Annotated in this window: 34 protein-coding genes and 2 pseudogenes; 22 read left to right on the top strand and 14 right to left on the bottom strand. The window is 69.3% G+C overall.

Annotated elements, in window-relative coordinates; genetic code table 11:
* Both Q4F04_RS05615 and Q4F04_RS05610 read right to left on the bottom strand, forming a co-directional pair.
* Positions 1-1,147 (bottom strand): annotated as a pseudogene (locus Q4F04_RS05615) (transcription-repair coupling factor); the annotation flags it as partial.
* A 54-nt stretch (positions 1,148-1,201) separates the two neighbouring features.
* Positions 1,202-1,807, bottom strand: a complete 606-nt coding sequence (locus Q4F04_RS05610) for a hypothetical protein (RefSeq protein WP_303368853.1) — start codon at positions 1,805-1,807, stop codon at positions 1,202-1,204.
* 86 nt (positions 1,808-1,893) lie between these two features.
* On the opposite strand from Q4F04_RS05610, the gene hemB reads away from it, so the two are divergent.
* Positions 1,894-2,898, top strand: coding sequence for a porphobilinogen synthase (gene hemB, locus Q4F04_RS05605; RefSeq protein WP_303368852.1), 1,005 nt, complete (start codon positions 1,894-1,896; stop codon positions 2,896-2,898).
* Positions 2,899-2,995: 97 nt separating this feature from the next.
* A complete protein-coding gene (locus Q4F04_RS05600; protein ID WP_303368851.1) occupies positions 2,996-4,225 on the top strand; it encodes a glycosyltransferase in 1,230 nt (409 codons plus the stop codon).
* Between the two features lie 51 nt (positions 4,226-4,276).
* On the opposite strand, the gene Q4F04_RS05595 is transcribed toward Q4F04_RS05600, so the two are convergent.
* From Q4F04_RS05595 to Q4F04_RS05580, 4 genes are all read right to left on the bottom strand, one after another.
* Positions 4,277-4,930, bottom strand: a complete 654-nt coding sequence (locus tag Q4F04_RS05595) for a lytic transglycosylase domain-containing protein (RefSeq protein WP_303368850.1) — start codon at positions 4,928-4,930, stop codon at positions 4,277-4,279.
* Between the two features lie 149 nt (positions 4,931-5,079).
* Entirely contained in the window at positions 5,080-5,592 is a 513-nt protein-coding gene (ssb, locus tag Q4F04_RS05590; RefSeq protein WP_303368849.1) for a single-stranded DNA-binding protein, read from the bottom strand.
* Between the two features lie 67 nt (positions 5,593-5,659).
* Positions 5,660-6,760: a 3-dehydroquinate synthase gene (aroB, locus tag Q4F04_RS05585; RefSeq protein WP_303368848.1), complete on the bottom strand. Its 1,101-nt coding sequence runs from the start codon at positions 6,758-6,760 to the stop codon at positions 5,660-5,662.
* Positions 6,757-7,320 carry a shikimate kinase gene (locus tag Q4F04_RS05580; RefSeq protein ID WP_303368847.1) on the bottom strand — a complete coding sequence of 188 codons (564 nt, stop codon included), beginning with the start codon at positions 7,318-7,320 and terminating at the stop codon, positions 6,757-6,759. The genes aroB and Q4F04_RS05580 overlap by 4 nt, the downstream gene beginning before the upstream one ends.
* A gap of 171 nt (positions 7,321-7,491) precedes the next feature.
* Between Q4F04_RS05580 and Q4F04_RS05575 the strand changes: the two genes are divergently transcribed.
* The 10 genes from Q4F04_RS05575 to aat all read left to right on the top strand — a co-directional run bounded on the left by Q4F04_RS05575 (position 7,492) and on the right by aat (position 17,877).
* On the top strand, positions 7,492-7,707 hold the full coding sequence (locus tag Q4F04_RS05575) for a hypothetical protein (protein ID WP_303368846.1): 216 nt from the start codon (positions 7,492-7,494) through the stop codon (positions 7,705-7,707).
* Positions 7,694-9,304, top strand: coding sequence for a hypothetical protein (locus Q4F04_RS05570; protein ID WP_303368845.1), 1,611 nt, complete (start codon positions 7,694-7,696; stop codon positions 9,302-9,304). The genes Q4F04_RS05575 and Q4F04_RS05570 overlap by 14 nt, the downstream gene beginning before the upstream one ends.
* Positions 9,301-10,305 (top strand): tyrosine recombinase, encoded by a 1,005-nt coding sequence (locus Q4F04_RS05565; protein ID WP_303368844.1) that lies wholly within the window; start codon positions 9,301-9,303, stop codon positions 10,303-10,305. The genes Q4F04_RS05570 and Q4F04_RS05565 overlap by 4 nt, the downstream gene beginning before the upstream one ends.
* 347 nt (positions 10,306-10,652) lie before the next feature.
* Positions 10,653-12,674: a transketolase gene (gene tkt, locus Q4F04_RS05560; protein WP_303368843.1), complete on the top strand. Its 2,022-nt coding sequence runs from the start codon at positions 10,653-10,655 to the stop codon at positions 12,672-12,674.
* A gap of 112 nt (positions 12,675-12,786) precedes the next feature.
* Positions 12,787-13,698, top strand: coding sequence for a DMT family transporter (locus tag Q4F04_RS05555; RefSeq protein ID WP_303368842.1), 912 nt, complete (start codon positions 12,787-12,789; stop codon positions 13,696-13,698).
* Entirely contained in the window at positions 13,695-14,678 is a 984-nt protein-coding gene (locus Q4F04_RS05550) for a lysophospholipid acyltransferase family protein (protein WP_303368841.1), read from the top strand. The genes Q4F04_RS05555 and Q4F04_RS05550 overlap by 4 nt, the downstream gene beginning before the upstream one ends.
* Before the next feature lie 51 nt (positions 14,679-14,729).
* On the top strand, positions 14,730-15,242 hold the full coding sequence (gene accB / locus Q4F04_RS05545; RefSeq protein ID WP_303368840.1) for an acetyl-CoA carboxylase biotin carboxyl carrier protein: 513 nt from the start codon (positions 14,730-14,732) through the stop codon (positions 15,240-15,242).
* 4 nt (positions 15,243-15,246) lie between these two features.
* Positions 15,247-16,593, top strand: coding sequence for an acetyl-CoA carboxylase biotin carboxylase subunit (gene accC / locus Q4F04_RS05540; RefSeq protein ID WP_303368839.1), 1,347 nt, complete (start codon positions 15,247-15,249; stop codon positions 16,591-16,593).
* A gap of 89 nt (positions 16,594-16,682) precedes the next feature.
* On the top strand, positions 16,683-17,051 hold the full coding sequence (locus Q4F04_RS05535; protein ID WP_303368838.1) for a glyoxalase/bleomycin resistance/extradiol dioxygenase family protein: 369 nt from the start codon (positions 16,683-16,685) through the stop codon (positions 17,049-17,051).
* A 118-nt stretch (positions 17,052-17,169) separates the two neighbouring features.
* A complete protein-coding gene (gene aat, locus Q4F04_RS05530) occupies positions 17,170-17,877 on the top strand; it encodes a leucyl/phenylalanyl-tRNA--protein transferase (protein WP_303368837.1) in 708 nt (235 codons plus the stop codon).
* On the opposite strand, the gene Q4F04_RS05525 is transcribed toward aat, so the two are convergent.
* Genes Q4F04_RS05525 through Q4F04_RS05515 form a run of 3 tightly spaced genes read right to left on the bottom strand, consistent with a single transcriptional unit; the run spans position 17,787 to position 19,183 of the window.
* Complete coding sequence (locus Q4F04_RS05525) at positions 17,787-18,323, bottom strand: DUF2155 domain-containing protein (protein ID WP_303368836.1); 537 nt, start codon at positions 18,321-18,323, stop codon at positions 17,787-17,789. The genes aat and Q4F04_RS05525 overlap by 91 nt on opposite strands.
* Entirely contained in the window at positions 18,320-18,805 is a 486-nt protein-coding gene (locus tag Q4F04_RS05520) for an outer membrane lipid asymmetry maintenance protein MlaD (RefSeq protein ID WP_303368835.1), read from the bottom strand. The genes Q4F04_RS05525 and Q4F04_RS05520 overlap by 4 nt, the downstream gene beginning before the upstream one ends.
* Positions 18,806-18,808: 3 nt before the next feature.
* The gene (locus Q4F04_RS05515) at positions 18,809-19,183 is read right to left on the bottom strand and encodes an NADH:ubiquinone oxidoreductase subunit NDUFA12 (RefSeq protein ID WP_303368834.1); all 375 of its coding nucleotides are present in this window, start codon (positions 19,181-19,183) and stop codon (positions 18,809-18,811) included.
* A gap of 147 nt (positions 19,184-19,330) precedes the next feature.
* Here Q4F04_RS05515 and Q4F04_RS05510 point away from each other — a divergent pair, with 147 nt between their 5' ends.
* Together Q4F04_RS05510 and Q4F04_RS05505 are read left to right on the top strand one after the other, a co-directional pair.
* Entirely contained in the window at positions 19,331-20,503 is a 1,173-nt protein-coding gene (locus Q4F04_RS05510; protein WP_303368833.1) for an FAD-binding oxidoreductase, read from the top strand.
* Between the two features lie 172 nt (positions 20,504-20,675).
* Positions 20,676-21,266 carry a d(CMP) kinase gene (locus Q4F04_RS05505; protein ID WP_303368832.1) on the top strand — a complete coding sequence of 197 codons (591 nt, stop codon included), beginning with the start codon at positions 20,676-20,678 and terminating at the stop codon, positions 21,264-21,266.
* Between the two features lie 99 nt (positions 21,267-21,365).
* Here the strand turns inward: Q4F04_RS05505 and Q4F04_RS05500 are convergent, their stop codons facing one another.
* Positions 21,366-21,827, bottom strand: a complete 462-nt coding sequence (locus tag Q4F04_RS05500) for a GatB/YqeY domain-containing protein (RefSeq protein ID WP_303368831.1) — start codon at positions 21,825-21,827, stop codon at positions 21,366-21,368.
* 115 nt (positions 21,828-21,942) lie between these two features.
* On the opposite strand from Q4F04_RS05500, the gene carA reads away from it, so the two are divergent.
* Together carA and Q4F04_RS05490 are read left to right on the top strand one after the other, a co-directional pair.
* Positions 21,943-23,094 carry a glutamine-hydrolyzing carbamoyl-phosphate synthase small subunit gene (carA, locus tag Q4F04_RS05495; protein ID WP_303368830.1) on the top strand — a complete coding sequence of 384 codons (1,152 nt, stop codon included), beginning with the start codon at positions 21,943-21,945 and terminating at the stop codon, positions 23,092-23,094.
* A 67-nt stretch (positions 23,095-23,161) separates the two neighbouring features.
* Positions 23,162-25,222 carry a glycosyltransferase family 2 protein gene (locus tag Q4F04_RS05490; protein WP_303368829.1) on the top strand — a complete coding sequence of 687 codons (2,061 nt, stop codon included), beginning with the start codon at positions 23,162-23,164 and terminating at the stop codon, positions 25,220-25,222.
* A 41-nt stretch (positions 25,223-25,263) separates the two neighbouring features.
* On the opposite strand, the gene Q4F04_RS05485 is transcribed toward Q4F04_RS05490, so the two are convergent.
* Positions 25,264-28,125 (bottom strand): bifunctional [glutamine synthetase] adenylyltransferase/[glutamine synthetase]-adenylyl-L-tyrosine phosphorylase, encoded by a 2,862-nt coding sequence (locus Q4F04_RS05485; RefSeq protein ID WP_303368828.1) that lies wholly within the window; start codon positions 28,123-28,125, stop codon positions 25,264-25,266.
* 311 nt (positions 28,126-28,436) lie between these two features.
* Here Q4F04_RS05485 and Q4F04_RS05480 point away from each other — a divergent pair, with 311 nt between their 5' ends.
* The 3 genes from Q4F04_RS05480 to ilvN all read left to right on the top strand — a co-directional run bounded on the left by Q4F04_RS05480 (position 28,437) and on the right by ilvN (position 31,757).
* Complete coding sequence (locus Q4F04_RS05480; RefSeq protein WP_303368827.1) at positions 28,437-29,255, top strand: arginyltransferase; 819 nt, start codon at positions 28,437-28,439, stop codon at positions 29,253-29,255.
* A gap of 155 nt (positions 29,256-29,410) precedes the next feature.
* Complete coding sequence (locus Q4F04_RS05475; protein ID WP_303368826.1) at positions 29,411-31,174, top strand: acetolactate synthase 3 large subunit; 1,764 nt, start codon at positions 29,411-29,413, stop codon at positions 31,172-31,174.
* Between the two features lie 10 nt (positions 31,175-31,184).
* Positions 31,185-31,757: an acetolactate synthase small subunit gene (ilvN, locus tag Q4F04_RS05470; RefSeq protein WP_303368825.1), complete on the top strand. Its 573-nt coding sequence runs from the start codon at positions 31,185-31,187 to the stop codon at positions 31,755-31,757.
* Between the two features lie 90 nt (positions 31,758-31,847).
* Here ilvN and Q4F04_RS05465 read toward each other — a convergent pair whose 3' ends face one another.
* Positions 31,848-35,261: an indolepyruvate ferredoxin oxidoreductase family protein gene (locus Q4F04_RS05465; RefSeq protein WP_303368824.1), complete on the bottom strand. Its 3,414-nt coding sequence runs from the start codon at positions 35,259-35,261 to the stop codon at positions 31,848-31,850.
* Positions 35,262-35,400: 139 nt separating this feature from the next.
* On the opposite strand from Q4F04_RS05465, the gene Q4F04_RS05460 reads away from it, so the two are divergent.
* The 3 genes from Q4F04_RS05460 (at position 35,401) to Q4F04_RS16000 (ending at position 39,235) form a co-directional block, all read left to right on the top strand.
* Complete coding sequence (locus Q4F04_RS05460) at positions 35,401-36,297, top strand: LysR family transcriptional regulator (RefSeq protein ID WP_303368855.1); 897 nt, start codon at positions 35,401-35,403, stop codon at positions 36,295-36,297.
* Positions 36,298-36,563: 266 nt separating this feature from the next.
* Positions 36,564-38,747, top strand: a complete 2,184-nt coding sequence (gene purL, locus Q4F04_RS05455) for a phosphoribosylformylglycinamidine synthase subunit PurL (protein ID WP_303368823.1) — start codon at positions 36,564-36,566, stop codon at positions 38,745-38,747.
* A 236-nt stretch (positions 38,748-38,983) separates the two neighbouring features.
* Positions 38,984-39,235 (top strand): SH3 domain-containing protein, encoded by a 252-nt coding sequence (locus tag Q4F04_RS16000; RefSeq protein WP_368660701.1) that lies wholly within the window; start codon positions 38,984-38,986, stop codon positions 39,233-39,235.
* 7 nt (positions 39,236-39,242) lie between these two features.
* Here Q4F04_RS16000 and Q4F04_RS05450 read toward each other — a convergent pair whose 3' ends face one another.
* Both Q4F04_RS05450 and Q4F04_RS05445 read right to left on the bottom strand, forming a co-directional pair.
* Positions 39,243-40,349, bottom strand: a complete 1,107-nt coding sequence (locus Q4F04_RS05450) for an ATP-binding protein (RefSeq protein ID WP_303368822.1) — start codon at positions 40,347-40,349, stop codon at positions 39,243-39,245.
* Between the two features lie 7 nt (positions 40,350-40,356).
* Positions 40,357-40,537 (bottom strand): annotated as a pseudogene (locus Q4F04_RS05445) (gamma carbonic anhydrase family protein); the annotation flags it as partial.

The raw sequence follows: 40,537 nt of genomic DNA, 5'->3' as shown, positions 1-40,537 counted from the left end.
GGCGGGTCTTCTGCAACTCGCGGACATGGGTGGCGAGGGCGGCGAACAGGTCGGTCTTCTCGGCCTGCCGCTCGGGCGCGAAGTTGCGGCCGACGCGGCCGCCCGCGTCCAGCATGCCCGGTCCCGGAGGACGCGCCAGCACCGACAGAGCAATAGTACGGTGCGCGGAGAGCCAGCGGCGCCATTCCCCCTCGTACGCGAACATCGCGGTCGGCTCGACCGGGCGATAGACGCTGTCGGCGCCGCGCTTGCCCATCGCCTCGCGGCGGGCGTCGAACTGTTCGGAGATGGTGTCCCAGCGGGCGGCGCGGTGCTGCTCGATATGGTCGTCCAGCACCACGGACGCGCCGGGCAGGTAGTCGAACAGGCTGTCCAGCCGTTCATGGAACCACGGCAGCCAGTGTTCCATCCCCGCGACCTTCTGGCCCGCGCTGACCGCTTCATACAGCGGGTCGTTCGCACCGCCGCCATAGGCCGCGCGGTAGTTCTGGCGGAAGCGGGCGATGGCGTCGTCGTCCAGGATCACCTCGGACATGGGCGCGATCTCGACCCGGTCCAGCGCGCCGAGGCTGCGCTGCGTGTCGGGATCGAAGCGGCGGATGCCGTCCAGCACGTCCCCGAACAAGTCCAGCCGCACAGGCCCGCCCGGCCCCGGAGGATAGATGTCGATGATCCCGCCCCGGATGGCATAATCGCCCGGCTCGGTCACGGTCGGGGACTGGGAAAAGCCCATGCGCGCCAGGAAGCCGCGCAACTGCGCCTCGTCCAGCCGCTCGCCGACCTTGGCCATGAAGGATGCCGCGCGGACGGTTTCCGCCGCGGGCAGGCGCTGGACGGCGCCGTTTACCGTCGTCAGCAGCACGAAAGGCGGCTTGATCGCCCCGCTCGCCAGCGTCGCCAGCACCTGCAGCCGCTGCGCCATGATCTCGCCCGAAGGGGACACGCGGTCATAGGGCGTGGTGTCCCAGGCGGGCAGTTCCAGCACCGCCAGTTGCGGGGCGAAGAAGGCCAGCGCCGCGCGCGTCGCCGCCATCCGGCGGTCGTCGCGGGCGATGTGGATGACGGGCGCGCCGCGCTCGGCCTCGCGCGCGATCAGCGCGGCGTCAAAGCCTTCGGGCGCGCCGGAAAGGATCAGGGTTTCAGGCATGAAGGCTGAGGTAAAGCGCGGGGGCGTGATGTCAAGCGGCCCTGCCCAACGCCGTCACAACCCGTTCGGATGCCGCGCAAGCCAGATCGTCCCCCAGACCGCCGCCACCGCGACTGCCGCCGCCGACAGGGCCAGCGTCGCCCGCATATGCGCCGTGATCCGCGCGGCAATCTGCGAGGCGGCTTCACCGACCGGCACCCGCCCGTCCTCGGCCTCGGCCAGGGTCGCCCGCAGCCGGGCGGCGAGCCGCAGCCGCATCCAGCCCAGCAGCATCAAGGGGCCGACCAGCAGCAGCAGCGCCTGCGCCAGTTCCAGCCCGTAAAGGAAGCCCAGCCCCGCCAGCATCGACAGCACAAAGGACGCCACGCCCAGCAGCACCACGCCATCGTCCCGCATCAACTGCCAGCGGGGCACCACCAGCGACACCCAGTCCAGCAGCCTCAGCGCGGCGGCTTCATCGCTCGCGCCCCCGCGCTTCTGCAGGCTGCGGACCAGTTCGGGCGGGATGCCAAGGGCGCCGCGGCTGACCCAGGTCCAGGTGGCGGTCAGCATCAGCCAGTACCACAGCGACGAAAAGGATCGCGTATCCAGCGCCTCGATCAGCCCTGCCGTCCCTCCCATCGCTGTCTCCACCTGCGAACCGGCGATCACCCTAGCCATGCCGGCCGTCCGGCGGCAAGCGGGGCCGGTTGCATGGGGCCGCGGGGTCGTGGCAAGCAGGCCACTATCCTGCAAGGAGCCGCCCCATGCCCGCCACCCCGATCATCGCGCCCTTTCCCGCCACGCGCCTGCGCCGCCTGCGCCGCACCCCTGCCCTGCGCGCGCTGACGGCGGAACGCCAGGTCTCGGCCCAGAACCTGATCTGGCCGATCTTCGTGACCGAGGTTGCGGGCGGCGAGGGCGAAGTCCCCTCGATGCCCGGCGTGGACCGGCTGACGCTGGACGGGGCCAAGCGCGCGGCGGAAAAGGCGATGGAACTCGGCATCCCCGCGATCTGCATCTTCCCGCATTCGGACCCCGACCTGAAAACGGAAGGCTGCGAAAGGGCGTGGGACCCCGAGAACATCGGCAACCGCGCCATCCGCGCGATCAAACAGGTCGCGCCGGACCTCGCGGTGATGACCGACATCGCGCTGGACCCCTACAACATCAACGGGCACGACGGCTTTGTGCGGAACGGAGTCATCCTGAACGACGAGACGATCGAGGCCTTGGTCCGCATGGCGCTGGCGCAGGCCGAGGCTGGGGCGGACATCCTCGGGCCGTCCGACATGATGGACGGGCGCATCGGTGCGCTGCGCCGGGCGCTGGAAAGCGCGGGCCACAAGGACGTGGCGATCCTGTCCTATGCCGCCAAATATGCCTCGGGTTTCTATGGGCCGTTCCGGGATGCGGTCGGGGCCTCGGGGCGGCTGGTGGGCGACAAGAAGACCTACCAGATCAACCCTGCGAACCGCGACGAGGCCCTGCGCTGCGTCGCCCGCGACCTGGCCGAAGGCGCGGACATGGTCATGGTCAAGCCGGGGATGCCCTATCTCGACATCTGCCGCGAGGTGAAGGACCAGTTCGGCGCGCCGACCTATGCCTATCAGGTCAGCGGCGAATACGCGATGATGGAGGGCGCGATCCGTGCGGGCTGGCTCAAGCGCGACGTGGTGATGGAAAGCCTGCTTTCCTTTCGCCGCGCAGGCTGCGACGGCATCCTGACCTATTACGCCCCGCAGGTGGCCGAGGCTTTGGCGCAACGCTGAAGCCCGGCCCGCGACCGAGGACAAGGGCGCATCTGTCATGACATATTTTGGCATGCTAGCGCAGGGATGAGATTTCCCTGCCTCGCTGGACCCCATCGTGCTTGATCCCGCCGTCCTTGATGCTGCCCTCGATCCTGTCGGGACGAGGGACTCCTCTCCCCTGTCGCCCTCTGGCAAGGTGCAGCGATCCCGTCCCGCGCGAATCGTCGCCATCTCGGACTTCTGCTCGCAGGTCCCGCCCGAACCTCGGGCATCGGGCGAAGCGGCCTCTGGTGCCCTGCCCCCCGCGGCTGACCGTGCCGAGGTTCGCGTGACCGGCGGCTATCTCGAACGCCTGCCCTTGGCCGCCGTGGCTTCAAGCCTCGTGGACGCCGCCGAGATCTGGAGCTTCGCGGGCCGCGACGGGGAGTCCGACGCCGACTGCAACCGCCCCTGCGGCACGCCCGATCCCGCGCGCCCCGGCCTGACCCGCCGGGTGTTCCGGGCGGACGGCCCTGCGCCTTACGGCTCGGCCGAGGCGCTGGCCCATGTCGCGGCGCATGGGGCGCCGGATGTGCTCTGCGTCTGGGGCCTTGGCGTCGATGCGGCGCTGATGGAGGCCTGCAAGGGCGCGGTCACGATCTACAACTCGATCGACGCGCCCGCGCTGCGGCTGCCCGATGAGGTGGCCCGCCGCTTCGACCTGTTCCTGACCGGGGCCGAGTGGCAGTCCGACGAGATCCGGGCCCGCATTCCCGGCGCGCGCTGCCTGGTGCTGCCCATCGGCCCCGAGTTTGCCTCGGGCGACACCTTCCACCCGACGGGCGCGCCCAAGGACCGCGACGTGGTCTATGTGGCCTGCACCCAGCCCTACAAGCGGCACGACATCCTGTTCGACGCGCTGGAACGCCGCCCCGGCACCACCGCGCTGCTGGTCGTGGGCTACGGCCACATGACCGAGGAACTGCGCGCGGACGCCGCGCAACGCGGACTTGACGTGGAAATCGTTGGCCCGCTGCCGCATGACGAGGTGAACCGCCAGATCAACCGCGCCCGCATCGGCGTGGTCTGCGGCCAGCATGACGGCGCGCCCGCGATCCTGACCGAATACCAGTTGGCCGGGCTGCCGGTGCTGGCGAATGCGGATCTCGTCTGCGGGCTGCAGTACATCGCCCCGGAAACCGGCCTTGCCGCCGCGCCGGGCGAGGACTTCGCCGCCGCGATGGGGCGCCTGATCGAGCGTCACGCCGACTACAACCCCCGCCTCTACGCGCTGGCAAACTGGGGCTGGCCCACCAGCATCGCCCGGCTGAAGGCCGAGATCGACGCGATCCGTGCGGGACGCTGAATCAGCAAGGGCCGCGAAACGCTGCCCTTGCGTGCCGATGGCACCGGCAGCTCAGCCGCCGGCGATGATGCGGACGTAGTTGCGGGTCTCGCGATAGGGCGGGATGCCCTTGTGCTTGGTCACGGCCCCCGGCCCGGCGTTATAGGCCGCCAGCGCCAGCCGCCAGTCGCCGAAGGTGTTGTACATCATCCGCAGGTAGCGCGCGCCGCCGTCCAGGTTCTGGACGGGATCGTTCGGGTTCACGCCCAGCTTGGCCGCAGTCGCCGGCATCAGTTGCGCCAGCCCCGTGGCGCCCTTGTGCGAACGCGCCCCGGCGTTCCAGCCCGATTCCTGCTGGACGAGACGCAGGAACAGATCCTCGGGGATGCCATGCTTGCGGGCGGCGGCGCGGGCATGGGGCAGGTACTTGCTGCGCTGGTTGCCGGTATAGCGCGGGATCGACCCGGCGCTGCCGTCGAGGCTGATGACCGTCACCGTCCGTTCCCTGCCGGCATCGGGCCGCAGCCGCTGGGACCGCTGGTATTGTGCCGCCAAACGCGAATCCATCAGTTGCGTCTGCTTCTGGAACTGCGCCACCCTGGACTTGGAGGACGTGCCGCCCAGCCGCAGGCCATCCGCCTGTGCCGGGACAGCCACCGCGAGGCCGGCAAAGGCCAGCGCGGTGACCTTGGCCCACCGCGTCACGTTCGCGATCACTGCGTTCATCAGGAAACTCCCTCGCCGCTTATCGTTTTACCGGCACGATACCCGAAACCGGCTTCCGTGCCAGTCACCGCGTGCAGCCAAGCGGGCGACCTTGCAAAAGATCGGCGAAAAATCGCCGATCTTTCGGAAATCATGCTATAGGTTATTGATCAAAAAGGAATCTCATCATCGAAGTCCGGCGTGTTCCGGCCCTGTCCGCCGCCCGCGCCGCCGCCGGAAGAGCCGCGGTCAGGGTCGCCGTAGCCCTCGTCATAGCCACCGCGCGAGCTGCCTCCGAAGCCGCCGCCCTGTCCCCCGCCACCGCCACCGCCCCGGCTGTCAAGCATCGTCAGCTCGCTGCGGAAGGGGCGCAGCGCGACCTCGGTCGAATAGCGGTCGTTGCCGGACTGGTCCTGCCATTTGCGGGTTTCCAGTTGCCCTTCCAGATAAACCTTCATCCCCTTCTTCAGATACTGCTCGGCCACGCGGACCAGCGGTTCCGAATGGATCACGACCGAATGCCATTCCGTCCGCTCACGCCGCTCGCCCGAGTTGCGGTCCTTCCAGGTTTCCGAGGTGGCGATCCGCAGGTTGGCGATCTTGCCGCCGTTCTGGAAGGTGCGGATTTCAGGGTCCTGTCCCAGGTTGCCGATCAGGATGACCTTGTTGACGCTGCCTGCCATGTGCGGCTCCTTCAGGGGTGTCGAATCCGCTCTTACTACCCCGAGGGTTAAGGGGGGGTAAAGCCGATCATCGGGCCTGCGAAAGCGTCGCGCCAATCGCGTCCGGATCGACGTCAGACGCCACGAAGGCCCGCCCGATCCCATGCGCGAGGATCAGCCGCAGCCGTCCGTCCACAACCTTCTTGTCCTGCCCCATCAGCGCGATCAGGCCGGCGTCGTCGGGCAGATCGCCCGGAATGTCCGACAGTCGCGCGGGCATCCCCATCGCCGCGAGATGCGCGCCGACACGGCTCGGGTCCTCCTGCGGGCAGAGGCCCAGCCGCGCTGACAGGTCAAAGGCCAGCGCGCAGCCGATCGCCACCCCCTCGCCATGCAGCAGCCGGTCGGAATAGCCGGTCGCAGCCTCAAGCGCATGGCCGAAGGTGTGCCCGAGGTTCAGCAGCGCGCGGTCGCCCTGCTCGGTCTCGTCGCGGGCGACGATGGCGGCCTTCATGGCAACGGAATGGGCCACCGCATGGATCAGCGCCTCCTGGTCCCGGCGCAGGCGCGGCCCGTTCTGCTCAAGCCAGCCGAAGAAATCCGCATCCCCCAGCAGCCCGTATTTCACGACCTCGCCATAACCCGCGCTGAAATCGCGCTCTGGCAGGGTCGCCAGCACATCCGTATCCGCCAGCACGAGGCTGGGTTGATGAAACGCCCCGATCAGGTTCTTGCCGTGGGGCGAGTTGATCCCCGTCTTGCCACCCACGGAACTGTCCACCTGCGCCAGAAGCGTCGTCGGCAGTTGCACGAAGCGCACCCCCCGGCGCAGGATTGCCGCGGCGAAGCCCGCGAGATCGCCGATCACGCCCCCGCCCAGCGCGATCACGATGTCGCGCCGCTCGATCCGCTCGGCCAGCAGCCATTCGACCGCATGGCCAAGCTGATCCCAGCTTTTCGTGGCCTCGCCCGCAGGCAGCGCCAGTGACGAGGACCCGATTCCCGCGCGGTCCAAGGCATCGGTCAGGGCGGGCAGGTGCAGGGCGGCGACCCGCTCATCCGTCAGGACCGCCACGCGGGGGCGGGACAGCAGCGGGGCGATTTCCTCGCCTGCGCGGTCGATCAGGCCGGGGCCGATGCGGACGTCATAGGAACGCTCGCCCAGGGCGACGGGGACGGTGCGGATCATGCGGGCTCCAGGATGTCGGGACAGGCGGCGCGGATGGCGTCGAGGACCCGCGTCGCGGTGGCCTCGACCGTGTCGCGGTCCTGCACGGCCAGGGTGATGTCGGCCAGGGCATAGACCGGCGCGCGCTCGGCCAGCAGGCGTTCCAGCGTGCCGCGCGGGTCTTTGGTCTGCAGCAATGGCCGCGTGGGCTTCTGCTTGACCCTGCGCCACAGCGTCGAAAGCGCGGGGTCCAGCCAGACCGACACGCCCGCAGCCGAGATGATCGCCCGGTTCTCGGGGCGCAGAAAGGCCCCGCCGCCGGTCGAGACGATGCCGGGCGGGCCGCGCAGCACGCGGGCCAGCACCTCGGATTCGCGGGCGCGGAAGAAAGCCTCGCCGTCGCGGGCGAAGATCTCGGGGATGGAGGCGGCGGCGGCACGCTCGATCTCGGTGTCGGTGTCAAGGACGGGCACGCCGAGACGGCGGCCAAGCTCGGCCCCGACCGCCGATTTGCCGGCCCCCATCATGCCGATCAGCACGATGCTGCGTTTCACCGCTTTCGTTCCTTTCGCCTCCGGCATGGTCGACTCGCTCAAATACAAGGCGCGGGGTGGAAGACCACGGGATTTTAGCTATCCGCTCTCGGTCCCGTGCAAGGGTCGCGGCTTTCAACCGGCGCGGCAACGGGTTATCGGATGGCGCGAAGGCGTGCCAGCCGCAAGTTGGCGGGCCGCGAAGGAAAGGATCTGTCCATGCGGCTGCTGCGCGTCATCATCTTCCTTGCCGTGGCGGGCGTGATCGCACTGGTGGGCTATGCCTATTTCGGTGACATGACCGCCGACCCCAGGCCGATCCACGTCCCGGTCGAGCTTGACCTGAACCTTCCCCCCGCCACCGCTCCGGCAGCGGCGCCGGCTGTCGCGCCCGCCGTACCCCAGGAGCAAGACGATCCCGATGCGCTGGACTGATCTCGCCCTGCTCGCCGCGCTGACCACTGCGGGACCGGCATTCGCGCAGGGAACCGGCGCCCCCGCGGCGGCCAGCGACTGGCTGGGCGGCACCGCGCCCCCTCGCCCGCCCGTGACCGGCTGGCGTCCGGGCGAGCCTGCGCCCTTCGAGGCACAGCGCCGCCGCTCGGACCCGCCACCGGGCCGCCCGGCGACCCTGAAGCCGCCGCGCGAGCTTGCGACCTCGGCCGCGCCGCCACCGGTGGGGGTGATGCGGCTGTCGGACGGCAATCCCGACACCAAGGGCGCGATCCCGGCCGAGGCCGCGCGGCTGCCCCGCGACCTGTGGGGCGCCGCACCCGCCGGAGAGGTGACGCAGGCGATCGCCACCGCCCAGCCGCGCCTTGCCGCCAACCGCTCGCTGTTCCAGCGGATGCTGACGGCGCAGCTTCAGCCCCCCGGGGGCGCCGCTGCCGGTGACGAAGGGCGGCTGTTCCTTGCCCGCGTGGATCGGCTGATTGCGGCCGGGCGGCTGGACGACGCCGATGCGCTGTTGCAATCGGCGGGCTGGTCGGACGGGGCGCGCTTTGCCCGCCGCTTCGACATCGCCCTGCTGCGCGACACCGCGGACGAGGTCTGCGCCACGATGGGCCTGCGCCCCGGCCTCGCCCCGGATCTCGGCGCGCGCATCTACTGCCTCGCGCGGGAAGGCGACTGGAACGCCGCCGCGCTGACGCTGCACGGGGCGCGGGCGGGCGGAATGATGCCGCCCCAGACCGTGGCGCTGCTGGAGCGTTTTCTTGACGACGGTTCGACCGACCTATCCGAGCCGCTGCCCGATCCCGCGCAGGTCACGCCGCTGGAGTTCCGGCTGTTCGAGGCCATCGGCCAGCCCCTTGCGACGGCGGACCTGCCGCTGGCCTTTGCCTGGGCCGACCTGAACGGCAACGGCGGCTGGAAGGCGCGGCTGGACGCGGCCGAACGGCTGGCCCGCGCCGGCGCAATCGACCCCGCACCGCTGGCCGCGGCCTATCTGGACCAGCGACCCGCCGCCTCGGGGGGGGTCTGGGACCGGGCCGCCGCGTTCCAGCGGCTTGATGCGGCGCTGGAAGCGGGCGATGCGGCGACGGTTTCGGCTGAACTGCCGGATGCGGCCTCGCTGTTCCTGCAGGCGGGGCTGATCCTGCCCTTCGCGCGGCTGATCGGCCCCGCGCTTTCGGGGCTGGCGGTGGACGAGGGGGCGGCCGAGACGGCGGCGCATCTGCGGCTGCTGACCGGGGTTCCGGGCACGCCGCCGGGCGACGTGCCTGCGCATGACCGCCCCCTGCTGGCGCTGGCGCAGGGCGACCCCGGTGCGGCTGCCGCCTTTCCGGCGGACAGCACCGGCGCCGCCTTTGCCGAGGCGCTGGCGGCCAGGCCCCTGCCCGAAGCCCCGCCCGAGGGCCGCGGCCTCGCGCTGCTCTCCGCCATGGCAGATGTCGAGGCGGGGCTGGACGGCGACATTGCCCGCGCCGGAAACGGCCTGCGCCGGATGGTCGAACTGGGCCAGCCCGCAGACGCCCGCCTTGCCGCCGTCGAGCTGCTGCTGACCGAGCACATGGGCGGCCCCCGCCGATGAGCGGCCCGCGCCGCCCCGGCCGCCCGCCCGCGCGGCAGGACAAGGGCGCGGCCGAGGACCTGCGCCGCGTCGGCGCCTTTCTGGACGCGCAGGCGGCCGAGGCGGGGGCCGCGCACAACACGCTGCTGGCCTATGGGCGCGACCTTGCCGACCTCGCCGCATGGGCCGCGCGGCAGGGGACGACGCTGACCACCATGACGCGCGAGGACATCGAGGCCTACCTGTCGGCCTGCGAGGCCGAAGGCCTGTCCCGCGCCACCCGCGCCCGCAGGCTCTCGGCGATCCGCCAGTTCACCCGCTTCGCGCTGGACGAGAACTGGCGCGAGGACGACCCGGCGATCCGCCTGGCCGGTCCCGGCCGCGGCCAGCGGCTGCCCAAGGTGCTGAGCCAGGCCGAGGTCGGCCGCCTGCTCGACGCCGTCCAGACCCATGGCGCGACGCCCGAGGACCGCGCCCGCAACACCGCCGCGATGGAGCTGATCTATGCGACCGGAATGCGGGTCAGCGAGCTTGTCTCGCTGCCCGTGGCGGCGCTGCGGGGCGACCCCGAACTGCTGCTGATCCGCGGCAAGGGCGGGCGCGAGCGCATGGTCCCCCTGACCGGCCCCGCCCGCGCCGCCGTCGCCCGCTGGCTGGTGCTGCGCGACAGGGCCGCCGCCGACAGCGCGCTGGGCCGGCTGGTCGCAGGCCAGGGCGCGCGCTGGCTGTTCCCGGCCGCCGGGGCCGCCGGCCACATGACCCGGCAGGCGTTCCACGGGATGCTCGCGAATCTCGCGGCAGCGGCGGGGCTGCCACCGGGCAAGGTCACGCCCCATGTCCTGCGGCACGCCTTTGCCACGCATCTGCTGGAAGGCGGCGCCGACCTGCGGGCGATCCAGACCCTGCTCGGCCACGCCGACCTCGGCACGACCGAGATCTACACCCATGTCCTCGACGAGCGGATGCGCGAGCTGGTCCTGAACCATCATCCGCTTGCCCGCGCCCGTTCCTCATCTTCATAGGTGAATGACGCCAGAGACCATCCCCGCCTGCGCCGCATCGGATCGGGCGCGGGCGGCAAGCGCATCCGCACCGGCCGCCCGAAATTGCGGCAGCCACCACGTCCTTCGGTCCCTCACCATGACATGCGCGGCGCGTCCGGATGGGCAGCTGCAAGCCGGCTGCAAAGCCGCTCTGCTGATCATCCCGGCGCTGGAAGGGAGCGGGAGGATGCCTTGGGACAGCCATGGCCAGAACTCGAGGAGCGCCGTCCCGGTGCGGCACCGCCACGTCAGCCATCGCCCGCAGCTTGCAACCGGCCGGACCGATGCCTATCACCCTGCCAACCCCTGAACCCCGGAGCCGCCCCATGCCCCTTTCCGCGCGCCGACTTGCCGATCCCGACCACTGGAGCCTCGCCAGCGCGATCCGCGTGCTGTCGATGGACGCGGTCGAGGCCGCGAACTCGGGCCATCCCGGGATGCCGATGGGCATGGCCGATGTCGCCACCGTGTTGTGGGGCAAGCATCTCAAGTTCGACGCCAGCGCCCCACACTGGTTCGACCGCGACCGCTTCATCCTGTCGGCGGGCCACGGGTCCATGCTGATCTATTCGCTGCTGCACCTGACGGGGTTCGAGCAGATGACGCTCGACCAGATCCGCAACTTCCGCCAATGGGGCGCGGCGACGGCGGGGCACCCGGAATACGGCCATGCCGAGGGCGTGGAAACCACCACCGGCCCGCTTGGCCAGGGCCTTGCGACCTCGGTCGGCTTCGCCATGGCCGAGGCCAAGATGCGCGCCGAGTTCGGCGAGGAACTGTGCGACCACCGCACCTGGGTCATCGCCGGCGACGGCTGCCTGATGGAAGGCATCAGCCAGGAGGCGATCACCCTTGCCGGTCACCTGCGCCTGGGCCGGCTGATCGTTCTTTGGGACGACAACCGGATCACCATCGACGGCGCCGTGTCGCTGTCGGATTCGACCGACCAGCTCAAGCGGTTCGAGGCCGCGGGCTGGCGCACGCTCTCCTGCGACGGCCACGACCCGGCAGATATCGACCAGGCGCTGACCGCCGCAAAAGAGGACGACGGCCGCCCGGTGCTGGTCGCCTGCAACACGACCATCGGCTACGGCTCGGCCAAGAAGGGCGGCACCTCGGGCGTCCATGGCTCGCCGCTGGGGGCCGAGGAGATCGCGGCCACCCGCCTCGCTTATGCATGGGAGCATGAGGCGTTCGACCTGCCTGACGAACTGGTCGCCCGCTGGCGCGAGATCGGCGCTCGCGGAAAGGCCGACCGCGAGGCTTGGGCGACCCGCGTGGACGCCCTGCCCGCCGACCAGCGCAACGCCTTCGCCTCGCGCGTGGCCGGTGAGCCGAACGAGGCGCTGGCCCCCGCCATCGCGGCGCTGAAGGAAAAGGCCAGCGCCGAGAAACCCAAGGTCGCCACCCGCAAGGCGTCCGAGATGGTGCTTGAGGTCGTGAACCCGATCCTGCCGGAAACCATCGGCGGCTCGGCCGACCTGACCGGCTCGAACAACACCAAGACCCGCGACCTCGGCATCTTCGACGCGCAGAACCGCGCGGGCCGCTATGTCCACTGGGGCATCCGCGAACACGGCATGGCCGCTGCGATGAACGGCCTCGCCCTGCACGGCGGCTTCCGCCCTTATGGCGGGACCTTCCTAGTCTTCACCGACTACGCCCGCGGCGCGATGCGCCTGTCGGCGCTGATGGGGGTTCCGGTGGTCTACGTCATGACCCACGATTCCATCGGTCTGGGCGAGGACGGCCCCACCCACCAGCCGGTCGAGCATCTGGCCATGCTGCGCGCCACCCCCAACACCTGGACCTTCCGCCCCGCCGACCTGGTGGAAACCGCCGAGGCCTGGGAACTGGCGCTGACCACCGACTCGACGCCTTCGGTCCTCGCGCTGTCGCGGCAGAACCTGCCCACGGTGCGGACGGAACATACGCCCGAGAACTTGACCGCCAAGGGCGCCTATATCCTGCGCGAAGCATCAAGCCAACCGAAGGCGATCCTCATGGCCTCCGGCTCCGAGGTGGAGATCGCCCTCAAGGCCGCGGAAACCCTTGAAGCCGAGGGCACTCCCATCCGCGTCGTCTCGGTCCCCTGCATGGAACTGTTCCGCGACCAGCCCGAGGATTATCGCGCCGAGGTCCTGCCCGAAGGCCCGGTCCGCGTCGCCATCGAGGCCGCCGTCCGCCAGCCCTGGGACTGGCTGCTCATGGGCGAGCGCGGAGACTGGAAGCGTCAGGACTTCGTCGGCATGACCGGCTTCGGCGCCTCGGCCCCCGCTGACCGGCTTTACAAGGAGTTCGGCATCACCCCCGAGGCCACGGTGGCAAAGGTCAAGGCGCTGCTGTGAGACCCGCGACACAGCCCGGCCGCGCGGCCCCTTGCGCGCCGGGTTGTCTTTCGGCCCCAAATATCCCTCGCGGAGCGTCCGGCAGATCAACAGGGCGCAGGGGTTCCCCCTGATGGCGGCGCTGCAGCCCGAACCGCTTCCAACGGCGCGGCCGAAAGCGTCGCAGCAGTCGCTGGGCATCCTCGCGCTGCTGGCTTCGGTCTTCCTGTTCACGCTGATGGACGGGACCGGCAAGCACCTGACGCAAGCCGGCTACCACCCCGGCCAGATCGTCTGGTGCCGCATGGCGCTGAACCTCGGCATCGTCCTGCTGGTGCTGGCGCCCCGGCTGCGACGGGTCGTCCGCTCGGCCTCGCCCCTGCTGCAGGTGGGGCGGGGGCTGACGCAACTTGCCTCGATCGGGCTGTTCTTCACCGCGCTGCAGTTCATCGGGCTGGCCGAGGCGACTGCCATCATGGACATCAACCCGGTCCTCATCACGCTGGGCGCGGCGCTGTTCCTCGGGGAAAGCATCGGCCCGCGCCGCATCGCCGGCATCACCGTCGCGCTGGCGGGCGCGATGATCGTGATCCGTCCCGGGGCGGGCGTCTTTCAGCCCGCCGCCCTGCTGCCGCTGCTGGGGGCGGTCAGCTACGCGGCGGGCGCGATCATGACGCGGATGGTGCGCGGCGACGGCATCGCGACCTCGATCCTGTGGTCCACCGGGGTGGCGACGATCGGCGCCTCGCTGGTCGCGCCCTTCGTCTGGCAGCCCATCGCGCCTGGCGACATCTGGGCCTTCGTGGCGCTGGGCCTGTTCGGCACGCTGGCCCAGGCGCTGCTGATCCGGGCCTTCGCCATGGCCGAGGCCGGCGCCATCGCCCCCTTCGGCTATACCGGGCTGATCTGGGCCGCGCTCTGGGGCTGGCTGTTCTTCGGGGCGGTGCCGGATGGCTGGACCGTCACCGGCGCCTGCATCATCGTGGCGGCGGGACTTTACGTCTGGGCGCGAGAGGCGCAGGCCACCCGCGGATCAAAGCCATGACAAAGACACCCGAGGAACCGCCCATCCCCCTGTCGGACCGGCTGACAAGCGGAGCCTTCCGGCTGCTCGTCGGCGTCTTCCGGCTGATGCCCTATCGCCGCCGGGTGCCGGCGATGGGCTGGGCCTTCGCCCATCTGGTCGCCCCGCTTGCGGGCTGGCGCAGGCGCATCCGCGACAACCTCGCGCTCGCCCGCCCCGACCTGACCCCAGCCGAGGTTCGGCGCCTGACCCGCGCCGTGCCGGACAACGCCGGCCGCGCCCTGATCGAAACCTACTCGGGCACCGAGTTCATCGCCCGCATCGGCGCCGAGGACCGGCTGACCGGCCCCGGCCTGCCCGCGCTGGAACAGGCGGCGGCGGCGGGGCGACCCGCTGTCCTCGCCTGCGCGCATTTCGGCAACTACGATGCCATGCGGGTGGCGCTGGCCGCCCGGGGCTGGAGCATCGGCGCGCTCTATCGCCCGATGAACAACCGGGCCTTCAACCGTCACTACGTCCCCGCGATCGAGGCGATCTCTCAGCCGCTGTTCCCCCGGGGACGCGCCGGGCTGGCGGGGATGCTGCGGTTCCTGAGGGGAGGCGGGATGCTGTGCCTCGGCTTCGACCAGTACGACCGCCACGGCGCGACGCTGCGCTTCTTCGGCTTGCCCAGCCAGACGGTCCTGACCCCGGCGGAACTCGCGCTGCGCTATGGGGCGCTGCTGGTCCCCGTCGCGGCCATCCGCCAGCCCGACGGGCTGAGCTTCCGTGTCGAGGTGGGCGAGCCGGTGCCGCCCACCGACCCCGAAACCATGATGCAGGCGCTGAACGACGATCTGGAACGGCTGGTACGCGCACATATGGACCAGTGGCTCTGGATTCACCGGCGCTGGAAGGACCTGTCCGGACCGCCCGACAGCGATGACGATACGCCCCTGGCGGGCGGTCCCTCGGCGCCTTCGGCCGAAACGGTTTCCCTTGCGCCGCGCGAAGGTTTATAACGCGCGGCGAAAACGCCGCGACCCCAGAACGGCCCCAAGGCAGAGATTTAGATGAGCGAGAACGACCAGACCCGGCATCACGCGGGCGACACCGCCTTTATCCAGGCGCTGGCTGAGCTTCTGAACCGCAACGAGTTGACCGAGATCTCGGTCAAGCGCGAATATGGCGAGAACGACCGCCTGACCGTGTCGCTGTCCAAGCATGGCAAGCAGGTTCTCGTGCAAAACGCGGCCGCGCCGGTGCAGGCGCTGCCCGCGCCCGCCCTCCCCGCAGCCCAGCCTGCCGCTGCCGCTGCCGCGCCTGCGGGCGCGGGCGATCCGGCCAGCCATCCGGGCGCCGTGACCTCGCCCATGGTCGGCACCGCGTATCTGTCGGCCGAGCCGGGGTCCGCGCCCTTCGTGTCCATCGGCCAGACGGTGGCCGAGGGCGACACGCTGATGATCGTCGAGGCGATGAAGACCATGAACCACATCCCCGCCCCCCGCGCCGGGACCGTGCGCCGGGTGCTGGTCGAAGACGGCACCCCCGTCGAGTTCGGCACGCCGCTGATGATCGTCGAGTAAGGCGATGTTCGACAAGATCCTGATCGCCAACCGGGGCGAGATCGCGCTGCGGGTCATCCGGGCCTGCGCGGAAATGGGCATCGCCTCGGTGGCGGTCCATTCCACCGCCGACAGCGACGCCATGCATGTCCGCATGGCCGACGAATCGATCTGCATCGGCCCGCCGCCCTCGTCCCTGTCCTACCTGTCGATGCCCGCCATCGTGTCGGCCTGCGAGATCACAGGCGCGCAGGCGATCCATCCGGGCTACGGCTTCCTGTCCGAAAACGCCCAGTTCGTGCAGATGGTCGAGGACCACGGCCTCACCTTCATCGGCCCCCGGGCGGAACATATCCGCCTGATGGGCGACAAGATCACCGCAAAGGAAACCGCCAAGGCGCTGGGCATCCCGGTCGTGCCGGGGTCCGAGGGCGGCGTGCCCGATTTCGAGACCGCGCAGCGGGTGGCCGCCGAGATGGGCTATCCGGTCATCATCAAGGCCACCGCCGGGGGCGGCGGGCGCGGCATGAAGGTGGCGCTGGACGAAACCGGGCTGGAAGTCGCCTTCCGCACCGCGCGGTCCGAGGCCAAGTCCGCCTTCGGCAATGACGAGGTCTATATCGAGAAATACCTGCAGCGCCCGCGCCATATCGAGATCCAGGTCTTCGGCGACGGCCGCGGCAATGCCGTCCACCTTGGCGAACGCGACTGTTCCCTGCAGCGCCGCCACCAGAAGGTCCTCGAGGAAGCGCCCGGGCCCGTCATCACCGCCGAGCAGCGCGACCGCATCGGCACCATCTGCGCCGACGCCATGTCGCGCCTGCAATACGCGGGCGCCGGCACCATCGAGTTCCTGTTCGAGGATGGCGAGTTCTACTTCATCGAGATGAACACCCGCCTGCAGGTGGAGCATCCCGTGACCGAGGCGATCTTCGGCGTCGATCTGGTGCGCGAACAGATCCGTGTCGCCGCGGGCCAGCCGATGAGCTTCCGGCAGGAGGATCTGGTGATCCGCGGCCATGCCATCGAGGCCCGGATCAACGCGGAACGCCTGCCGAACTTCAGCCCCTGCCCCGGCCGGATCACCCAGTATCACGCGCCGGGCGGCTTGGGCGTGCGGATGGATTCCGCGATCTACGACGGCTACACGATCCCGCCCTATTACGACAGCCTGATCGCCAAGCTGATCGTCTATGGCCGCGACCGGCCCGAGGCGCTGGCCCGGCTGAACCGGGCGCTGAACGAGCTGATCGTGGACGGGGTGGACACGACCGTTCCGCTGTTCCACGAGCTGCTGCAGGAACCGGACATTCAGCGCGGCGATTATTCGATCCACTGGCTGGAACGCTGGCTGGCGCGGACCTACGGCTGACTCTCGAAGGCGGCGGGGCGCGGTCCTGATTGCGCCCTTTGCGGCTTCCGGTCTAACCTTTGCCGGTCTTCCAGCAGAAGGACCGCGCCATGTCGTGGAAGCCGGACGGATACAGCAGCGTCAGCCCTTATCTGTATGTGCGGGATGCGGAACGAACGCTCGCCTTCGTGCAGGCCGTCTTCGGGGCCGAACGTCTGCGGGTCATCCCGCGCGAGGGCGGCGGGATCATGCATGCCGAGGCGCGGATCGACGACAGCGTGGTGATGATGGGCGAGGTCGCCGACGCGCCCGATTCGAATGTCCATGTCTATGTGCCCGACGCGATCGCGGCTTTCCAGCGCGCGCGCGAGGCGGGCGGCACGGTGGTGGCGGAACCCGGACGATCCGGCGATGGCGATCTGCGCGGCGGCATCGCCGACGGGAACGGGACGGTCTGGTGGATCAGCACGCAGGATTGACAGGTGGTTGCAGGACCGCCCCGGACGACGGTCCTGCAAGCGGACGGGACGCGGGTCTGGGGCGCCGCATGGCCAGTCCGGCAGGCGCCAGGCGCTGCATCAAGGACAGTCCGGCCCGATGCTGACCGCCCGGATGCTGCTGAAGGGATATGCCAACGGCGTCTTCCCGATGGCCTGCTCGGCGACCGACCCGCAGCTTTACTGGTTCGACCCCCCGCGCCGCGGCATCCTGCCGGTAGGGCGGGTCCATGCCTCGCGCTCGCTGATCCGCAGCCTCGCCCGCGGCGGCTGGACCGCCGACGCCCGCCCCGATTTCGACGCCATCGTGGCGGCCTGCGCCGACCGGCCGGAAACCTGGATCAACGATCAGCTGCGCCGGCTTTACCGCGACCTGCATGCGATCGGCCATGCCCATGCGCTGGCCGTGATGCAGGACGGCCAGCTTGCCGGCGGCATCTTCGGGGTGACACTGGCGGGCGCGTTCTTCGGGGAAAGCATGTTCTCGACCCGGAGGGACGGGTCGAAGATGGCGCTGGTCTGGATCTCAGACCATCTGAGGCGCTGCGGCTTCACCCTGTTCGACACCCAGTATCTGACCCCGCATCTGGCCACCATGGGAGGGGTCGAGATCAGCCGCCTGCAGTATCAGGCGAGGCTTGCCGAGGCGCTGGAACGGCCCGCCGATTTCCGTGCCCGCCCGCTGCGATCAGCCGAATCGCTGATGGCGAGCCTGCGTCAGCCGGCCTCGTCTTCCTCGACGGGGGCGAAATCGCCGTCCGGGCCCATGCCCTCGCCGCCTTCCGGCTCGGCGGTGTCGGGCTCATAGGTCAGGTCGGGCCGCGCAAGGCCGGTGCCGTCGTTGCAGGACACCACCCAGACATCATAGCGCGCATCGTCCAGCGCCGACATCGCAGGCGAGGACGCGATCATCCAGCCGGTGAACAGCGCCCTGCGGCTGCGCCGATCGGTGATGGTCAGTTGCGCGAAGGCATCCGATTCGGGATCGGCCGCAGGATAGCGGCATTCGCCCAGCCGCACTTCCAGCCGCCCGAAGGTGACGGAATCGCCCACGGCCAGCGGCAGGTCGGTGCTTTGCCCCGACACCTTGTCAAGCGCGCGCAGCAGCGCCCCTTCGCCGCGGTCGATCTGGCCCTCGATCAGCGGAGCCACGGTCTCGGCGCGGGTTCCGGGGGCGATGTCGGTATTGCTGCGGCTCTGGGCGAAGGCCGGAGCGGCGGCAAGCAGCGCCAGCGCTAAGGCGGCGCGGATCACGGCAGAGCCTCTGACACCGGATCGGGCCCGGCATCGCTCGCCTGCGCGTCCACGAATTTCATCATCAGCCCCAGCAGGCTGACCGCGCCCTGCACGTCCTCGATCTCGTCACCGGGGGCAAGCGTCTCGACCGCCCCACCGGGCCGCAGTTCGATATAGGCGCCGCCCAGCAGCCCGTCCGACTGGATCAGCGCGGCGCTGTCCACGGGCAGTTCGATGCTTTGGGGCACCCGCAGCTCGGCCTCGGCGTAATAGGTCTGGGGATTCAGCCGCACGTCGGCCACGCGGCCCACGCGGACGCCGGCCAGGCGGATCTCGGTCCCGCGCTCGACGCCGTCCACGTTCGGGAAGGCCGCGACCAGCGGATAGGTGCCCTGCCCGCGCTGATCCCAGCCGCCCATGGACCAGGCAAGGAAGCCCGCCGCGACCGCAAGGACGGCCGCACCGACCAGCAGCTCGGCCTTTTCGGCGGATCCCGTCACCGGCTACTCGGGCTGCCAGGCGTCGTAGTCGCGCCGGGGCACAGGCTCGGCCCGGTAGAGCGAGCCATCGGGGTGATAGGCGGCGTCGGTGCCGGTGCGGTTCGGCACATGCGGCTTTTCCCAAGGCTTCTGGGGCAGCGGCACGCGGTTCGGCGGATCGTCATAGGTGTGGGTCAGCCAGCCGCGCCATTCGGGCGGAACCCGGCTCGCCTCGGCCTCGCCATTGTAGATGACCCAGCGCCGCTTGCCGCCGGGCGTCTGGTAATAGATGTTGCCCTGATCGTCCTCGCCCACCTTCGTGCCGAAACGCGAGGTCCAGACCTGTGTGCCCAGCGTCTGGCCGTTCCACCAGGTCAGCAGGCGATCGACGATCCACATGGGCCAACTCCGCTTCGGCGCAATCCGGGTTCCCGTATCGCCCATCCCCGGCCCGAGGTCCAGCGCCTTGCGCCATCGTGAAGCACCTTGCGCGGGCCGCGTCCTTGGGCAAATCCTGCGCGCGGATCTGCATGGCGGGGGGACAAGTTGACCGAAGTTCTGATTGCGGGCGGCGCGGTGATGGGCGCCTCGGTGGCTTTCTGGCTGACGCGGCTGGACCCCGCCATCCGCGTGACCGTGGTGGAACCCGACCCGAGCTATGCCACCAGTTCGACCGCGCTGTCGGCGGCCGGCATCCGTTCGCAGTTCACCAACGAGGTGAATGTCGCGATCAGCCGCTTCGGGATTGAGTTCATCCGCGATTTCGCCCGCTGGACCGGGCCTGCGGGCGAGATCCCCGACCTCGGGCTGCGCGAGAACGGCTACCTGTTCCTGACCGCCACCGAAACCGGCGCGGTCCAGCTTGAAAGCCTTGCCGCCATGCAGCGGGGCCTTGGCGCCTCGACCGAGGTGCTGGACCGGGCGGGGCTGGCCGTCCACTTTCCGTGGATGCAGCTTGACGACATCGTCGCAGGCGCCTTCGGGCCGCGGGGCGAAGGCTTCTTCGACAACATGGGCCTGCTGTCGGGGATGAAGAACGCGGCAAGGGCCGCGGGCGCGGTCTGGCTGACGGACCGGGTGCTGGGATTCGAGCGCGACGGCAACCGGGTGCTGGCCGCCAATCTGGAAAAGGGCGGGCGGCGGCAGGCCGATGTCTTCGTGAACTGCGCGGGTCCACGGGCGGCGGGGCTGATGCGGTCGATGGGCCTTGACCTGCCGGTCGAGCCGCGCAAGCGCACGATCTTCGTGGTCGATGCGCCCGCCGCCCGGCACCCGGACGCGCCGCTGATCATCGATCCCTCGGGCATCTGGATGCGGCCCGAACATGGCCAGTGGCTTGCCGCGACCGTCCCGGCGACCGACGGCCCCTGCGGCGAGGACGACTTCGTGCCCCAGTCGGAACTGTGGGAGGATCACGTCTGGCCCGCCCTTTACGCCCGAGCCGAGGGCTTCGGCGCGGCCCGGGTGATCCGTGAATGGGCCGGGCATTATGCCTTCAACACGCTGGACCAGAACGCGATCCTCGGCCGCAACCCGCAGGTGCCGAATCTCTACCATGCCAATGGCTTTTCCGGCCACGGGCTGCAGCAGGCCCCCGCCGTGGGCCGGGGCATCGCCGAGCAGATCGTGCATGGCAACTGGGTGACGCTGGACCTCTCGCCCTTGGGTGTGCAGCGGGTGCTGGACGGCCAGCCCTTTGCCGAGGCGGCGATCGTCTGATCGCGCCCGCCGCATCCCCTGCCCTGCCCCCCGAAAGCCTTTTCCTTGCGGGCCTGTCCCAAGGGAACGCGCCGATTCCAGCGACGGAAAGGCACCGCCCGAACTGCCGGCCCCCGCTTTCCTGACGCACCCGCCTGTGGCAAGAGGCCCCGGACACCGAAGGAGAGACGCCATGCCATTCACCATCGCCATCGACGGACCCGCCGCTTCCGGCAAGGGCACCATCGCGCGGGCGCTGGCGGAACGCTTCGGCTTCCTGCATCTGGACACCGGCCTGCTTTATCGCGCCGTGGGCGCGCTGGGGGGTGAGCCCGTCCACGCCGCCAAGGGCCTGACCCCCGAGGACCTGCTGCGCCCCGGGTTGCGCAGCGCCGAGGCGGGACAGGCCGCCTCGCGCGTCGCCGCGATCCCCGAGGTCCGCGCCGCCCTTGTCGATTTCCAGCGCCGCTTTGCCGCGCAGGAACCCGGGGCAGTGCTGGACGGGCGTGACATCGGGACGGTGATCTGCCCCGGCGCGCAGGTGAAGCTGTATGTCGTGGCCGCGGACGAGACCCGCGCCGCCCGCCGCGCGGCGGAACTCGGCGCCGATCCGGCGGAGATGCTGGTGCAACTGCGCGAACGCGACGCCCGCGACGCGGCGAGGGACACCGCCCCCCTGCGCGCCGCGCCCGACGCGGTGATGCTGGACACGACCGAATTGAGCATCGACGAGGCAGTCGCGCGGGCTGTCGCGCTGGTCGAGGAACGGCTGGCTGCCCGCTAAGGCCGCGCGTCCTTCTCCCCCAAGCCCTGTTCGTTCTTCTTCGTCCAAATATCCTGTGGATCGTCGTATACGACGATGGGGGCTGGCCCCCGGTCCTTCTCAGCCCATCAGCCGCGCCTTGACCAGCGCACCTGCCGCGCCGAAGTCCATCTGCCCCGCATGGCGTTCCCGCAGGGCACCCATGACGCGGCCCATGTCCCGCACGCCGGTCGCGCCCAGGTCCGCGATGACCGAGGCGATTGCCGCCTCGACCTCATCGGCCGACAACTGGCGCGGCAGGAATTCCTGGATGATGCCGATCTCGGCCTGCTCGCGCTCGGCCAGTTCCAGCCGCCCGCCCTCCTCGTAGGCCCGCGCCGATTCCTGCCGCTGCTTGACCATCCGCGACAGCAGCGCGACCACGTCATCCCCGGTCAGCGCGCCCTTGCCGTCCTCGCCCCGCTGCGCGATCTCGCGGTCCTTGATCGCCGCCCCGACCAGCCGCAGCGTGGACAGCCGCAACTGGTCGCGCGCCTTCATCGCCTCTTTCGTCGCCGCCTGGATACGCTCACGCAGGTCCATGTCGTGCCTTTCCTTGATCCCCGCCACGCTTGCCCCCAGGCCGCCCGCCGGTCAAGCAGCCTTGACCCCAGCCGCGGCATCCCCTAGCTCTCGCCCGATTTTCCGGGGGTTCGAGATGGAACAGAAACCGACCGCGTGCCTGGCCTTGGCAGACGGGACGATCTTCTATGGCCGAGGCTTCGGTGCGGCGGGCGAGGTGGTGGCCGAGCTTGTCTTCAACACCGCCATGACCGGCTATCAGGAGATCATGACCGACCCCAGCTATGCAGCCCAGGTCGTGACCTTCACCTTCCCCCATATCGGCAACACCGGCGTCACGCCGGAAGACGACGAATCCGCCGACCCGGTCGCCGCCGGCATCGTGGTCAAGTGGGACCCGACCGAGCCCTCGAACTGGCGCGCGGCCTCGGATCTGTCGGAATGGATGGAACGGCGCGGCCGCATCGGCATCGGCGGCGTGGACACCCGCCGCCTGACCCGCGCGATCCGCCAGCAGGGCGCGCCGCATGTGGTTCTGGCCCATGACCTCGAGGGGCGCTTCGACATCGAGGCCATGGTCGCCCGCGCCCGCAAATGGCCGGGGCTGGTCGGCATGGACCTCGCGCGCGAGGTCAGCACCACCCAGAGCTATCGCTGGGACGAGGGGATGTGGCGCTGGCCCGGCAGTTTCGGGACCGAGCGCCCCGAAAAGCCGCTGCGCGTCGTGGCGCTGGATTATGGCGCCAAGCGGAACATCCTGCGCTCGCTGGCCGAATCCGGGGCGGACGTGACCGTCCTGCCCGCGACCGCCACCGCCGAGGAGGTGCTGGCCCATGACCCCGAAGGCGTGTTCCTGTCGAACGGTCCGGGCGATCCGGCGGCGACCGGGGAATATGCGGTGCCGATGATCCGGACGCTGCTGGAACGCGACCTGCCGATCTTCGGCATCTGCCTCGGCCACCAGATGCTGGCGCTGGCCTTAGGGGCGAAGACCGTCAAGATGAGCCACGGCCACCACGGCGCCAACCATCCGGTGCGCGACAAGGAAAGCGGCAAGGTCGAGATCACCTCGATGAACCACGGCTTCGCGGTGGACGCCCAGTCCCTGCCCGAAGGCGTGGTCGAGACGCATGTCAGCCTGTTCGACGGGTCCAACTGCGGGCTGAAGCTGGACGGCCGCCCGGTCTTCTCGGTCCAGTATCATCCCGAGGCCAGCCCCGGCCCGCAGGACAGCGCCCATCTGTTCGAGCGTTTCGCCCAAGCCATGCGCGGGCGCCGGCAGGGCTGAGGCCTTGTTAACGGCAACTTAAGCATTCCGGACGATCAGGGGGCGATCCTGCCGCCCCGAGGTGCCTGTGTCCGTCACGCCGATTCGCCGCCAGCAGCCCGGCCCCGCCGACCCGGTGGATCACGCACGGGGGCCGCTCTGGCCACGCGCCGCCCGCCCCGACGACCGGCCCGGCGCGGGAACCGGCAGGCCTGGGGACCGGACGCTGGGGCAGATCCTGCTGGACGATGGCGCCGTCGATCTGGGCAACCTGCTGCAGGCCGTGATGCTGCAGCGCCCGGACGCCGTGCGGCTCGGCGAGATTCTTCTGGCCCGCGGCTGGGTCACGCCGCAGGCGCTGACGCTGGCCTTGTCGAAGCAGTGGCGGACCTCGGCCATCGACCTTGCCGCCCTGCCGCCCGACGCGCGCCTGATCGACCGGGCGGGCGCCGACTGGTGCCTGGCGCAGGGCGTGGTGCCATGGCGGCGCACCGGCGGCGTCACCTTTGTCGCCGCCGCATGGCCCGAGCGGTTCGAAAGCATACGCGGGCGGCTGGAAGCGCGGCTCGGCCCGGTGCGGATGCTGCTGGGAACCGGACAGGACTGCACCGAGGCGCTGCTGGCCGCCCGCCGCACCGCGCTGATCCGGCAGGCCGAGACCTGCGTGCCGCCGGACCTGAGCTGCCGCACCCGGAACGAGGCCCGGCTGGGGCGCATCCTGCTGGGCCTGATGGCCGCGCTGACGCTGGGGCTGTGGCTTGCGCCGGTGATGGTGCTGGCGCTGGTCAGTCTGATCGCCATCATCACGCTTGTGGCGACAACGGCGCTGAAGGCACTGGCCTTCCGTTCGACCCTGCGCGGACTGCGCGAGGCGGGTCCTGCGGATGACGCGGGGATCGAGGGGAACTGGCCGGTGGTCTCGGTCATGGTGCCGATGTTCCGCGAGGAGAACATCGCCGACCGCCTTGTCGGCCGCCTGGCCCGGCTGACCTATCCGCGCGAGCTGACCGATATCCTGCTGGTGGTCGAGGAAACCGACGCCGTGACGCGCAACGCCCTGTCGGGCGTGAAGCTGCCCTTCTGGATGCGTGTAGTTACCGTTCCCGACGGGCCGATCCGCACCAAGCCGCGGGCGCTGAACTATGCGCTGAACTTCTGCCGCGGCGAGATCATCGGCGTCTGGGACGCCGAGGACCGGCCCGAGCCGGACCAGTTGCAGAAGGTCGCCCGCCACCTGCATTCCGCCCCGCCCGCCGTCGCCTGCCTGCAGGGCGCGCTGGATTTCTACAACCCGCGCACGAACTGGCTCGCCCGCTGCTTCACGCTGGAATATTCGGCCTGGTTCCGGGGCGTGCTGCCGGGGATCGCGCGGATGGGGCTGGTGGTGCCGCTGGGCGGGACGACCTTCTTCATCCGCCGCGCGGCACTGGATCATGCGGGCGGCTGGGACGGCTGGAACGTCACCGAGGACGCCGATCTGGGGGTCCGCTTGGCGCGGCTCGGCTACCGGACAGAGATGGTCGCCACCACCACCCATGAAGAGGCGAACTGCCGGCCTGTCCCCTGGGTCAAGCAGCGCTCGCGCTGGCTCAAGGGCTTTGCGATGACCTGGGGCGTGCATATGCGATCCCCGGGGCGGCTGGTGCGCGAGATCGGGTTCTGGCCCGCTCTCGGCTTTCACCTGCAGATGTTCGCCACCGTCCAGCAGTTCCTTCTGGCGCCCGTGCTGTGGAGCTTCTGGCTGCTGACGCTGGGCTTCGGCCACCCGCTTGGACCCTTGGTCGAGGGTTGGTTGAGCACTGTCGTGATCGCGAGTTTTCTTCTGTCCGAGTCGCTGAACGTGGTCGTGGCGATTTGGGCCGTGCGCCGGACCCATCCGGGGCTGATGTTCTGGGCCCCGACACTGTATTTCTATTTCCCGCTGGCCTGCCTTGCGGCATGGAAGGCCGCCTACGAGATCGTGGTCAAGCCGTTCTACTGGGACAAGACCACGCACGGGGTCTTCGACCATGCGGCGGATGACGCGGAGGACAGGCTGGACAAGGGTGTCGAGGCGGCGCTGGTCCCGATCCTCGGCGCGGTCACGGACCAGCCCGGCCCGGTCTCTCCCGCCGCGGCCTCGGTCCGCATCACCGGCGTGATCGGGTGAGGGGACGCGGGCAGGATCGGCCAGGGACCTGTTTCCGGCCGTCAGCCCTTGCCCTCGGCGCCGGACAGGACGTCGATGATCCGTCCCGCTGCATCCACATGGGTGTCCAGCCGCGTGGAAAGCTCGTCAAGTGTGCGGCAACCTGTTTCGCGCAGCAGGAAATCCTGTCCGCCTTGGCCAAGGGCCTCCATGTCCAGCGGCCGCTCGGTCAGCAGGCGGCCTGCGCAATGCAGCCGCCACAGGAAGCGGTGCGCCTGCGCCAGCGCGTCCGCATCCTCGGCGCCGATCAGTCCCGCCTTGCGGCCCGCCCGCAACTGCATGGCCGCGCCGCGGGAGGCCGAGGCGGCGCGCAGGGCAAGGGACTGCGCGAAAAGCTCGATGTCCTGCAGCCGGCCGCGGCCGATCTTGGCCTCCCACCGGCCATCCGGGGCCTTGGCGGCGAAGATGCGCTGCCGCATGGCCAGAAGGTCCGGCAGCACCCGCGGATCGGTCCCCCGCGCCGCAAGTATCTCAAGCCGCAGGGCCTCCAGCCGGACCGCAAGCGGGCGGGTGTCCGGGGCGGCCGGCTCGTTTGCCCCCTTCCCCGCAAGGGCGCCGGAGGTCACGGCGACCACCCGCGCCCGCGTCAGGGCCAGATGCTCCCATGTCCATGCCTCGTGCATCTGGTAGCCGCGGAACGAATCAAGCCCCGTTGCGACTGGCCCCTGCCGGCCCGAGGGACGCAGGCGCATGTCCACCTCGTAAAGCCGGCCGGCTGCGGTGGGCGCGGTCACTGCGGTCAGAAGCGCCTGGGTCAGCCGGGCATAATAGGCCCGGGTCGCCAGAGGCTTCGGCCCTTCGGACCCTTCGGCCCCCGCCGCGTCGTAGATCACGATCAGGTCGAGGTCGGAGGCTGCGTTCAACTGCCGTGCCCCCAGCGAGCCCATTCCCAGAACCGCCGCCCCATGCCCCGGGGGCAGGCCGTGCCGGCGGGCGAACTCGGCCGTGACCAGCGGCGCCAGTGCCGCCAGCGCGGCATCGGCGATGTCGGCGTAATGCTGGCCCGCCTCCTCGGCCTCGATCAGCCCGCGCAGGTGATGGACGCCGACGCGGAACTGCCATTCATGCGCCCAGCGCCGCGCCGCATCCAAGGCGCGCTCGTATCCGCCCTCGGGCGCTGCCAACGTGCGGTCGAGCGTCTCGGACAGCATGGACCGCAGCGATCCGACGCCGGGCCAGGGCGCGAAGAAGCTGCCCGCGATCACCGCGTCCAGCACCTCGGGGTGGCGGGCAAGATAGGCCGCAAGCCCCGGAGAGGTCGCGCAGATGTCACCCAGCAGGTCGATCAGCGAGGGGTTCGATTCGAACATCGAGAAAAGCTGCACCCCGGCGGGAAGCCCGCGCAGGAAGCTGTCAAAGCGGCCCAGCGCCTCGTCGGGCCGCCCGGCGCGGAACAGGCTGGTCAGCACGCGCGGCTCGATCCGGGCGAAGACCTGCCGGGCGCGGGCGGATCGCAGGGCGGGATAGCTTTGCCAGCCCTCGACCAGTGCCGCCTGATCGTGGCCGAGGTCGGGCCGGGCGTCGCCGGTCCCGCCCGGCTGGAAGAAGTCGCCCGCAAGCTCCTCGACGCGCAGCAGGCGCTGTTCCAGCCGGGCGCACCAGGCATCAATGTCGGATACGCCGCACAGATGCGCGACCGGCGCGATCCCCTCGGGCATCGCGGGCACCGCGTGGGTCTGGGCGTCGTTGACCATCTGGATGCGATGCTCGATCTCGCGGTGCTTGCGGTAATGCGCGGCAAGCTCGGCGGCGACCTCGGGCGGAATCCATTCCTTTTCGGCCAGCGCCGCCAGGGCATCGACTGTGCGGCGCTGGCGCAGGTCGGGGTCGCGCCCGCCCGCGATCAACTGGCGGGTTTGCGCGAAGAACTCGATCTCGCGGATGCCGCCGCGGCCGAGCTTGAGGTCGTGGCCCGGTGCCCGGATGCCCCCGTGCAGGCCCTTGTGGTCGCGGATGCGGCGTCGCATCTCGTGCGTGTCCTCGACGGTCGCGAAATCGAGGTGCCGCCGCCAGACAAAGGGACGCAGCGCATCCAGGAACCGCTGCCCTGCCGCCAGATCGCCCGCGCAGGGCCGGGCCTTGATGAAGGCCGCGCGTTCCCAACTGCGGCCCTCGGCCTCGTAATAGGTCAGCGCCGCAGTGGCCGAGATGCAGACCGGCGTCACCGAGGCGTCGGGCCGCAGCCGCAGGTCGGTGCGGAAGACATAGCCATGCGCGGTCAGGTCCGACAGCGTGGCCGCCGCCTTGCGGGTAGCGCGGATCAGGGCGGCGCGGACCTCGTGCTGGTCCTCGGGCGCATAGGCGGCATCGTCGTAAAGGACGATCAGGTCGATGTCCGAGGAATAGTTGAGTTCGCGCGCGCCCATCTTGCCCATCGCCAGCGCGAAGATCCCCCCTGCCTCGGGTGCTGCATCGGCCAATGGGGCGGGCAGCTTGCCGCGCCGGATCTCGTCGGCGACATGGGCGCGCAGGGCAAGATCGGTCGCGGCGTCGGCAAGGTCGGTCAAAACGCCGGTCACCTCGTCCAGCGTCCACACCCCGCCCAGATCGGCCAGCGCCGCGTAAAGCGCGACCCGCCGCTTGGCCTGACGCAGCGCCGGGCCAAGCTGGGCCGGGTACAGCGCATCGAAGCCCGCGGTCTCGGCCACCACCAGCGCGGCAGGGGCCGGGTCACGGGCCAGGGCATCGGAAAGCCAGGGGGCATCACGCTCGATCAGCCCCGCCAGAAAGGGGCTGGACCCACCCGCGCCGCAGAGCAGGCCGGTCAGCCTGGGGTCGTCCATGGACAGATGCGCGGCTGCGGCCTTGCCGCGCGCGTCGTCGGTCGGAAGTGGAAGGCGGGTGATGCGCCGGGCGAAACTCATGCCCCGACCCTAGAGCGGCCCGGCCCATCGTCAATGCGGCAAGCGGCATGGGCGGCCGTGCAGGACCGGCGATCCGGCGGCCGCGTACCCACGCTTGCCCGCATCCTGCGCAGGCGACTGGAAATCCACGCGCAAACCCATATGTCGTGGCGTATGATCGTGACGGGTTGCGCTTGGCGCGCCCGGTTTCTGTTGCTACCGTCCGTCCATCTCAGGCCCTTCGCGAAGATCCGGCTGCCGCGCATGCTTCCTTTCCCCGTCCGCCATCCCGGCTTTGCCCATGACCCGGCCACGAAGCGGCGGGGCGGGTGATGCGGCACACTCCGTCCAGCGCCCCGCAGTTCTATGTCACGGCCCCGCAGCCCTGCCCCTACCTGCATGGCCGGGCCGAGCGGAAGCTGTTCACCGCGCTGACCGGCGACCGTGCGCGCGAGCTGAACAACGCGCTGTCGCGCCAGGGCTTCCGGCGGTCGCAGAACGTCGTCTACCGCCCCAGTTGCGAAAGCTGCGTGGCCTGCATGTCCGCGCGCATCCGGGTCCGCGACTTCCAGCCCAGCCGCAGCCAAGGCCGGGTGCTGAAGCGCAACAAGGGTCTTGCGCGCCTTGGCACGAGCGCCTGGGCGACCGAGGAACAGTTCGAGTTGTTCCGCCGCTATCTGGACCACCGCCATGCCGATGGCGGCATGGCCGACATGGACATCTTCGAATTCGCCGCGATGATCGAGGAAACGCCGGTCCGCACGCGGGTCTTCGAATATCGCGCCACCGGAAGCAGCTCGGCCGAGTCCCCCTTGTCGGCGGTCTGCCTGACCGACATCCTCGATGACGGCCTCAGCCTCGTCTACAGCTTCTACGACCCGCTGCGCGTGGCCGACAGCCTCGGTTCGTTCATGATCCTCGATCATGTCGCGATGGCGCGCGAGGCCGGGTTGCCCTATGTCTACCTGGGCTATTGGGTGCCTGGCAGCCGCAAGATGGCCTACAAGGCCGGCTTCAGCGCGCTTGAAATCCACAAGGGCGGCGTCTGGCAGGACATCGGCCACCCCGAGGATCACGAGGGCGAGACGCATCCGCTGTCGATCGACCCCATTGTGGAACAGGTCGCCCGGATTCACCTGCCGCAGGAGTGACATCCAAAGACAGCGAAAGATTATTTCGTTTTCCGGTGATTGGCAGACATTTTTCTCTGCAGCCATTGACGCTTGCTGCAGTGCCATCTAGCTTGCGGCAGCGCAGCAGAGCAGTCTGCCCTGCCGCAGGTTTTCCGCGAACAAGGGGGTCGGAAATGTCCCGAAGCATGACGGGTGCAAGAATGGTGGTCGAGGCGCTGAGGGATCAGGGCGTCGATACCGTATTCGGCTATCCCGGCGGCGCGGTACTTCCGATCTATGACGAGATATTCCAGCAGAACGAGATCAAGCATATCCTTGTCCGCCATGAACAGGGCGCAGTCCACATGGCCGAGGGTTATGCCCGGTCGACCGGCAAGCCGGGCGTGGTGCTGGTGACATCCGGTCCTGGCGCCACCAACGCGGTGACGGGGCTGACCGACGCGCTGATGGATTCGATCCCGCTGGTGGTGCTGTCGGGGCAGGTTCCGACCTTCATGATCGGCACCGACGGGTTCCAGGAGGCCGACACGGTCGGCATCACCCGTCCCTGCACCAAGCACAACTGGCTGGTCAAGGACACCGACAGCCTGGCCGGGACGCTGCACCGGGCCTTCCACGTGGCGACCTCTGGCCGGCCGGGGCCGGTGCTGATCGACATCCCCAAGGACGTGCAATTCGCTGAAGGGACCTATGTCGGCCCGAAGCAGGTCGAGCCCGCCCGCTACCAGCCGCCGCGCAAGGGCGACATCACGGCGATCACCCGGCTGGCCGAACTGATCGAGCGGGCCGAGCGGCCGATTTTCTATACCGGCGGCGGCGTCATCAACTCGGGTCCGGCGGCGAGCCAGCTTCTGACGGAACTTGTGGATGCGACGGGGTTCCCCGTCACCTCGACGCTGATGGGTCTTGGCGCCTATCCGGCCAGCGGGAAAGGCTGGCTAGGGATGCTGGGGATGCACGGCCTCTATGAAGCCAACATGGCCATGCACGGCTGCGACCTGATGATCAACCTCGGCGCCCGCTTCGACGACCGGATCACGGGCCGGGTCGCGGATTTCTCGCCCCATTCGGTCAAGGTCCATGTCGATATCGACCCGAGCAGCATCAACAAGGTCATCCGCGTCGATCTGTCCATCGTCGGCGACGTGGGCCATGTGCTGGAAGACCTGCTGAAGATCTGGAAGTCGCGCGGCCGCAAGACCAACCCGGCCCTCCAGCAGTGGTGGGCGCAGATCGAGCAGTGGCGGGCCAAGGACTGCCTGAGCTATCGCAACTCTGACAGCCTCATCAAGCCGCAATACGCGATGCAGCGGCTCGAGGCGCTGACCAGGAACCACGACCGCTACATCACGACCGAGGTCGGCCAGCACCAGATGTGGGCGGCGCAATACCTGAACTTCGAGGGGCCGAACCGCTGGATGACCTCCGGGGGCCTCGGGACGATGGGCTACGGATTGCCGGCCTCGGTGGGCGTGCAGGTCGCGCACCCGGATGCGCTGGTCATCAACGTGGCGGGCGATGCAAGCTGGCTGATGAACATGCAGGAGATGGGCACGGCCGTTCAGTTCCGCGCCCCGGTCAAGCAGTTCATCCTGAACAACGAGCGGCTGGGCATGGTGCGCCAGTGGCAGCAGCTTCTGCATGGCGAACGCTACAGCCAGTCGTGGAGCGAGAGCCTGCCCGACTTCGTCAAGCTGGCCGAGGCCTTCGGCTGCAAGGGGCGTCAGGTCAGCGATCCCGCGGAACTGGACGACGCGATCCGCGAGATGATCGACTATGACGGCCCCTTCATCCTGGACGTGCTGGTCGAGAAGCACGAGAACTGCTTCCCGATGATCCCCTCGGGCAAGCCGCATAACGAGATGCTGCTGGGCGACCAGGAGGCGGCCGAGGATATCGGCACCGCCATCCAGTCCGACGGCGCGGTTCTGGTGTAAGGGGGCGATCATGTCGGCACTGAAACTTGAACGCGGCGCATCCAGCCATTCCGCCTACGACCTGCGCGACTACCATGCGGCAGGCGAGGAAAGGCATACGCTGGCCGTCATCGTGGACAACGAGGCGGGGGCGCTGGCCCGCGTGATCGGCCTCTTCTCGGGGCGCGGCTACAACATCGACAGCCTGACGGTGGCCGAGGTGGACCACACCGGCCACCGCTCGCGCATCACGCTGGTCACGCGCGGCACGCCTGCGGTGATCGAGCAGATCAAGGCGCAGTTGGGCCGCATCGTCCCGGTCCACGAGGTCCACGACCTGACCGTCGAGGGCCCTTCAGTCGAGCGCGAACTCGGGCTGTTCAAGGTGATGGGCGGCGGCGAGAAGCGGGTCGAGGCGCTTCGAATTAGCGACATCTTCCGCGCGAAAGTCGTTGATTCGACGCTGGAAAGCTTCGTCTTCGAGATCACCGGCACGCCCGAGAAACTGGACGCCTTCGCCGAACTGATGCGCCCGCTGGGACTGGCCGAGGTTGCCCGCACCGGCGTCGCCGCCTTGTCGCGCGGACGTCAGGCGGCGGTCTGAAACAAGGAAACCGGAGGCCGCGAAGCCCCCGGTTTTCTTCTTCGCCCAAATATCCCCGCCGGAGGCAGGCCGGGCCGCAAGGCCCGGTCTTCACTCCGCCGCGATGCGCAGTTCCGGCTGCGACGGCCAGCCGCCCGCGCGGAAGGCGGCCATCAACTCGTCCCGCCGCGCCTGCGCCTTTTCAGCCGCCGCATCCTTGATGAAGCCATAGCCGCGGATCTGCTGCGGCAGGGCGGCAAGCTCGCGGACAATCTCCATCGTCGCGGGCGTGACCTTCGGCAGCACCTCGGCCATGTCCTGTTCATACTGGCGGGCCAGCGCGCGTTCGTGGCGGCGTTCGGCCTGCCAGCCAAAGACATCCAGCGGCGTGCCGCGCAGGCCCCGCAGCGAGGACAGGGTGCGGAAGACCGGCAGCATCCACGCCCCGAACTCACGCTTCTTCGGGCGACCTTCCGAGTCCTTGCCGCCCAGGAACGGCGGCGCCATGTGGAAGGTCAGCTTCGTGTCGCCTTCGAAGGTCCGGGCCACGCCCTCGGTCGTGGTCAGGTGCAGGCGGGCAACCTCGTATTCGTCCTTGACCGCCAGCAGCCGGTAGTAGCTTTCAGCGACCGTCTCGCGCAGTTCGGCTGGCGCCATGTCCACCAGCTTGAGGAACCGGCGTTTGAGATTCGGTCCCTGATAACCCACCAGCCGGTCGGCGCGATATGCGATGGGGTCGAAGCGTTCTACCTCGACCGGCGCGGGCGCGGCCTGCTGAGGATACAGGATCGCCCAACGGCCGATCTGGAAGGCGCGCTTGTTTTCCTCGGCCTTGGCGCCGTTCAGCTCAATGGCGCGCAGGATAGCGGCTTCGGAGAGCGGGATCAGGCCCTGCTGCCATGCCGCGCCGGTGATCAGCATGTTCGAATAGATCGAATCGCCCAGATACCGCTCGGCCAGCTTCGAGGCGTCGAGGAAGGACACCTTCTCGCCCAGTCGCGCCTCAAGCGACATCTTCAGCCGGTCAGCGGGAACGCGGAAGTCGCGGACGCGGGTGAACTCGCCGGTGATGATCTCGTGCTCGTTCACCACGGCGCCGGTGCGGCCACCCGTCATCAGGCCGATGGTCCTGGCCCCGGCCGTCACCACAAGGTCGCCGCCGATGATGGCGTCGGCCTCGCCCACCGCGACGCGGATGGCGCTGATGTCGGCAGGGTCATTCGCCAGCCGCAGGTGGATATGGACCGCCCCCCCCTTCTGGGCCAAGCCCGCCATCTCCATCATCCCCGCGCCCTTGCCGTCCAGTTGCGCGGCCTGCGCCAGCACCGCGCCGATGGTCACCACGCCGGTGCCGCCGACGCCGGTGATGACAAGGTTATGGGTGCCGCTGATCGCCGGCAGCGCGGGCGCGGGCAGATCAGGGAGCGCGAGAGCCTCGGCGGCGGGCTTCCTCAGCTTGCCGCCTTGGACGCTGACGAAGCTGGGACAGAAGCCTTTGACGCAGCTATAGTCCTTGTTGCAGGACGACTGGTCGATGGCCCGCTTGCGGCCCAGCTTGGTGTCGAAGGGCACCACCGAGACGCAGTTCGACTGGACCGAGCAGTCGCCGCAGGCCTCGCAGACCTCGGGGTTGATCCAGACGCGGCGGTCGGGGTCGGGGAACTTGCCCTTCTTGCGGCGGCGGCGCTTTTCGGCGGCGCAGGTCTGGACATAGACCATGGCCGTGACGCCGGGCTGCTGCGAAAGTTCCCGCTGCACTTCCATCAGGTTCGCGCGTTCCTCGAAGCGCAAGCCCTTGGGGAAGAGGCTGCGGTCCACCTCCTCCTTCTCGTCATGGACCAGCACCACGGGCACATCCAGCGCCTGCAATTCGCGCACGATCTGGGGGGCGGTCAGCTCGCCCTCGTTCGGCTGGCCGCCGGTCATGGCGACGGCGTCGTTGAACAGGATCTTGTAGGTGATGTTGGTGCCCGCCGCCTTTGCCGCGCGGATCGCCAGAGAGCCGGAGTGGTTGTAGGTTCCGTCGCCAAGGTTCTGGAACACATGGGGGCGCTGGGAAAACGGCGCCTCGCCGATCCAGTTGGCGCCCTCGCCGCCCATCTGGGTGAAGCCGGTGGTTTCCCGGTCCATCCACTGCACCATGTAGTGGCAGCCGATCCCGGCATAGGCGCGGCTACCCTCCGGCACCTTGGTGGACGAGTTATGCGGGCAGCCCGAGCAGAACCACGGCGTCCTGACCGCCACCTCGGGCGCGTTGTCGTTGCGGCGCGTCTCGGCCAGCTTCGACAACGAGGCTTCCAGCCGGTCGGTGCGGCGGCCTTCCTCGATCAGGATGTCGCCCAGCCGCTGCGCGATCAGCACGGGGTCAAGGGCATAGCGGGTCGGGAACAGTTCCAGCCTGCGCCCGTGTTCCCAGGTGTCGCCCTTGTGCCAGCCATAGACGCGCCGGCCACGGCGGTCGTCGAAGATCGCCTCCTTGACCTGCACCTCGATCAGCTTGCGCTTTTCCTCGACCACGATGATGAGGTCCAGCCCCTCGGCCCATTCGTGGAAGCTGGTCATGTCCAAGGGCCAGGTCTGGCCGATCTTGTAGGTGGTGATGCCCAGTCGCTCGGCCTCGGCCTGATCCAGCCCCAGCAGCGACATGGCATGGACCACGTCCAGCCAGTTCTTGCCCGCGGCGCAGATGCCGATCCTGGCCCCCGGCTTGCCCCAGACGCGGCGGTCGATGCGGTTGGCGCGGGCGAAGGCCTCGGCGGCGAAACGCTTGTAGTCGATCATCCGCGCTTCCTGCGCGACCGGCGTGTCGCCCAGGCGGATGTTCAGCCCGCCTTCCGGCATGGCGAAATCGTCGGGAGTGACGAAGTTCATGCGGAAGGGGTCGCCGTCCACGACGCTGGTCGCCTCGACCGTGTCCTTCATGGTCTTGAGGCCGGTCCAGACACCGGCAAAGCGGCTCAGCGCCCAGCCGTAAAGGCCGAAGTCCAGGATCTCCTGCACGCCTGCGGGGGACAGGACGGGGATGTAGGCGTCCACCATCGCCCAGTCGGACTGGTGCAGCACGGTCGAAGATTCGCCGGTGTGGTCGTCGCCCATCGCCATGACGACGCCACCGTGCTTCGACGACCCCGCCATGTTGGCATGGCGCATCACGTCGCCGGACCGGTCCACGCCCGGCCCCTTGCCATACCACAGCGCGAAGACGCCGTCGTATTTGCCCTCGCCCCGCAGTTCCGCCTGCTGGCTTCCCCAGATGGCGGTGGCGGCCAGATCCTCGTTCAGCCCCGGCTGGAACAGGATGTTCGCGGGCTCCAGCAGCTTCTTCGACCGCATCATCTGCAGGTCCACCCCACCCAGCGGAGAGCCGCGATAGCCCGTCACCAGCCCTGCCGTGTTCAGCCCCGCGGCGCGATCCCGCGCGGACTGCATCAGCATCAGCCGCACCAAGGCCTGAGTGCCGTTCAGCAGCACATGGCGCTTGGTCAGGTCGAAACGGTCGGCGAGGGTGATATCCTGGACGCTCATCTTGCTTCCTCCCAAAGCTGGACGGCAGAGCCTCAATATAGGTCAGTTACGTTGACCGATAAAGCCCTTTGTTCTTCCCGAACTTGTGTCTATCTGTTGCGCCGAACGCATGGCAGGGATGCATCAAGGTATGAACGCGCTGGATTGGGACAAGCTGCGCATCTTCCATGCCGTGGCAGAGGCGGGCAGCCTGACCCATGCAGGCGACGTCCTGCACCTGTCCCAGTCGGCGGTCAGCCGTCAGATCCGCGCGCTTGAGGAAGGACTGGGCACGACCCTGTTCCATCGCCATGCCCGCGGGCTGATCCTGACCGAACAGGGCGAGATGCTGTTCGACGCAACCCGCGCGATGAACCGCAAGCTCGACACCACCGCCGCCCGCATCCGCGACAGCGAGGAGCATGTCTTCGGCGAACTGAAGGTGACGACCACCACCGGCTTCGGCACCCTCTGGCTGGTTCCGCGGCTGGCGAAGCTTTATGAACGCTATCCCGAACTCAAGATCGACCTCTTGCTGGAAGAGCGCGTGCTGGACCTGCCGATGCGCGAGGCCGACGTGGCGATTCGGATGAAGGAACCCAGCCAGGCCGACCTGATCCGGCGCCGGCTGCTGAACATCCGCATGCGGCTTTACGCCTCGCCCGAATATGCCGAACATACGGGCCTGCCGCAGAAGGTCGAGGAACTGGCCACCCATCGCCTGATCTGCCAGAATCCCACGACGCCGCAGGTCCATGCCGGGGCGGTTCTGGCACAAAGCCTGCTGGCCCAGCACGGCAGCACCACGTTGCTGGTCAACAGCTACTTCGGCGTGCTGCAGGGAGTGCTGAGCCATGTGGGAATCGGCATCCTGCCGAACTACATGGAACACGGGATGCCGAATCTGGTCCGGGTGCTGCCTGATGTCGAATCAAGCGAGGTGCCGGTCTTCCTGGCATTCCCCGAAGAGTTGCGCACCTCGCGCCGCGTTGCAGCATTCCGCGATTTCGTCCTTGAGGAGATCACCGCGATGCGCCGCAACCCCGAAGAAGGCTGACTGGCAGGCGATTTGTTGCCGTCATGCAACCTTCGCATGGCGGCATTGCCACTATTAAGCTTCGTTAACCTTGAAAACGGGGCAGTTTGGTCGCTAATTGGACAATGAAGGGACGCAGGCTCGCCTGTTGTCGCTTCAACCTCCCTGTTGGACTTGGCCGGGCCTCGTGCCCGGCTTTTTTTCTGCGCCGCGGCGGGACTTGCTCATCTTCCACTTGCGCCCTGCCCGGCCTAGAAGGCACGCAACCGCAGCAAGGGGGCCGCACCATGCAGAACGAACCCGCCATCACCGACGAGCTGGTCGCCGCGCATGGGCTGAAGCCCGACGAATACCGGCGCATTTTGGACATCATCGGGCGCGAGCCGAGCTATACCGAACTCGGCATCTTCTCGGCGATGTGGAACGAGCATTGCTCCTACAAGTCATCGAAGAAATGGCTGCGGACGCTGCACACGACCGGCCCGCAGGTGATCTGCGGCCCCGGCGAGAACGCGGGCGTCGTGGACATCGGCGACGGGCAGGCGGTGGTCTTCAAGATGGAGAGCCACAACCACCCTTCGTATATCGAACCCCATCAGGGGGCCGCGACCGGCGTCGGCGGCATCCTGCGCGACGTCTTCACCATGGGCGCCCGCCCCATCGCCGCGATGGACGCGCTGTCCTTCGGGCGGCCCGAACATCCCCGCACCCCGCATCTGGTCAAGGGCGTGGTCGAAGGGATCGGCGCCTATGGCAACGCCTTCGGCGTCCCGAACGTCGGCGGAGAGATCCGTTTTCATCGCGCCTATGACGGCAACTGCCTCGTCAACGCTTTTGCGGCGGGCCTCGCGGATGCGGACCGCATCTTCTATTCGGCGGCTTCCGGCGTGGGGATGCCAGTGGTCTATCTCGGCGCCAAGACAGGCCGCGACGGCGTGGGCGGGGCGACCATGGCCTCGGCCGAGTTCGACGACACGATCGAGGACAAGCGCCCGACCGTGCAGGCCGGCGACCCCTTTACCGAGAAATGCCTTTTGGAAGCCTGTCTCGAACTGATGGCGACGGACGCAGTGATCTCGATCCAGGACATGGGCGCGGCGGGGCTGACCTGTTCCGCCGTCGAGATGGGCGACAAGGGCGGGCTTGGCATCAAGCTGGTGCTGGACCACGTCCCCCAGCGCGAATCCGCGATGACGGCCTACGAGATGATGCTGTCCGAAAGCCAGGAGCGGATGCTCATGGTGCTGAAGCCCGAGAAAGAGGCCGAGGCGCGGGCGATCTTCGAGAAATGGGACCTCGACTTTGCCATCGTGGGCGAGACCATCGCCGAGGACCGCTTCCTGATCCTGCACGGCAACGAGGTCATGGCCGATCTGCCGCTGTCCAAGCTGTCCTCGAGCGCCCCCGAATACGACCGCCCTTGGGTGGAAACGCCCGCGCCAGAGCCTCTGGGCGATTTGCCCGCGATCATGCCCATCAATGCGCTTAAGGCGCTGATCGGCTCGCCCAACTACGCCTGCAAGGCATGGGTGTGGGAGCAGTATGACACCCAGGTCGGCGGCGACACGATCCGCAAGCCGGGCCTCGGTGCGGGCGTCGTGCGGGTCCACGGCACAAACAAGGCGCTGGCCTTCACCAGCGACGTGACGCCGCGCTATGTCAAGGTGAACCCTGTCGAGGGCGGCAAGCAGGCCGTGGCCGAGGCTTGGCGCAACCTGATCGCCTGCGGGGCGAGGCCGCTTGCCGCGACCGACAACCTCAACTTCGGCAACCCGGAAAAGCCCGAGATCATGGGCCAGTTCGTCGGCGCGATCAAAGGCATCGGCGAGGCCTGCCGGGCGCTCGACTTCCCCATCGTGTCGGGCAACGTCAGCCTTTACAACGAGACGGACGGCCAGGCGATCCTGCCCACGCCCACCATTGGCGCGGTCGGGCTGATCGACAGGCTGGACGACCTGATCCCCGGGCTGCCCCACAAGGGCGACCTCGCGCTGGTGATCGGGGCCACGCGCGGCCACATGGGCCAGTCGGCGCTGGCCGCCGAAGCCTGGGGGATCGAGGCGGGCGACGCGCCCCCCGTCGATCTGGTCCTTGAGCGCGCCCATGGCGAGTTCCTGCTGGCCCAGCGCAGCCACATCCGCGCCGCGACCGACCTTGCGGATGGCGGGCTCGCGCTCGCCGCATTCGAGATGGCCGAGGCGGCGGGCATGGGCGTCACGCTGGACGCCTCGGACATCCCGACGCTGTTCGGCGAGGACCAGGCCCGCTACCTCATCGCTGCCCCTGCGGCGGATGCGGGCAGCCTGATCGACGCGGCCCGTGCCGCCGGCATCGAGATCGCCGAGGTCGGCCGCTTCGGCAGCGAGCGGGTCACGCTGGCGGACGACTCGGCGCCCCTGGCCGAACTCTCGGACCTCTATCGCACGGCCTTCGCCCGCGCGATCCGGGGCGACGTGCCGGACCACGCCTGACCTTCCGGCATCCGCGAGGAGCCATGGCGTCCCGCGATCCTGTGCGGGCAGGGTGTATTCTTGACAGACTCGCCGGAGCGGGAGGACCATCCCCCTGCAGGAACCACCTGCGGGGGGGTTCGAGGCGCCCGCCCTCGCTGCCCCGCTTGCACCCTGACGAATCTCTCTGCCGTGCCTGTCGCGGCGCAGGCGCTTGATGTCCCGAACTTCGAAAATGCCTTGGTCGGTCATGGGGGCTGAAGCTGGATCGCGGGGGCTTTCCTGCCGTCCGCTCGGGGCCGGGCTCAGGATACCGCCAGGTCGGAGAGCTTCATGACGGCCGCCGCGTGACCATCTTCGGCGGTCGGGGCAGCTGGCTTGGGGTGAAGGTCCCCGGCGGACGGATCGATCGGGCCGATGCCTGCGGGCGCGGAGGACGCGGGCGGCAGTTGTCCGGCCCCGGCCTTGGCCGGGTGCATGGCCGCCGGATTGGGGACACCAGCCCCTGACCAGCCATCAGCCGCCTTGGCCCTGCGTGCCGCCCGAGGCCGGCGGCACCCATTCCGGCAGGATCACGGTAAAGCGGCTGCCCTGCCCCTTTGCGCTTTCGATCTTCAGCCGTCCCCGGTGGCGGGCGACGATATGCTTGACGATGGCAAGGCCCAGCCCGGTGCCGCCCTTCTCGCGCGAGCGGTGGGTGTCCACCCGGTAGAATCGCTCGGTCAGGCGCGGCAGGTGGACATGGTCGATGCCTTCGCCGTCGTCGGCGACCTCGACGGCCCAGCCGGGGCCGCGCAGGACGGGTTCATGGGCGACACGGGACAGGGTCACGCGGACCTCTCCGCCGGACTGCCCGCGGCTGCCGTATTTGATGGCGTTCTCGATCAGGTTGTGCAGCACCTGCTGGATCTGGTCGGGGTCGCCCGCGACCGGAGCGGCCAAGCCGGTGTCGATCTGGCGCAGGGTCTGGCCTGCCGCCGTGGCAGTCGGCGCCAGGGTCGCGCAAGCGCCACGCACCAGGGCGGCGAGGTCCAGCCGCTCGACCGGGCGCCGCCGCTCTTCCTGCTCGACCCGGCTGAGGGACAGCAGGTCGCCGATCAGCCGGTTCATCCGCCCGGCCTCGCGGTCCATGATGGCAAGGAAGCGTTCGCGCGCGGCCGCGTCGTCGCGGGCGGGACCGCGCAGGGTCTCGATGAAGCCCATCAGCGCGGTCAGGGGGGTGCGAAGCTCGTGGCTGACGTTGGCCACGAAATCGCGGCGCATCTGTTCGGCCTGCTCGATGCCCGAGGTGTCCTCGAGCACGACAACCGCGCCCCGCCGGCCCCGCACCATCATGGAGGACACGGTGGCGACGCAGTTCTGCTCGCGCCCCAGCGCCTTGATGGCGACGGACATGCGGGCAGAGGCGGGCTGTTCCTGCCCGCGCGCCGGGGCCAGCGCCCGGTCCAGCGCCCGGTTGATCAGGGGCTGGCGCAGCACGGTGACAAAGGGCCGGTCCGTCAGCCCCGGACCCAGCATGGCGATGGCGGCGCTGTTGACCGACACCACCCGGGCATCGTGATCGACCACCAGCATGGCGATGGGAAGCGCCTCGCCGATCTGGTCAAGGGCGACGCTGTCCACTGCCGTCTCAGTCGATCCGCCGCAGGCCGGCGCGGAAGCGGGCGGCGTTGGCCCGGTAACGGGCGGCCGATTCGCGCAGGCCCGCGATGGCGGCCTCGTCGAGCTGGCGGATGACGCGCCCCGGCGCCCCCATCACCAGCGCGCCGGGCGGGATTTCCTTGCCCTCGGCGACCAGCGCCCCGGCCCCG

Origin of the sequence: Paracoccus sp. (in: a-proteobacteria) (genome assembly GCF_030536915.1) — a bacterium.
Taxonomy (GTDB): domain Bacteria; phylum Pseudomonadota; class Alphaproteobacteria; order Rhodobacterales; family Rhodobacteraceae; genus Paracoccus.
Note: the sequence above shows the minus strand (reverse complement) of the source record. Positions and strands in the feature narration are given on the sequence as shown.

Coding starts and splice junctions, on each gene's coding strand:
- Q4F04_RS05480 (WP_303368827.1), top strand. CDS start 28,437: ATGCGGCACACTCCGTCCAGCGCCCCGCAGTTCTATGTCACGGCCCCG.
- Q4F04_RS05500 (WP_303368831.1), bottom strand. CDS start 21,827: ATGGACCTGCGTGAGCGTATCCAGGCGGCGACGAAAGAGGCGATGAAG.
- purL (WP_303368823.1), top strand. CDS start 36,564: ATGCAGAACGAACCCGCCATCACCGACGAGCTGGTCGCCGCGCATGGG.
- Q4F04_RS05595 (WP_303368850.1), bottom strand. CDS start 4,930: ATGAACGCAGTGATCGCGAACGTGACGCGGTGGGCCAAGGTCACCGCG.
- Q4F04_RS05565 (WP_303368844.1), top strand. CDS start 9,301: ATGAGCGGCCCGCGCCGCCCCGGCCGCCCGCCCGCGCGGCAGGACAAG.
- Q4F04_RS05475 (WP_303368826.1), top strand. CDS start 29,411: ATGTCCCGAAGCATGACGGGTGCAAGAATGGTGGTCGAGGCGCTGAGG.
- Q4F04_RS05465 (WP_303368824.1), bottom strand. CDS start 35,261: ATGAGCGTCCAGGATATCACCCTCGCCGACCGTTTCGACCTGACCAAG.
- hemB (WP_303368852.1), top strand. CDS start 1,894: ATGCCCGCCACCCCGATCATCGCGCCCTTTCCCGCCACGCGCCTGCGC.
- aroB (WP_303368848.1), bottom strand. CDS start 6,760: ATGATCCGCACCGTCCCCGTCGCCCTGGGCGAGCGTTCCTATGACGTC.
- ssb (WP_303368849.1), bottom strand. CDS start 5,592: ATGGCAGGCAGCGTCAACAAGGTCATCCTGATCGGCAACCTGGGACAG.
- Q4F04_RS05550 (WP_303368841.1), top strand. CDS start 13,695: ATGACAAAGACACCCGAGGAACCGCCCATCCCCCTGTCGGACCGGCTG.
- tkt (WP_303368843.1), top strand. CDS start 10,653: ATGCCCCTTTCCGCGCGCCGACTTGCCGATCCCGACCACTGGAGCCTC.
- Q4F04_RS05575 (WP_303368846.1), top strand. CDS start 7,492: ATGCGGCTGCTGCGCGTCATCATCTTCCTTGCCGTGGCGGGCGTGATC.
- Q4F04_RS05610 (WP_303368853.1), bottom strand. CDS start 1,807: ATGGCTAGGGTGATCGCCGGTTCGCAGGTGGAGACAGCGATGGGAGGG.
- Q4F04_RS05580 (WP_303368847.1), bottom strand. CDS start 7,320: ATGCCGGAGGCGAAAGGAACGAAAGCGGTGAAACGCAGCATCGTGCTG.
- Q4F04_RS05505 (WP_303368832.1), top strand. CDS start 20,676: ATGCCATTCACCATCGCCATCGACGGACCCGCCGCTTCCGGCAAGGGC.
- accB (WP_303368840.1), top strand. CDS start 14,730: ATGAGCGAGAACGACCAGACCCGGCATCACGCGGGCGACACCGCCTTT.
- Q4F04_RS05570 (WP_303368845.1), top strand. CDS start 7,694: ATGCGCTGGACTGATCTCGCCCTGCTCGCCGCGCTGACCACTGCGGGA.
- Q4F04_RS05485 (WP_303368828.1), bottom strand. CDS start 28,125: ATGAGTTTCGCCCGGCGCATCACCCGCCTTCCACTTCCGACCGACGAC.
- accC (WP_303368839.1), top strand. CDS start 15,247: ATGTTCGACAAGATCCTGATCGCCAACCGGGGCGAGATCGCGCTGCGG.
- carA (WP_303368830.1), top strand. CDS start 21,943: ATGGAACAGAAACCGACCGCGTGCCTGGCCTTGGCAGACGGGACGATC.
- Q4F04_RS05535 (WP_303368838.1), top strand. CDS start 16,683: ATGTCGTGGAAGCCGGACGGATACAGCAGCGTCAGCCCTTATCTGTAT.
- aat (WP_303368837.1), top strand. CDS start 17,170: ATGCTGACCGCCCGGATGCTGCTGAAGGGATATGCCAACGGCGTCTTC.
- ilvN (WP_303368825.1), top strand. CDS start 31,185: ATGTCGGCACTGAAACTTGAACGCGGCGCATCCAGCCATTCCGCCTAC.
- Q4F04_RS05515 (WP_303368834.1), bottom strand. CDS start 19,183: ATGTGGATCGTCGATCGCCTGCTGACCTGGTGGAACGGCCAGACGCTG.
- Q4F04_RS05555 (WP_303368842.1), top strand. CDS start 12,787: ATGGCGGCGCTGCAGCCCGAACCGCTTCCAACGGCGCGGCCGAAAGCG.